Annotated in this window: 58 protein-coding genes and 1 tRNA gene (2 of these 59 running past the window's edge); 23 read left to right on the plus strand and 36 right to left on the minus strand. The window is 52.1% G+C overall.

Annotation, left to right across the window (positions count from 1 at the left end; genetic code table 11):
- A protein-coding gene (gene fabB, locus ACIPUG_RS05430) for a beta-ketoacyl-ACP synthase I (protein WP_039280239.1) crosses the window boundary here: on the minus strand, window positions 1-245 show its 5' portion. The gene continues 973 nt to the left of window position 1, outside the view; the window shows 245 of its 1,218 coding nt (coding positions 1-245); it begins with the start codon at window positions 243-245; its stop codon lies off the left edge, out of view.
- A gap of 173 nt (window positions 246-418) precedes the next feature.
- On the opposite strand from fabB, the gene mnmC reads away from it, so the two are divergent.
- Complete coding sequence (gene mnmC / locus ACIPUG_RS05435; protein ID WP_400337703.1) at window positions 419-2,446, plus strand: bifunctional tRNA (5-methylaminomethyl-2-thiouridine)(34)-methyltransferase MnmD/FAD-dependent 5-carboxymethylaminomethyl-2-thiouridine(34) oxidoreductase MnmC; 2,028 nt, start codon at window positions 419-421, stop codon at window positions 2,444-2,446.
- A gap of 88 nt (window positions 2,447-2,534) precedes the next feature.
- Here mnmC and ACIPUG_RS05440 read toward each other — a convergent pair whose 3' ends face one another.
- The 6 genes from ACIPUG_RS05440 to prmB form a co-directional block, all read right to left on the minus strand.
- Complete coding sequence (locus tag ACIPUG_RS05440; protein ID WP_014916053.1) at window positions 2,535-2,819, minus strand: YfcL family protein; 285 nt, start codon at window positions 2,817-2,819, stop codon at window positions 2,535-2,537.
- Between the two features lie 33 nt (window positions 2,820-2,852).
- Window positions 2,853-3,398, minus strand: a complete 546-nt coding sequence (locus ACIPUG_RS05445; RefSeq protein WP_010285076.1) for an elongation factor P hydroxylase — start codon at window positions 3,396-3,398, stop codon at window positions 2,853-2,855.
- Between the two features lie 27 nt (window positions 3,399-3,425).
- Window positions 3,426-4,226 carry a sulfite exporter TauE/SafE family protein gene (locus ACIPUG_RS05450; protein WP_039465019.1) on the minus strand — a complete coding sequence of 267 codons (801 nt, stop codon included), beginning with the start codon at window positions 4,224-4,226 and terminating at the stop codon, window positions 3,426-3,428.
- Window positions 4,227-4,258: 32 nt separating this feature from the next.
- The gene (gene mepA / locus ACIPUG_RS05455) at window positions 4,259-5,104 is read right to left on the minus strand and encodes a penicillin-insensitive murein endopeptidase (RefSeq protein WP_039503761.1); all 846 of its coding nucleotides are present in this window, start codon (window positions 5,102-5,104) and stop codon (window positions 4,259-4,261) included.
- 6 nt (window positions 5,105-5,110) lie between these two features.
- Entirely contained in the window at window positions 5,111-6,196 is a 1,086-nt protein-coding gene (aroC, locus tag ACIPUG_RS05460; RefSeq protein ID WP_039280246.1) for a chorismate synthase, read from the minus strand.
- Window positions 6,197-6,429: 233 nt separating this feature from the next.
- The gene (gene prmB, locus ACIPUG_RS05465) at window positions 6,430-7,371 is read right to left on the minus strand and encodes a 50S ribosomal protein L3 N(5)-glutamine methyltransferase (RefSeq protein WP_039280247.1); all 942 of its coding nucleotides are present in this window, start codon (window positions 7,369-7,371) and stop codon (window positions 6,430-6,432) included.
- A 171-nt stretch (window positions 7,372-7,542) separates the two neighbouring features.
- On the opposite strand from prmB, the gene smrB reads away from it, so the two are divergent.
- Window positions 7,543-8,085: an endonuclease SmrB gene (gene smrB, locus ACIPUG_RS05470; RefSeq protein WP_010298564.1), complete on the plus strand. Its 543-nt coding sequence runs from the start codon at window positions 7,543-7,545 to the stop codon at window positions 8,083-8,085.
- 84 nt (window positions 8,086-8,169) lie between these two features.
- Here the strand turns inward: smrB and sixA are convergent, their stop codons facing one another.
- The gene (gene sixA, locus ACIPUG_RS05475) at window positions 8,170-8,652 is read right to left on the minus strand and encodes a phosphohistidine phosphatase SixA (protein ID WP_039284821.1); all 483 of its coding nucleotides are present in this window, start codon (window positions 8,650-8,652) and stop codon (window positions 8,170-8,172) included.
- Between the two features lie 1,154 nt (window positions 8,653-9,806).
- On the opposite strand from sixA, the gene ACIPUG_RS05480 reads away from it, so the two are divergent.
- The 5 genes from ACIPUG_RS05480 to ACIPUG_RS05500 all read left to right on the plus strand — a co-directional run bounded on the left by ACIPUG_RS05480 (window position 9,807) and on the right by ACIPUG_RS05500 (window position 15,357).
- Window positions 9,807-10,355, plus strand: a complete 549-nt coding sequence (locus ACIPUG_RS05480) for a spore coat U domain-containing protein (protein ID WP_039503768.1) — start codon at window positions 9,807-9,809, stop codon at window positions 10,353-10,355.
- A gap of 198 nt (window positions 10,356-10,553) precedes the next feature.
- Window positions 10,554-11,090: a spore coat U domain-containing protein gene (locus ACIPUG_RS05485; protein ID WP_039548987.1), complete on the plus strand. Its 537-nt coding sequence runs from the start codon at window positions 10,554-10,556 to the stop codon at window positions 11,088-11,090.
- Window positions 11,091-11,113: 23 nt separating this feature from the next.
- Window positions 11,114-11,902: a molecular chaperone gene (locus ACIPUG_RS05490; protein ID WP_240345632.1), complete on the plus strand. Its 789-nt coding sequence runs from the start codon at window positions 11,114-11,116 to the stop codon at window positions 11,900-11,902.
- 58 nt (window positions 11,903-11,960) lie between these two features.
- The gene (locus tag ACIPUG_RS05495; protein WP_400337708.1) at window positions 11,961-14,327 is read left to right on the plus strand and encodes a fimbria/pilus outer membrane usher protein; all 2,367 of its coding nucleotides are present in this window, start codon (window positions 11,961-11,963) and stop codon (window positions 14,325-14,327) included.
- Between the two features lie 4 nt (window positions 14,328-14,331).
- Window positions 14,332-15,357: a spore coat U domain-containing protein gene (locus ACIPUG_RS05500; protein ID WP_400337711.1), complete on the plus strand. Its 1,026-nt coding sequence runs from the start codon at window positions 14,332-14,334 to the stop codon at window positions 15,355-15,357.
- On the opposite strand, the gene fadJ is transcribed toward ACIPUG_RS05500, so the two are convergent.
- Window positions 15,350-17,566 carry a fatty acid oxidation complex subunit alpha FadJ gene (fadJ, locus tag ACIPUG_RS05505; protein ID WP_400337714.1) on the minus strand — a complete coding sequence of 739 codons (2,217 nt, stop codon included), beginning with the start codon at window positions 17,564-17,566 and terminating at the stop codon, window positions 15,350-15,352. The two genes, ACIPUG_RS05500 and fadJ, sit on opposite strands and share 8 nt — an antisense overlap.
- Window positions 17,563-18,876 carry an acetyl-CoA C-acyltransferase FadI gene (gene fadI / locus ACIPUG_RS05510; protein ID WP_039465036.1) on the minus strand — a complete coding sequence of 438 codons (1,314 nt, stop codon included), beginning with the start codon at window positions 18,874-18,876 and terminating at the stop codon, window positions 17,563-17,565. Before fadI ends, fadJ begins: the two co-directional genes overlap by 4 nt.
- 215 nt (window positions 18,877-19,091) lie before the next feature.
- On the opposite strand from fadI, the gene ACIPUG_RS05515 reads away from it, so the two are divergent.
- Both ACIPUG_RS05515 and ACIPUG_RS05520 read left to right on the plus strand, forming a co-directional pair.
- Complete coding sequence (locus tag ACIPUG_RS05515; protein ID WP_400337717.1) at window positions 19,092-19,577, plus strand: MarR family winged helix-turn-helix transcriptional regulator; 486 nt, start codon at window positions 19,092-19,094, stop codon at window positions 19,575-19,577.
- On the plus strand, window positions 19,570-20,334 hold the full coding sequence (locus ACIPUG_RS05520; protein WP_400337720.1) for a class I SAM-dependent methyltransferase: 765 nt from the start codon (window positions 19,570-19,572) through the stop codon (window positions 20,332-20,334). Before ACIPUG_RS05515 ends, ACIPUG_RS05520 begins: the two co-directional genes overlap by 8 nt.
- A gap of 103 nt (window positions 20,335-20,437) precedes the next feature.
- On the opposite strand, the gene ACIPUG_RS05525 is transcribed toward ACIPUG_RS05520, so the two are convergent.
- Entirely contained in the window at window positions 20,438-20,734 is a 297-nt protein-coding gene (locus ACIPUG_RS05525) for a YfcZ/YiiS family protein (protein WP_010287787.1), read from the minus strand.
- Between the two features lie 388 nt (window positions 20,735-21,122).
- Here ACIPUG_RS05525 and fadL point away from each other — a divergent pair, with 388 nt between their 5' ends.
- Window positions 21,123-22,433, plus strand: a complete 1,311-nt coding sequence (gene fadL / locus ACIPUG_RS05530; RefSeq protein ID WP_039520385.1) for a long-chain fatty acid transporter FadL — start codon at window positions 21,123-21,125, stop codon at window positions 22,431-22,433.
- A gap of 178 nt (window positions 22,434-22,611) precedes the next feature.
- On the opposite strand, the gene ACIPUG_RS05535 is transcribed toward fadL, so the two are convergent.
- Window positions 22,612-23,364, minus strand: a complete 753-nt coding sequence (locus ACIPUG_RS05535; RefSeq protein WP_039464316.1) for an SDR family oxidoreductase — start codon at window positions 23,362-23,364, stop codon at window positions 22,612-22,614.
- 142 nt (window positions 23,365-23,506) lie between these two features.
- On the opposite strand from ACIPUG_RS05535, the gene ACIPUG_RS05540 reads away from it, so the two are divergent.
- Window positions 23,507-24,403, plus strand: coding sequence for a LysR family transcriptional regulator (locus ACIPUG_RS05540; RefSeq protein WP_277517894.1), 897 nt, complete (start codon window positions 23,507-23,509; stop codon window positions 24,401-24,403).
- Window positions 24,404-24,475: 72 nt separating this feature from the next.
- Here ACIPUG_RS05540 and mqo read toward each other — a convergent pair whose 3' ends face one another.
- Window positions 24,476-26,059: a malate dehydrogenase (quinone) gene (mqo, locus tag ACIPUG_RS05545; RefSeq protein ID WP_277517892.1), complete on the minus strand. Its 1,584-nt coding sequence runs from the start codon at window positions 26,057-26,059 to the stop codon at window positions 24,476-24,478.
- 363 nt (window positions 26,060-26,422) lie between these two features.
- Window positions 26,423-27,184, minus strand: a complete 762-nt coding sequence (gene mlaA / locus ACIPUG_RS05550; RefSeq protein ID WP_014916070.1) for a phospholipid-binding lipoprotein MlaA — start codon at window positions 27,182-27,184, stop codon at window positions 26,423-26,425.
- Window positions 27,185-27,600: 416 nt separating this feature from the next.
- Here mlaA and ACIPUG_RS05555 point away from each other — a divergent pair, with 416 nt between their 5' ends.
- The 9 genes from ACIPUG_RS05555 (at window position 27,601) to ACIPUG_RS05595 (ending at window position 33,866) form a co-directional block, all read left to right on the plus strand.
- Window positions 27,601-28,539 (plus strand): formate/nitrite transporter family protein, encoded by a 939-nt coding sequence (locus tag ACIPUG_RS05555; RefSeq protein WP_205537650.1) that lies wholly within the window; start codon window positions 27,601-27,603, stop codon window positions 28,537-28,539.
- A 76-nt stretch (window positions 28,540-28,615) separates the two neighbouring features.
- Window positions 28,616-28,690 (plus strand) — tRNA-Arg (locus ACIPUG_RS05560).
- A 178-nt stretch (window positions 28,691-28,868) separates the two neighbouring features.
- Window positions 28,869-29,255, plus strand: coding sequence for a GNAT family N-acetyltransferase (locus ACIPUG_RS05565; RefSeq protein ID WP_400337724.1), 387 nt, complete (start codon window positions 28,869-28,871; stop codon window positions 29,253-29,255).
- 83 nt (window positions 29,256-29,338) lie between these two features.
- Window positions 29,339-29,965 (plus strand): hypothetical protein, encoded by a 627-nt coding sequence (locus ACIPUG_RS05570; RefSeq protein ID WP_119871916.1) that lies wholly within the window; start codon window positions 29,339-29,341, stop codon window positions 29,963-29,965.
- Window positions 29,966-29,987: 22 nt separating this feature from the next.
- Window positions 29,988-30,785, plus strand: a complete 798-nt coding sequence (locus ACIPUG_RS05575) for a lysozyme inhibitor LprI family protein (RefSeq protein WP_039464354.1) — start codon at window positions 29,988-29,990, stop codon at window positions 30,783-30,785.
- Window positions 30,782-31,585, plus strand: a complete 804-nt coding sequence (locus ACIPUG_RS05580; protein WP_039464356.1) for a hypothetical protein — start codon at window positions 30,782-30,784, stop codon at window positions 31,583-31,585. Before ACIPUG_RS05575 ends, ACIPUG_RS05580 begins: the two co-directional genes overlap by 4 nt.
- Window positions 31,586-31,738: 153 nt before the next feature.
- A complete protein-coding gene (locus ACIPUG_RS05585) occupies window positions 31,739-32,122 on the plus strand; it encodes a hypothetical protein (RefSeq protein WP_400337728.1) in 384 nt (127 codons plus the stop codon).
- A 419-nt stretch (window positions 32,123-32,541) separates the two neighbouring features.
- Complete coding sequence (locus ACIPUG_RS05590; RefSeq protein ID WP_094371128.1) at window positions 32,542-33,474, plus strand: hypothetical protein; 933 nt, start codon at window positions 32,542-32,544, stop codon at window positions 33,472-33,474.
- A gap of 206 nt (window positions 33,475-33,680) precedes the next feature.
- Complete coding sequence (locus tag ACIPUG_RS05595; RefSeq protein WP_039497556.1) at window positions 33,681-33,866, plus strand: hypothetical protein; 186 nt, start codon at window positions 33,681-33,683, stop codon at window positions 33,864-33,866.
- A gap of 174 nt (window positions 33,867-34,040) precedes the next feature.
- Here ACIPUG_RS05595 and ACIPUG_RS05600 read toward each other — a convergent pair whose 3' ends face one another.
- The 3 genes from ACIPUG_RS05600 to ACIPUG_RS05610 all read right to left on the minus strand — a co-directional run bounded on the left by ACIPUG_RS05600 (window position 34,041) and on the right by ACIPUG_RS05610 (window position 36,219).
- Window positions 34,041-34,832, minus strand: a complete 792-nt coding sequence (locus ACIPUG_RS05600) for an NPP1 family protein (RefSeq protein WP_014916081.1) — start codon at window positions 34,830-34,832, stop codon at window positions 34,041-34,043.
- Window positions 34,833-35,064: 232 nt separating this feature from the next.
- Window positions 35,065-35,826 (minus strand): hypothetical protein, encoded by a 762-nt coding sequence (locus ACIPUG_RS05605; RefSeq protein ID WP_400337731.1) that lies wholly within the window; start codon window positions 35,824-35,826, stop codon window positions 35,065-35,067.
- A gap of 126 nt (window positions 35,827-35,952) precedes the next feature.
- A complete protein-coding gene (locus ACIPUG_RS05610) occupies window positions 35,953-36,219 on the minus strand; it encodes a hypothetical protein (protein ID WP_400337734.1) in 267 nt (88 codons plus the stop codon).
- Window positions 36,220-36,743: 524 nt separating this feature from the next.
- On the opposite strand from ACIPUG_RS05610, the gene ACIPUG_RS05615 reads away from it, so the two are divergent.
- Window positions 36,744-37,283: a hypothetical protein gene (locus ACIPUG_RS05615; protein ID WP_039464375.1), complete on the plus strand. Its 540-nt coding sequence runs from the start codon at window positions 36,744-36,746 to the stop codon at window positions 37,281-37,283.
- Window positions 37,284-37,387: 104 nt separating this feature from the next.
- Here the strand turns inward: ACIPUG_RS05615 and ACIPUG_RS05620 are convergent, their stop codons facing one another.
- The 6 genes from ACIPUG_RS05620 to ACIPUG_RS05645 form a co-directional block, all read right to left on the minus strand.
- On the minus strand, window positions 37,388-37,960 hold the full coding sequence (locus tag ACIPUG_RS05620; RefSeq protein ID WP_400337737.1) for an alpha/beta hydrolase: 573 nt from the start codon (window positions 37,958-37,960) through the stop codon (window positions 37,388-37,390).
- A gap of 60 nt (window positions 37,961-38,020) precedes the next feature.
- Window positions 38,021-39,403, minus strand: coding sequence for an ATP-dependent RNA helicase DbpA (gene dbpA / locus ACIPUG_RS05625; RefSeq protein WP_400337739.1), 1,383 nt, complete (start codon window positions 39,401-39,403; stop codon window positions 38,021-38,023).
- A 102-nt stretch (window positions 39,404-39,505) separates the two neighbouring features.
- Window positions 39,506-40,258, minus strand: coding sequence for a molybdate ABC transporter substrate-binding protein (locus tag ACIPUG_RS05630; protein WP_400337742.1), 753 nt, complete (start codon window positions 40,256-40,258; stop codon window positions 39,506-39,508).
- Window positions 40,255-41,025, minus strand: coding sequence for an ABC transporter ATP-binding protein (locus ACIPUG_RS05635; protein WP_100018431.1), 771 nt, complete (start codon window positions 41,023-41,025; stop codon window positions 40,255-40,257). The genes ACIPUG_RS05630 and ACIPUG_RS05635 overlap by 4 nt, the downstream gene beginning before the upstream one ends.
- A gap of 1 nt (window position 41,026) precedes the next feature.
- Entirely contained in the window at window positions 41,027-42,070 is a 1,044-nt protein-coding gene (locus ACIPUG_RS05640; protein WP_400337745.1) for a FecCD family ABC transporter permease, read from the minus strand.
- A complete protein-coding gene (locus ACIPUG_RS05645; protein WP_400337748.1) occupies window positions 42,067-43,131 on the minus strand; it encodes an ABC transporter substrate-binding protein in 1,065 nt (354 codons plus the stop codon). Before ACIPUG_RS05645 ends, ACIPUG_RS05640 begins: the two co-directional genes overlap by 4 nt.
- A 309-nt stretch (window positions 43,132-43,440) precedes the next feature.
- On the opposite strand from ACIPUG_RS05645, the gene ACIPUG_RS05650 reads away from it, so the two are divergent.
- Together ACIPUG_RS05650 and ypdK are read left to right on the plus strand one after the other, a co-directional pair.
- Window positions 43,441-44,466, plus strand: coding sequence for an LLM class flavin-dependent oxidoreductase (locus ACIPUG_RS05650; RefSeq protein WP_400337750.1), 1,026 nt, complete (start codon window positions 43,441-43,443; stop codon window positions 44,464-44,466).
- Window positions 44,467-44,823: 357 nt separating this feature from the next.
- Window positions 44,824-44,898 carry a membrane protein YpdK gene (ypdK, locus tag ACIPUG_RS05655; RefSeq protein WP_099606229.1) on the plus strand — a complete coding sequence of 25 codons (75 nt, stop codon included), beginning with the start codon at window positions 44,824-44,826 and terminating at the stop codon, window positions 44,896-44,898.
- A gap of 160 nt (window positions 44,899-45,058) precedes the next feature.
- Here the strand turns inward: ypdK and ACIPUG_RS05660 are convergent, their stop codons facing one another.
- The 13 genes from ACIPUG_RS05660 to gspC form a co-directional block, all read right to left on the minus strand.
- Window positions 45,059-45,904, minus strand: a complete 846-nt coding sequence (locus ACIPUG_RS05660; protein WP_400337753.1) for a prepilin peptidase — start codon at window positions 45,902-45,904, stop codon at window positions 45,059-45,061.
- Between the two features lie 108 nt (window positions 45,905-46,012).
- Window positions 46,013-46,759, minus strand: coding sequence for a type II secretion system protein N (locus tag ACIPUG_RS05665; RefSeq protein WP_400337756.1), 747 nt, complete (start codon window positions 46,757-46,759; stop codon window positions 46,013-46,015).
- Complete coding sequence (gene gspM, locus ACIPUG_RS05670) at window positions 46,749-47,243, minus strand: type II secretion system protein GspM (RefSeq protein ID WP_400337758.1); 495 nt, start codon at window positions 47,241-47,243, stop codon at window positions 46,749-46,751. The genes ACIPUG_RS05665 and gspM overlap by 11 nt, the downstream gene beginning before the upstream one ends.
- The gene (gene gspL, locus ACIPUG_RS05675; protein WP_400337759.1) at window positions 47,240-48,517 is read right to left on the minus strand and encodes a type II secretion system protein GspL; all 1,278 of its coding nucleotides are present in this window, start codon (window positions 48,515-48,517) and stop codon (window positions 47,240-47,242) included. Before gspL ends, gspM begins: the two co-directional genes overlap by 4 nt.
- Window positions 48,514-49,500 carry a type II secretion system minor pseudopilin GspK gene (gene gspK / locus ACIPUG_RS05680; RefSeq protein WP_039273741.1) on the minus strand — a complete coding sequence of 329 codons (987 nt, stop codon included), beginning with the start codon at window positions 49,498-49,500 and terminating at the stop codon, window positions 48,514-48,516. Before gspK ends, gspL begins: the two co-directional genes overlap by 4 nt.
- Window positions 49,497-50,096 (minus strand): type II secretion system minor pseudopilin GspJ, encoded by a 600-nt coding sequence (gene gspJ, locus ACIPUG_RS05685; protein ID WP_320699623.1) that lies wholly within the window; start codon window positions 50,094-50,096, stop codon window positions 49,497-49,499. The genes gspK and gspJ overlap by 4 nt, the downstream gene beginning before the upstream one ends.
- Before the next feature lie 50 nt (window positions 50,097-50,146).
- Window positions 50,147-50,512, minus strand: coding sequence for a type II secretion system minor pseudopilin GspI (gene gspI, locus ACIPUG_RS05690; protein WP_039284733.1), 366 nt, complete (start codon window positions 50,510-50,512; stop codon window positions 50,147-50,149).
- Window positions 50,509-51,075 (minus strand): type II secretion system minor pseudopilin GspH, encoded by a 567-nt coding sequence (gspH, locus tag ACIPUG_RS05695; RefSeq protein WP_040034103.1) that lies wholly within the window; start codon window positions 51,073-51,075, stop codon window positions 50,509-50,511. Before gspH ends, gspI begins: the two co-directional genes overlap by 4 nt.
- Window positions 51,076-51,189: 114 nt before the next feature.
- On the minus strand, window positions 51,190-51,660 hold the full coding sequence (gene gspG, locus ACIPUG_RS05700) for a type II secretion system major pseudopilin GspG (protein ID WP_051906083.1): 471 nt from the start codon (window positions 51,658-51,660) through the stop codon (window positions 51,190-51,192).
- A 32-nt stretch (window positions 51,661-51,692) separates the two neighbouring features.
- The gene (gene gspF / locus ACIPUG_RS05705; protein ID WP_039284723.1) at window positions 51,693-52,919 is read right to left on the minus strand and encodes a type II secretion system inner membrane protein GspF; all 1,227 of its coding nucleotides are present in this window, start codon (window positions 52,917-52,919) and stop codon (window positions 51,693-51,695) included.
- Between the two features lies 1 nt (window position 52,920).
- Window positions 52,921-54,417, minus strand: a complete 1,497-nt coding sequence (gspE, locus tag ACIPUG_RS05710; RefSeq protein WP_039284721.1) for a type II secretion system ATPase GspE — start codon at window positions 54,415-54,417, stop codon at window positions 52,921-52,923.
- Window positions 54,414-56,366, minus strand: coding sequence for a type II secretion system secretin GspD (gspD, locus tag ACIPUG_RS05715; protein ID WP_162274784.1), 1,953 nt, complete (start codon window positions 56,364-56,366; stop codon window positions 54,414-54,416). Before gspD ends, gspE begins: the two co-directional genes overlap by 4 nt.
- An 88-nt stretch (window positions 56,367-56,454) precedes the next feature.
- Window positions 56,455-57,309, minus strand: the 3' portion of a protein-coding gene (gspC, locus tag ACIPUG_RS05720; RefSeq protein ID WP_039464420.1) for a type II secretion system protein GspC. 9 nt of this gene lie beyond the right edge of the window; only the last 855 of its 864 coding nucleotides appear in the window; its start codon lies off the right edge, out of view; the stop codon is at window positions 56,455-56,457.

A 57,309-nucleotide genomic window follows, 5' to 3' on the forward strand; every position in this document is an offset into this window, starting at 1 on the left:
GCCTGCTCCATGGATAAGTAGGCATAAATCGATGCATCACTCATAAAACGCACAATTTTGCGATCGATGAGGCCAGTGGTGTCCAGTTTGACATTCCCCCAGACGTGACTACGCATGCCGGAATCTTTCAGCTCTTGAGAGAAAGTAATGCCAGAGCGGCCTTCCCGCAATGATGCCAGAACTTCCTGCTGGTTATTACCGATGCTTGATACGATCCCTAGGCCAGTAATCACTGCACGTTTCATTTAATACCTCTTCTTCCACTTATAGAGTTTGGGATTTCGCTTCGCACTTTAGCGTACAGTTGTAAGCTGAACAAGTCCGATCAGCCAAACTATCGCGAAATCATTGCTAAATTTGCGCCACAATATTCAGCCCGATAGAATCTCATCATCACTTGAATAATGAGCTTTTTGTCGTGACCAACCTCCCCATCCAACACGCGTCGTTAAGTTGGAACGCTCAGGGTACACCTGTATCGCAACAGTTTGATGACGTCTATTTTTCGAATCAGGATGGGTTGGCAGAAACCCGTTATGTGTTTTTAAAGGGCAATCAGTTTCCCGAGCGTTTCGCCACGCACCCGCGCGCAGCCTGCGTGATAGCAGAAACCGGCTTTGGTACGGGCCTGAATTTTCTGACGCTGTGGCAGGCGTTTGCCGACTTTCGTCAACAGCAGCCACAGGCGACATTGCGACACCTGCATTTCATCAGCTTCGAGAAATTTCCCCTGCGTCGGCATGATTTGGCTGCGGCACACGCCCAGTGGCCGGAGCTGGCCGCCTTCGCGGATGAACTGCGAGAGCAATGGCCGCTACCGCTGCCGGGCTGCCATCGTCTGATTCTGGCGCAAGGCACTATTACGCTCGATCTGTGGTTCGGTGACGTTAACGTCTTACTGCCTGAGCTGGATGATACTCAGAATCATCAGGTCGACGCCTGGTTTCTGGACGGCTTCGCGCCTGCCAAAAACCCAGATATGTGGACGGATAATCTGTTTCAGGCAATGGCTCGTCTGTGCCGAAAGGAAGGGACATTCGCCACCTTTACGGCCGCAGGCTTTGTGCGTCGCGGCCTGCAACAGGCGGGGTTTCAGGTCAGCAAAATTAAAGGATTCGGCCAGAAACGGGAAATGCTGAGCGGCATGCTTCCTGATGCGCTTCCCGTCACCTCACCAACGCCGTGGTATGCACGCCCTGCCGCCAGCACGACTGACGATATTGCGATTATCGGAGGCGGCATCGCCAGCGTGCTTACTGCCCTTGCGCTGCAACGGCGCGGTGCAAAGGTCACGCTCTACTGCGCAGAGGCACAGCCTGCCACGGGCGCATCCGGCAATCGTCAGGGGGCGCTGTATCCTCTGTTGAATAACCGGCACGATGCGGTATCCCGCTTTTTCTCGCTCGCCTTTGACTTTGCCCACCGCAGTTATACCGCGCTGGCGCAGCAGGGTCTGGAGTTTGAGCACCAATGGTGTGGCGTCAGCCAGCTTGCCTGGGATGAAAAAAGTGCGCGTAAAATCGAACAGATTCTGCAAGGCGAATGGCCGGAAGAGCTGGTCATAAGCGTGGATGCGCAGCAACTGGAAACGCAAAGCGGCCTGAATCCCGGAGTAAACGGCATCACCTACCCCGACGGCGGCTGGCTGTGCCCGGCAGAACTGACGGCTTCTGCGCTGAAGCTGGCACAGCAAAACGGTCTGTCGGTACAGATGAGTACCGCCGTTTCCGCACTGGAGAAAACGGACGGCGGCTGGGCGCTCACCCTGAGCACCGGCCAGCGGGTAAATCATGCCGTCGTGGTGCTGGCAAATGGTCATCACATTACCGACTGGCCACAGACATCCCATTTACCCGCTTACGCCGTGCGCGGGCAGGTTAGCCATATTCCGACCAACCCGGTGCTAGGCCAGCTCAAGCAGGTGTTGTGCTACGACGGCTATCTGACGCCGGTGAGTCCGCAGCATCAAACGCACTGCATCGGAGCAAGCTATTTACGGGGCGAAACGCACTGTGATTATCGGGAAGATGAGCAGCAAGACAACCGCCAACGGCTGCTGAATTGTTTGCCTGACGCAGACTGGGCGAAAACGATCGATGTCAGCGATGCACAGGCACGTCAGGGCGTCCGCTGTGCGCTGCGCGATCATCTGCCGCTATTAGGAGCAGTGCCGGACTATGAGCAAACGCTGGACGAGTATGAAGATCGGTTGCACCCTCAACACCGCGCCGACGCGGTGCCAAACGCCCCCTATTGGCAGGATCTGTTTATTATCGGTGCATTGGGCTCACGCGGGCTCTGCTCCGCCCCACTCGCAGCAGAAATTCTGGCCTCACAGATGTATGGTGAACCGCTACCGCTGGACCGCGAGACACTCGCCGCGCTCAACCCAAATCGTTTCTGGATAAGAAAACTGCTGAAAGGCAAACCTGTAGCTCAGGATTAACTGAGAATAGCGAAGGATTAATCGGGAAGAAAACGTGCTGGCTTGACTGAGCCAGCACTGACAGAGTGGCGATTAGCCCACAGGGAAATCAGTGGGTGCTATTCTGCGCCTGCTGGAACAGACGTTCCCACATCCCGTTAACCAGTACCTGATCCGGCGGTGACAGTTCACCGTTTTTGATGGCGTTATTAATGCTGTCGCTAACGCGCAAATGCAGTGCTTCAAGCGTGTGTTCCCCATGCTCTTCCGCTTCTGCCACCGACACCGTCAGATGACCACGCAAATAGCCGCCGGCAAACAGTTCATCGTCGCTGGCATGCTCTACCATGTCATCAATCAGCGCCAGAATGCGCGTTTCAAATTCTGCGATCATTTCTTATCCTCAAATTTTTGCGGTTCCCGTGCATCACAGATCGGCTGGATACGGGAAGCTCGCCGCCGTCAGCGGTGGCGTATTGTAAAACGATTGTAATGCACGAATAAAGCTGGCAGGACGCGCGGGAATCCCCTCTTCCAGATATTGCATCACCTGCGCATGCACGCGTCGTTGGAAATCAATGCGGTCCGGTTCGCAGTCGCCGTTCAGGTTGTCGCAGCTGACGTTAAACGGAAAGCCCGCGGCGACACAGAACAGCCAGTCGAAGGCCTGCGGTTTGATTTCCACCACCTCAAACTGACTTTGCGTCGAGGCATCGCGGCCATCCGGGCAGTACCAGTAGCCAAAATCGACCTGCAAGCGCCGCTGGGCACCGGCAATGCACCAGTGAGAAATCTCGTGTAGCGCGCTGGCATAAAAACCATGGGCAAACACAATCCGGTGATACGGAATGTCATCATCCGCTGGCAGATAAATCGGCTCATCATCGCCTTTTACCAGACGGGTATTGTATTCATCGCCAAAGCAATCATTAAAAATATCAATCAGCTGTTGATAGTGGTGCGTCGTAGTCATGTTATCTGTTGTTATCATAATGTGTTGTCATAAAAACTGTCCCAGCCAAACGGCAATCTCATGCCCGTGGCTGTCATAAATCAGCTTGCCGCTCATGATGGCGGAAACCAACACCAGCATAGGGCGAATCAGCTTTTGCCCTTTCGTCATCACCATTTTGGCTCCCAGCCGCGCACCGAGGATCTGCCCGATCAGCATGACGCCGCCGACCACCCAGACAACCTGACCGCCCAGAATGAAAAACAGTAGCCCGCCGAAGTTGGAGGTAAAGTTCAGGATTTTGGCATGCGCTGTCGCTTTTGCCAGATTGAAACCATACAGAGTGACAAAGGCCAGCGCGTAAAACGATCCGGCACCGGGGCCGAAGAAGCCGTCATAAAAACCGACACAACAGCCTGCCACAATCGCAAACGGAAGTGGCGACAGGCGACGCTGCCGATCTTCATCACCGATTTTGGGCGTTAATAAAAAGTAGAGGCCAATGCCAATGATCAGCACCGGCAGCAGTTGACGTAGAAAATCGGCGTGAATTTGCTGGATCAGCCAGGCACCAAAGGTCGAACCGACAAAGGTCAGCGCAATCGCCAGCTTCTGCTCGCCCAGATTCACCGCGCGGCGGCGGATGAAATACAAGCTGGCGGAAAAGGATCCGCCGACGGCCTGAAGTTTATTCGTTGCCAGCGCCTGCGCCGGGGATAATCCCGCCGCCAGCAAGGCGGGGATCGTTAATAAACCGCCCCCGCCCGCAATCGAATCAATAAACCCTGCCAACGCCCCGACAAAAAACAGCACAGCCAGCATATCTGGCCCAAGAACTAACCAGTCCATAATTATTTTTTATCTCGCGACATAGTTATTCGTTATCTCGCGGCAAAATGTCTGTCGAGCAGTGCCTGACAAGACGGAGGCAACGGCGGCGGCGTGGTTTTTTCCGGGGCTTCGGTACTCGGCTGTTTTGGCTGGAACCAGCTGGTTAACTCGGCACCGCATCCGTCACCGACAGGGGGTTCATCCTGATCCTGACACTCAAGACTGTCCGCCGGGCAGCGCAGGCGCACATGCATATGCGCGCGGTGTGCAAACCAAGGGCGAACTTTGCGCAGCCAGTCACGATCGTGGCCTGCTTCAGCACACAGCTGTTTTTTAATCGCCGGATTAACGAAGATGCGCGTTACGTCGCTATCCAACGCAGCGGTTTTGATCAGGGTGGTGATTTCCGGTCGCCAAACGCGTGGGTTAACGTTCAGTCCACTGGCGTTAACCAAATCGATAGGCTGCGGTTTCAGCAATTGCTGCTCGCTCCAGCGCTGTCTGGGCAGTTGCAGCCAGATGTCGACATCCAGCCCGGATTGGTGACTGGCGTGGCCGCTGCTGAATCGTCCCCCAACAGGCATGCCCATATCCCCCACCAGCACATTACCGGAGGTCGTACGCTTAACCTCGTTGCTCAGGCGGTGAATAAACGCCAGAAGATCGGGGTGACCGAAATAGCGGCGCTGATCGATGCGCATCACCTGATAATCCAGCGACTGCAGTGGCAGCGGCTGGGCACCGATGATACAGCCATTGGAAAAACTACCAATTGACTGCGGCGTACCCGCAACCGGATGCGCAATCTCCTGCCAGGGCGTTTTCGCCCACGCGGCGTTCGATAACAGCGGCGCGCTCAGTGCCAGCGCGAGAACCCCGATTAACCCTTGTTTCATTATTTTTTACCAGCGAGGAACCTGACTGTTCACATCCCCACACTGTGCGCGTTGGCGCAGCAGGTGATCCATTAACACAATCGCCATCATAGCTTCGGCAATCGGCACCGCACGGATGCCCACACACGGGTCGTGACGCCCGCGCGTCACCATTTCCGTCGCTTCGCCCTGACGGTTGATCGTTTTCCCCGGCACCATAATGCTGGAGGTCGGCTTCAACGCCAGATGTGCAACGATGTTCTGACCGCTGCTGATCCCGCCCAAAATGCCGCCAGCGTGATTGCTTTGGAAACCGTCCGGCGTGATTTCGTCTCGGTTTTCACTGCCGCGTTTGGTGACAACCGCAAAGCCATCGCCAATTTCGACGCCTTTTACAGCGTTGATGCTCATCAGTGCGTGAGCCAAATCGGCATCCAGACGATCAAAGACCGGCTCGCCTAATCCGACAGGTACTGATTCCGCCACGACGCTGACCTTCGCGCCAATCGAGTCGCCTTCTTTTTTCAGCGCCCGCATCAGTTCATCCAGGGCTTCCAGCTTGTCGATATCCGGGCAGAAGAACGGGTTTTGCTCAACCTGTTCCCAATCTTTCAGCTCGCAGGTGACATCGCCAATCTGCGACAGATAGCCACGTACCTTCACACCATGTTGCTGTTGCAGGTATTTCTTCGCAATCGCACCCGCGGCAACGCGCATTGCGGTTTCGCGCGCGGAAGAGCGGCCACCGCCACGGTAATCGCGCAGGCCATATTTTTGCTCATAGGTGTAATCGGCGTGGCCCGGGCGAAAGACGTCTTTAATCGCACCGTAATCCTGAGAACGCTGATCGGTGTTTTCAATCAACAGGCCAATGCTGGTTCCTGTTGTTACGCCTTCAAAAACGCCGGACAGAATCTTGACCTGATCGGGTTCACGGCGCTGCGTCGTATAGCGGGAGGTCCCCGGACGGCGGCGATCCAAATCGTGTTGCAGATCCGCTTCCGTTAGCGGGATCCCCGGCGGTACGCCGTCAACAATACATCCCAGGGCAATACCGTGGGATTCACCAAATGTAGTGACGCGGAAAAATTGCCCAATACTGTTGCCTGCCATCACAACTCCTTCGCATGTGTTCTGTTTCTGCCTTACCGTCTACACGGTAAGGCGAATAAATATCGTATGACCGTTTAATCACGGCTGCTGACAAAGGTCGTTGAGCGGTAGTAACGGATAGATCGTAAAGACGCTGCAAGTACATCCCTGTAAGCTCGGATTGCGCCATCCCTGGCGCAAACGCTTTACTCTTCTATTCCGTTACTCCCGCCCTCACTTCGCAAATAGGTTTATCAGCTATCCGAATCACGGTAAGCGCTGAAATGCGCTTTGCAATCGACCAGCTGTGATTGCGTTAGCATAAACACGCCGTCACCGCCGTTATCAAACTCCAGCCAGGTGAACGGGATGTCTGGGTATTGATCGATCAGGTGCACCATGCTGTTGCCCACTTCGCAAATCAGCACGCCGTCGTCGCTCAAATAGTCTGGCGCACAGGCCAGAATACGACGCACCAGATCCAGACCGTCGTTACCCGCCGCCAGCCCCAGTTCAGGCTCGAAACGGAATTCCTGTGGCAGATCGGACATATCTTCTTCATCCACATACGGTGGATTAGTCACGATCAAATCATAGCGAATCGCCGGTAAATCGCGGAACAGATCAGAGCGAATCGGCGTCACGCGGTATTCCAGACCGTGCTGCTGAATATTTTGCTCGGTTACCGCCAGCGCCTCGCTGGAGATATCGACCGCATCGACTTCCGCTTCCGGGAACGCCTGAGCGCAGGCAATAGCAATACAGCCGCTGCCCGTGCACAGATCCAGAATATGGTTTGGCGTTTTTGGCAGTTGCTCATCAAAATAGTTATTGATCAGCTCACCGATGGGAGAGCGCGGCACCAGCACGCGTTCGTCCACGTAGAATTCCAGGCCGCAGAACCAGGCCTTGTTGGTCAGATAGGCGACGGGGATACGCTCATTGACGCGGCGAATCACGCGTTCAACAATGCGCTGCCGTTCGCTGGTGATCAGGCGCGACGTATACATATCTTCAGGAATATCGAGCGGCAGATACAGGCTAGGCAATACCAGCTGTATGGCTTCATCCCAGGGATTATCCGTCCCGTGACCGTAATAGACGTTAGCTGCGTTAAACCGGCTGACAGCCCAGCGCAACATATCCTGAATGGTATGAAGTTCACTGACGGCCTCATCGACGAAAATTTTGTCCAAGGGTGTCCTCCGCAGACTGTTCTGAATGGGAAATTGGCGCTTAGTTTGCCATGAAGCCCGCGACAAATCAGCAGATATAACCGACTGAACGCGCCTCGATACAGACTTTTATTTAGCGACAGCGGGGAGACAAGGTAAACTGATCGAATGTTGACGCAAGATGAATGAAACATGAGTAATAAATATTCGCTGAATGACGACGAATTACAGCTTTTTCGCACGTCAATCACTGGCACAAAAAAGTTGCGTCAGGATACCTATACCCACAAACCGCTGCGCAAAAAACCGGGTGAATTACCCGCCAAACGGGCATTGCAGGAGCAGGTTGATGCCAGTTTCTATTTTTCGGATGAATTTCAGCCACAGCTGGATGCAGAAGGCCCAACACGCTATGTCCGCCCAGGTGCCAGCCACTATGAATTGAAGAAACTTCGACGGGGAGATTATTCACCGGAGCTGTTTCTGGATTTGCATGGCCTGACGCAGCTTCAGGCGAAGCAGGAACTGGGCGCGCTGCTAGCGGCCTGTCGGCGGGAGCACGTTTATTGCGCCTGCGTAATGCACGGACACGGCAAACATATCCTTAAGCAACAAACGCCGCTCTGGCTGGCACAGCACCCTGACGTGCTGGCTTTTCATCAGGCTCCGAAAGAATTTGGTGGGAATGCCGCGCTGCTGGTGTTGGTGGCGCTAGAGGCGCCTTCGCTTGAATAAGCTCGCTCTTCTTCAAAAACGATGAGGCATGTAAGTTCATTACATGCCTCATCGCGTATGAATTCAGGAGTTTGATGAGTCGTATCAGGATTTCGCGTTCAACTGGGCCGGGCTGACTTGCCAGTGCAGAGCGCCATGACCAGACTCCGCTTCCACCTGCACGCAGGCAATAGCGGATGTGGCAAACATCGGCGCGGTTTCATTCTGGCATAATTCGGCAACCAGATAGCCCACCAGTGGCAGATGCGACACAACCAGAACCGCACCCACGCCTTCTCTTGCCAGCGTTTGCAGATAATAGCTAACAAGCTGGGCATCCCCGCCGGGCGTCAGCTCATTCAGGCAATCCGCTTCTTCCGGCAGCGGCAACGCTTTTTTCACCACCTCGAGCGTTTGCTGGGCGCGCAAATAAGGGCTCACCAGAACGCGCTCAATATCGATATTTTGCTCATTCAACCAACACGCCATCTGACGGGATTCATCACGACCAGCGTCGCTCAATGGCCGAACAGCATCACTCGCTGCATCAAGTACTGCATCACCATGACGCATTATCAACACTTGCATATTACACCGCTATGTTAATGAAATATATGATATATCCTCATACTTAATGCTGTATGAGCATTGGCTTTGCTGCCGCTTTGGCATACCTGCAATGTAGCCATATATAAAGGTAGATACCCTAAATCCTTCAAGGATGACGGGTATAACCGCTTTGTTATTGTAGGTTACCTGAATTGCTGTAGGTTACCTGAGTTTCTCGCTATGTAAACTCACCTGAGGTCAGGTTTAGGTAGAAAAAGTTATCATGCCGGCTTCCCAGCCACAGACTACCCACTGAGATCTGCCGCGAAGGTGACCCAATACTGTTATAACATTAACCATTCTCAAAACGCGTTTTTAGCGTTCCGTCACCAACGAGTCAATAATCGTAATGTATTAGCAACGTCACCAGGCTCGTCCGCTCTTATTTTTCATTGTTAATCCTATGATAAATAAAAATTTTATAGATACACGACAGAATCTACCCACTCGAAACACATAACCATATCTTTATAATGGTCATTATAATCGCTTACAGTAAAATCAAAAAATAAGAGACAGAATTCAAAAATTAACAAAAAATCAGCATAAAACACTGATAAAATCAAAAATGTCGATTTCTTGCACTTTTTTAACGCATATCAATTTTTGCGACATTGTTAAACAAGCACTCTGGTTCTATCTTTATCTTAAATAGCACTTTTCTTTACTATTCATGTTTTATAAACAAGGTAATTACACAGAATATAACGTCATATAATAAAAATAGATTGCTCTTCTATTTATGGACGAATATGCAATTCAGGATAAATCCCGAAGAACGTCTCTGTTATTTATATGCCCGCCATTATTCACACCACGGAAGATAAAATTAGTTATACGTTTTCTTTATAGCGTCATCTTCACCATACGGAACGTACTGAAAGTAGTAGCGATATATTTCAGTAATGCGACATTTTAGTGTCAATGGTTCTGCCAATCAGGAAAGAGAATAAACCCTCTGTATTTTCCCGGTCGGTTAATCTATGCCATATAAATATCCGTACTGATTAAAACGACTCGTTATGATTACTTTTGTAATAGTCATTCTTGACGAGCTGTTTTCACGAAAACCTATGTACTTTCGTGAAGACATTTTCGATGAAAATAAGTAAGAGGTATATAAAGGAATCGTTATGAATTCTAAACGTCTAACATTACCTATTCTGGCCACACTATTCACCACATTCGGCCTATCCCCCACCGCCAACAGCGTGACGATTAATGGTCAAATCCCCGTTTCTCTGACCATTAATGCGGCCTGTACGGTCAACAACGGAGGAGGTGCAGGCACCACATGGGGAACAATCAACTTTGGCCCCCACAATGACCTAACACAGAGTATTGATGCCCAGGTTACCAGCATCGGGGGCAACGGGATTACCGTCAGTTGCTCTGTTGGCACACCGGCGGCGTTGTATATCGGTGCAGGTGCAAATGCCACCGCCTCGCTACGCCGGTTAGCGCCAGGCACGGGAACCTACAACGTCCCTTACCGTTTATACAGCGATTCAACCCGCACGACCGAAATCCCACTCAGCAGTGCAACTGGCATTGCCATTGTTGCAACGGGTAACCCACAGCTGGTTCCAGTGTATGCCCGTATCCTGCCGTCAGATCAGACCGTGCTATCGCCCACCGCTGGGGCTTATACCGACACCGTCACTGCTACGATCGAATGGTAATTTTTTACAGGCTGGCATGTTCGCATGCCAGCCTTTTTAGGGATATTGATCCACAAGACATTGATCCACAAGAAGAGGAGCCGTTATGTCACCACATCTCATACGCGATTCCGCATTGATTACCTACGCCCTGCCTTCCCCTCTGGCTTTGGGCGTTTTCCGCATCGCCATTCAGGCTCGATAGCCGCGGGTATTGCGATGCGTTTTCCATCGGCATTGATTTTGTCACTTCTGCTGTCTGGCTCCATCGTCCCCACGGTGGGGATGGCGCTCACCGTCAGTAGCACATTCGATGTCACGGCAACGATACAAAAAGGCTGTGTTTTTGGCACCAACACGGCAAGCAGCCAGCCCAACATGGGCACGCTGAATTTTGGGACGCGCAGCGCCACGGCAACCAACGTGGATATCGCCAGCACCAGCGGCGGAGGGTCGATTGTCGCGACCTGTACGCCAGGCATTAGCGCCGTTATTGAACTGAGCTATGGCACTAATGGTGGTAACAGCACACAGCGTTATCTGAAAAATGCAGCAGGAACGCGCCTGTTGGCTTACCAGCTTTACCGCGATGCGGCACGCACACAGGTATGGGGAACGGGAGGTCTGGCACTCAATATCGCCTCCTTTCCCGCCACATCCCAGACCTACACCGTTTACGCCCGCTATTTTGGCGGCACACCGCTGCCTCCCGCAGGGGTTTATACCGATAACGTAACCGTCAGCCTGACTTATTAAAAACAAAACAGGGTGAATACAGAATGAAAAGGAAAATAACGTTTTTTATTCGGGCAATGGTCTTTTTATTAAGTGGTTTTGGCTCATATTGCTTTGCTGCCAGTTCTATTCTCGTTTGGCCGATTTATCAGGTTATTGAGTCCGATGAGAACAGCTCTGCGTTATGGCTGGAAAATAAAGGCACCGCGCCCGTCGGTTTGCAAATCCGTATCATGTCCTGGAAGCAAATCGATTTTCAGGATCGTTATGCCGAACAAAGCAACGTGATTGCTACCCCCCCGTTCATGACGCTGGAGCCGGGTAAGCGCAATATGGTGCGTCTGATTCGCGTCAACCCAACACCCGCCAATACTGAGATGGCTTACCGCATCATCGTTGATGAAATTGCCGCGCCCTATCAACAAGATGCCCCGCAGATGGGGCTGCAATTCCAGATGCGCTATCTGCTACCGCTGTTCCTTGATGGTGCCGGCATCTGGACGCATATGCGCCCGGAAAAACGACGCGCCAACGCCGAGCCTACGCTGCCTGTGCTCAGTTGGCGAGTCAGCGCGGTTGGGGGGAAAAACTATCTTTATGTCCGCAATCGTGGCATGGTGCATGCCCGCCTGAGTAACATCTACTGGTCAGCCGACCAAAATGGAAAAGGGAGCCGCCGAACAACGATCACCGACGGCTTTTTAGGCTATGTACTACCGGGACAAGAGATGCGTTGGCCGCTGCCCGCGGGCGTATCCACACCGGGTGCAGGCATGCAGCTCTTCACTCACCTGATCGATATCCACGATCCTATCTTGATTAAACGCGAATGATGGCTCGGTTAGCCGCAGAAGCGTGTTTATTGACCGCGCGGCCATGGTGAGGTCAGGCATGAAGAGCAAAACAGGCGTGCTTCCCCTGCTCATCTGTGCTCCATTTGCGCTGTTTTATTCTGCGACGATTTTCGCGGAAGACTATACCGATCTTCCCGCCCCCCCCAGCGCCATGCCCTCACTCAGCGAATCCGTTTATTACTTAACGATCTCCGTCAACGGGCTGAGCGATAATCTGGTCGTGCCCGTCACGTATCGTGCGGGGAATTATTATGTGGATGCAGCAACACTGCGTTCGAATCACGTCCGTCTGCCGGACCAAAGCGTGGGGCTGGTGAATGTCAATGCCCTGCCAGAGGTCACCACCGATTACGATCAGGCCATACAGCAGCTAAAAATCACCGTGCCCACACTCTGGCTACCCGAGCAATCGGTTGAAGGCGGCGGGCAGGACATGACGCGTTTCCCCGCCCGCAGCAGTCCCGGCTTATTGTTCAACTATAACCTTTATTACACCTCGCCCCGAGCCAATTCAGACTCGCTCAGCAGTTGGATGGAACAGCGTTTTTTTAGCCCTTACGGAACCTTATCCAATACAGGGATCTACTATTTCACCTCGGGCAGCAATACCGCGCAGCAAGATGGCTATCAGCGTTTCGATACCTATTGGCGCTATAACGATAACGACCGCATAATCACCTATCAGGTTGGTGACCTGATTAGCAATTCTCTGACGTGGAGCAACTCGGTGCGTATGGGCGGCCTGCGTGTCGCCCGCAATTTCGGCCTTCGCCCGGATATCGTCACGTATCCGATGCTGCAATACACCGGTACGGCCGCCGTACCCAGCACGCTGGATCTGTTTATCAACGGGTATAAAGCGAACAGCACCAGCCTGAATGCTGGCCCCTTCACCCTTACGAATACGCCTTACCTGAACGGCGCGGGGGAAGCCACCGTCATTACCACAGACGCTCAGGGGCGGCAGATTTCTACCACGATCCCGTTTTATGTCTCCAACGCATTGTTAAGAGAGGGATTAAGCGATTTCGATCTGTCCGTTGGCGTATTACGTCAGGACTATGGCATAAAGAATAATGCTTACACTGACGATCCCGCTGTCAGCGGCATCTATCGCTATGGGTTGACCAATAAGCTGACCGTGTCAGCGCATGGCGAAGCCGTACAGGGTCTCTATCTGCTCGGTGCGGGAGCCGATTTTACCATCGGCCGCTGGGGTACGCTGAGTTCGTCCTACAGTCAGAGTGAAAAAGAAGCCACCGGACACCAGTACACTACAGGCTACTCTTATTACACTTCCGCGTTTGGCCTGAACGTTCAACATGCCAAACGCAGTAAGGAATACCGCGATTTAACCGCCGTACTCACGGAAGGCCGCCTCAGCCGAGAAAGCTATCAGGCAACGCTCAGCAGCCAGCTGTTCGGCGAAGGCAACGGTTCATTCGGCGTGGGTTATTTCGATATCCGCGCGTACGATTCAAGCCGGACTCGCCTGCTGAACTTGTCTTTCAGTCGCCAAATCTGGCAAGACAGCTCTATTTATCTCGCCTTTAACAAAGCGCTGGGAGAAAACGGCTACAGCGCCCAGATCCAGTTTGTAATGCCTTTTGGTACAAACGGCAGCATCAATGCCGGCGTTCAACGCGACAGCAATGGCGATTATTCACCGCGTGTCGGGGTGAGCCGTACCGCGCCGACAGACGGTGGATTAGGCTGGAACGCCGCGTATGGCGCAGGAAAAAATCCTTATCACCAGGGCTCGCTGAACTGGCGCGGCCCTTATGCCACGCTTGCGGGCGGAACCTACGGCAATGAAGGAAACACCACGCAATGGGGGGAACTGAGCGGCTCGCTGATCTACATGAACGGAGGGGGTTTCGCCAGTAACCGTATCAACGACGCCTTTATTGTGGTCGATACCGAAGGATACCCTGACGTCCCGGTAAAATATGAAAACCAGATAGTAGGGAAAACCAACAAACGCGGCCACTTGCTCGTGCCGTGGGTCGTATCCAATTACCCCGCGAAAGTGGAAATCGACACACTACAACTGCCAGCCAACGTCACCACACCACAGGTGGAATCGCGCGTGTCGGTCAAAGAAGGCAGCGGCACTGTCGTCACATTCCCCGTTCATGCCATGCGATCCGCCAACATTAAGCTGCGCAATACGGATGGCAACCCGCTCACCATCGGCACCTGGATAACAAACGAGGTTAGCGGCGACACCACGATCAGCGGCTACGATGGCCTGGTCTATTTCACCAATCTGGGAACCTCGAACCGCTTACGCTTTAAACAAGAAGACGGACAGCTTTGCCGGGTGGAATTTTCACTGCCGGAATCACAGACCATGATGGCGACCATCGGCCCGCTTACCTGCCAGACTGACTCAAAAGGATAAAACGATGCTGACCCCGATACTGAAAATCCAGCACCTCTTCTCCGCCAACCGGCGAGTTGCCCGTTCGCTGCGTCTGGCCTTCCTGCTTATGACGATGTATTACGCGCCTTATAGCTATGCCGACTGCACTATTGCTTCGCCAAGTAACACCACATTGGGCCCTTATGCTTCTTCCGTGGTCGGGGTTAACGGTACGCCACAGGTTGTGGCATCGGGAAGTGGGTTTCGCTGTACGGGAAGCATATTAAGCCTAAACAGTACCAATACCATTACCGCTACAATACAAAGTGACAGTAACCCCAGCGGTACCACGATGAGAATGCGCAGAGGGACAAGCACAGACTACGTTCCTTACAACCTGTGTATGGATTCAGGCTGCGGTACGCTCTATAACATCAACTCGACCTATACCTGGTCGCAAACCACCTTTCTGGGAGTATTAGGTTTATTCAACTCCGCTGACGGCTCGATGCCGATCTATATCCGTACCAGTATCGGCAACAACGTGGCAGCAGGCACCTATACCGATGTAGTAACCATTAAATGGGATTATCGGCTTTGCTCACTAGGGGTGACGGTATTGGGGGTGACAGTCTGTGTATACGAGGAGGGGACAAGGATTTCAACCCTCAATATCACCATGAACATCACTAATGATTGCCAGATCACCAGTGCGCCGAATATCAATTTTGGTGTTGCGGCCTTCCCCGCCGATTTCGCGGCGGTCAATAATAGCCTCGGCGTTCGCTGTACGCTGCTGGGGGCGTATACCGTCAAGCTGGTCAGCACCCATCCCGACGACGCCAACTGGCGCAGAATGACCGCCACCGTCGGCGGCACGCCTTACTATTTGCAATATCAGCTCTATCGCACCGGGAACGTCGCCTGGACTGAAACGAACGATTACAGCGGGACGGGTACGGGGATTACGCAGAGTATCCCGTACACCGCCCGCATTAACGCCAGTCAGGCTAGCAAGCCAGAGGGCGCGTATAAAGACACCGTCACGATTAACGTCACAATCAACTAGCGCTCTGGTCTTCATCGGTTGGCGGATAAAACGTCCGTCGACCTTCCCGCATCGCGAGCAGACGTTCACAGGGTGCGAACCGATCGCCATACTGTTGCTGCAGCACCAGCAGCGTTTTCACGACCGTTTCCACTCCCAGACGGTCCATATAGTGGAACGGCCCGCCGAGGAAAGGTGGGAAGCCAATGCCAAATACCGCGCCGATATCGCCATCGCGAGCGCACTGGATCACGCCTTCATCCAGACAACGCGCTGCCTCATTCAGCATCATCATCACGGCACGCTGGCTGATGAGCGCAGGGTCAATATGAGCCTTCGCCGTCACATCCAGCAGCGGATAAACCGAGCTATCCACCTCTCTGCCCGCCTGCCAGAAACGGCGCGTTTTATTGTATCGATAGAACCCTTTCCCATTCTTGCGCCCTTTGCGTCCATCTTTCAGGATCGCATCAAACGCGGGTGGAGAGGTGAAGCGCTTGCCCAGTTCTTCACTCAGCACCGGTACAATTTTGGTCGCGACATCAATACCGACTTCATCAAGCAGCGCCAGCGGACCAACAGGGAAGCCAAAGCGCACCAACGCATAATCGATCGATTCGATCGGCTCCCCTTCCAGCAGGCAATAAGCCGCTTCGTTAATATAAGGCGCTAATATGCGGTTCACATAAAAACCAGCGCTGTCGCCTACGACGATCGCGGTTTTCCCCTGCTTTCTCGCCAGCGCCACCGTCGTCGCCACCGCCTCTTCGCTGGTGTGCGCGTGAGGAATCACCTCAACCAGCGGCATTTTGTCCACCGGGCTAAAGTAGTGCAGACCCACAACCTGTTGCGGACGGCGCGCGCCCTCTGCAATCTGATGGATCGGCAGCGAGGAAGTATTCGATGCGAAAATCGTGTGCGGCGCAGCGTGTTCTTCAATCTCCGCCACCATCTGCCGCTTCAGCGCCAGATCTTCAAAAACGGCCTCAATGACGATATCCGCATGTTCAAAACCGCGATAGTCCGTACTACCGGAAATCAACGTCATCAACCGCTGGCGCTCCGTCGGCTTCATCCGCTTACTCTGAACACGTTTGGTCAGCAACTGCCAGTTGTACTTCAGCGCATGGTTAATGCCCTGTTCATTGATATCTTTAATACGCACCGGTAACTGCCCGCGCGTCGCTGTCACGCTGGCGATCCCACCACCCATCAGCCCGCCACCGAGAATACCGACGCGGTGGATCGGCTTCGCTTCAGAGTCCGCACCGGCGGTTTTCTTTAATGCATTGGAGGCAAAGAACAGATGGCGTAGCGCGGCCGATTCCGGCGTCATCACCAGTTTGCCAAACGCTCGCGCCTCGTGCCGATACCCTTCCTCACGACCTTTTTCTATGCCCCGACGCACCACCTGAATGATTTTTTCCGTGGCCGGATAGTTGCCGTGTGTTTTCGCTCGCGTTTTGCGTTTCACTATTTTGAACAATACATCGCGAATACCTGGGCTACTCAGCAAACGCGAACGCCAGCCCAGCGGCACGGCTTTACGTTTTCCTTTTTTGAGAATCTCGACCGCCGTCTCCAGCAGGATATCGTGCGGGACGGCCTCATCAACCAGCCCTTGTCGTAACGCCTGACTCGCCCGGAGGTGGCGGCCGGTCAGAATGAGATCCAGCGCGCTATCCAGACCAATCAATCGTGGCAACCGCTGCGTTCCGCCTGAGCCGGGAAGCAGGCCAAGCTGCACTTCCGGTAGCCCCAGCACCGTTTTTTCATCCAGCGAGCAGACGCGATAGTCGCAGGCCAAGGCCAACTCCAGCCCACCGCCCAGACAGGCACCGTGGATCGCGGCCACCACGGGGAACGGCAGCGCGGCTACCTGATCGAACGTTTCCTGCCCTTGTTTCGCCAGATTTTCTGCCTGTTCGGCACTGCTGCACTGGTTCAACATGGTGATATCCGCACCGGCGATAAACGAATCAGGCTTGGCGGAAATAAAAATCAGCCCCCTGAGCGTCGCATGCTGCCGCGCCTGCTCGAAGACCGAAAGAATCTGTTCTGCAAATTCGCTCTTTAGCGTGTTCACCTTCTCGCCGGGAACATCAATGCAAATAACACCGATATTGTCCGGCCGAATCGTTAGGGAAAAGGCGGAGGGGCTTTCCGTCACAGATGATGTTGTTTCGATCGCAGACGATGTTGTCACGGAGAAAGGCTGTTGATCGTTCATGGCGTCACCTCCAGTACCATTGCCGCACCCAGCCCGCCAGCCGCGCAGGCGGTGGTTAACCCCAGCCCGCCGCCACGACGGCGCAGTTCATTCAGCGTTTGGGTAATCATCCTCGCGCCAGTGGCGGCAAAGGGATGTCCATAGGCAATGGATCCCCCCAGCACATTGAACTTGGCGCGATCGACCTCACCCAGTGCGGCGTTTCTACCCAGTTGATTCCGGGCAAACTCATCGCTGGCAAACAGTTTGAGATTTGCCAACGTCTGCGCGGCAAAGGCTTCGTGCATATCAATGAGCGTCAGATCGGCCAGCGTCACGCCAGCCCTTGCCAAGGCCAGCGGGGAGGCATAAGCCGGCCCCAGCAACATATCACGCTGCACACCGATAGCGCTGAATGCATAGCTGCGCAGGTAGCCTAGCGGCGTGATCCCCAGACTTTTCGCCTTGGATTCACTCATCATCAACACCGCCGCCGCGCCATCCGTGAGCGGCGTACTGTTCGCCGCCGTGACCGTACCGTGCCGGCGATCGAACGCCGGGCGTAAGCGGGAATACTGCTCCAGCGCGGAATCATGGCGCACGTTGTTATCTTCACTCAGCGCCTTGTCATAAGGTGGGACGTAAGCCGTCATCACTTCATCACGCAGCACGCCGGATTCCCAGGCCTGAGCCGCCAGCTTGTGCGAACGGTGTGCCAGTTCATCCTGCTCTTCACGCGTAATACCGTAGGTTTTTGCCATTTGTTCGGCGGTATCACCCATGCGCAGCCCGGTGGAATACTCCGCCACGGCGGGCGCAACCGGCAGCAGATCTTTTGGGCGCAGGCCGCTTAACAGTTTCAACTTCTGGCTCAGCGTCCGGGCCTTGTTCATATCCACCAGCGTTCTGGCCAACGCTTTGCTGACGCCAATAGGCAGCACGGAAGAGGAATCCGCCCCACCGGCAATGCCTACTTCCACCATACCCGCCATAATGCTTTCCGCCACGTTGGCGACCGCCTGAAAGCTGGTGGCGCAGGCGCGCGACACGCTGTAGGCATCGGTATGCACGCTCATGCCCGTGCCGAGCACGATCTCTCTGGCGATATTCGGCGCTTCGGGCATCTGAACCACCTGCCCAAAGACCAATAGCTCGATCAACTCAGGATCGATCCCAGTGCGGACCAGTAATTCGCTGGTGACGAGCTTCCCTAATTCGATGGCAGGTACGCCATGATAGGCCGTTGCCTGCCGGGCAAATGGGGTGCGTAATCCGCTCACGAACGCAATGCGATCGCCACGGCGGGTTATCAGAGGTAATACCTCGCTCATAAACGCTCCTGTTAACCAAAAATAAAGTACGCACACAACAGGTCAGACCTGATTTCATTGTTAACCAGATAGTTACATTACGCAAAGCTGCGCAACACAAAAGTGTGAAGAACATGCCGTTGTCAGCCCCGATACCATTAACATTATTTACGCAAAGGTATTTGCCAACAAAATACATTAGCGCTAATGTATTTATTCCAACTAGGGAGGAAATATTGAAAATTAAACCTGGATTGGGCGAACTGCTGAGGTATACCGCTGAACTGGTTGATAAAGGTTCGGAGGCAAACTACCGCGCCCTGTCACTCAATTATCGTCCACGATATACCCCTATCCTGCGTGCAATGGCCGCAGGCGCTCAGACCGTGCAAGACATCACTGAGTCCACGCACCTGACACAGGGGGCGATCAGTCAGTCGGTCGCGTTAATGGAGCAGGACGGCATTCTTGTACGCGAACAGCTCAGTGACGGGCGCAAATTTGCCCTCAGGCTGACGCCAGCAGGCATTCAACTTGTTACTCAGTTGGAAACCTGCTGGGAAGCCATTTTCCTCGCCATTGAACAGCTTGAAAAAGATGCCGGTTGGCCGCTGATGAAAGGGCTGGAGGAGTTGGCGTCTGCGTTGGAACAGCAGGACTTCGAGAAACGCATACAGATAGCGCGTGCAGAATTACACGCTTCAGGTGATAAAGATGACTAACACAACCGAAGAAAGCAGAAACTGGTTTTCCTCAGGTGGGGAGAACTATGCTCGCTACCGACCGCACTATCCACCCGAACTGGCAGAATACCTTTCCAGTCTCGCCCCCAATACCCAAAACGCGCTGGATGTAGGGTGCGGAACTGGGCAGCTTACGCGACAGCTGGCTGAACATTTCGACGCGGTAAAAGGTATCGATCCCAGCGTGAGTCAGCTAGGCAACGCCGTTGCACATCATCGTATCGACTACGCGTGCTCCCCGGCAGAAACGCTGCCCGAACAGCCACTCACGTACAGTTTGATTACCGCAGCGCAGGCCGCGCACTGGTTCAAGCTGGATGCGTTTTATCAGGAAGTTCGCAGAGTGGCAGTCCCTCAGGGAATACTGGCCCTCATCAGCTATGGCGTTATGCAGCTTGATGACGATCTGAACGACAGATTTCGTCAGTTTTATTACGAAGAGATTGGTCCGTTTTGGCCTGCCGAACGTCAGTTGGTTGATAACGGATATCGGGATATCCCCTTCCCTTTTGATGAGATCGCCGCACCGCCTCTTAACATCCACCTTGAATGGCCGTTAGACGCCCTTATTGGTTATATTTCGACCTGGTCTGCCGTCGCCAGCGCCCGAGAAGCAGGACGAGAGGAAATGCTGCGCCGTTTTTATGAAGACATCGCGACGCTCTGGGGAACGCCAACAACATGCCGACCGGTTCGATGGCCGATTAACATGCGCATTGGGAGAATTGAAAAGTAACGACACCACCGACAGTGGTGGATAGAAACAACGAAGGGAAATGAAGGGAAATAAAGTGAGTCAGGCAGGCGATGCGATAACGCAATGCCTGCCAGAGGCAGATTTAACGCAGGCCGAGCTGGAAAATCATCGTTTCAGCCTGACAGCTGAACGTGAAATCGATGTCCAGTTTAACGCCGCCGTCTACCTCTTCCAGCGTGCTGGCGATTTCACAAGGTTCAGACTCTACCGCACGCGCTTTTTCCGTCAGGGCGGCCAGTGCCGCTTCCGCCTCAGCACGATCGCCGAAAACGTTGCTGTAAGACGCCGTGCAATCCGTGTTATCCATAATTGTGCCAACATCGACACAGCAGCAGGCTGCGGTTTCTTCAGCACTGCATTTGTTGATTACGTTCGTCATGCTACTTTCCTCTTGAGGCTTAAGACGCGGGAGATTTGATCCAGTTCAAATATTTTTATCTTCCTTATATTTTACTCCCTCATCCCGAAGCAGTGCCAGCACTTCATGCCGACCAGTAATTTTAGTGATATCAATCACATTACGGTGTTATAGAGCAGTAAAGACCGCGTAATATCTCTTCACACAAATTAACCAAAACGTTAAGCAGATCTAAATTCTGCATCATTTTAGAAATATTTTTAATACACAGGCGCAACATTGTCGTATTCCCAACTTATACTTTGGCAACTGGTCTGATTTGTCAGGCTGAGTGCGCCCCCTACAATGCGCGTCCCTTGTTACCCCGTGTAACAACGTTAAATAACAAGCATATAAAGAGGTTTTGGTCATGAACCAGAAAAACCTGTTCAAACAATCCACAATTGCTGTTGCGGTGGCCCTGTTTTCAGCAAATGTGTCAGCAGCTGGTTTCCAGCTAAATGAATACTCGTCATCGGGTCTGGGACGTGCGTTTTCTGGTGAAGGTGCTGTAGCCGACAACGCGACTTCCGGCAGCCGTAACCCAGCGACCATGACCATGTTTGACCGCCCGTCCTTCTCCGGTGGTGTCACCTATATCAACCCGGATATCGATGTTCAGGGGAAAAATTCCCTGACTGGGCAAAACACCAGCGCCAAAAATATCGCGCCGCACGCTTGGGTGCCGAACCTACACTTCATCATGCCGCTGAATGAGCAGTGGGCGGTTGGCGCTTCTGCCACCACCAACTATGGCTTAGCAACGGAATTCAATGATAACTATGCCGCAGGCTCTATCGGCGGACAGACCGACCTGTTGACCTCAAACCTGAATCTGAGCGCCGCTTATCGCCTGAACCAACATTTCAGCTTTGGTTTAGGGGTTAACGCCGTTTATGCCGATGCCAAGATTGTCCGTCGAGCAGGTGAACTGGCAAACGTACCTACCGCTGCTGGTGGATTACAAGGTGTAGTCGCAAGTCCCTCCTCAGAAATAGCTCGTCTGGAAGGTAAGGAATGGGGTTACGGTTGGAATGCGGGTATCCTGTATGAAGTCGATGAAAATAATCGCTTCGGCCTGACTTACCGTTCAAAAGTCGATATCGACTTTAACGGCGATTACAGCAACAACCTCCCAACAGCAGTAACAGCATTGAACGGTACTGGTGGCGCAACGATCCCTGGCAAGCTGACGCTGAATCTGCCGGAAATGTGGGAAGCGTCTGCCTACCATCGCGTCGCACCAAAATGGGCAGTGCACTACAGCCTGACCTATACCAGTTGGAGCCAGTTCCAAGAGCTGAAAGCGACAGGTAGCAATGGCAACACGCTGTTCCATAAAGATGAAAGCTTCCGTGATGCTTACCGTATCGCACTCGGTACCACCTATTATCATGACGATAATTGGACGTTCCGTGGCGGTATCGCGTTTGATGACAGCCCAGTACCAGCCGACAAACGTTCGATCTCCATCCCGGATCAGGATCGTTTCTGGTTGAGCGCAGGCACCACCTACGCCTTTAATAAAGACGCATCTGTGGATGTTGGCGTGTCCTACATGCATGGCAAGCAAGTTGATATCAGCGAACCTATCTCTGATAGAGCTGGTTCGCCAAGTTACACTTTCAGCTCCAAAGGTAAAGCCTGGCTGTACGGCGTGAACTTTAACTATGCGTTCTAAATAAAGAATGGCGTTCTAAAATGAGAACAGGCGTTCTCGTTTCTACCGCGTAGAACGTGATAAAGCAGGTAAGGCAACTTACCTGCTTTTTTATTGCTCATCACAAGGCACTTGTCTCTGTCTTACTGGCGTAGTGATTAGCTAATGATGAACACTCCACGAACATCGTAATGCCGGATCAGTCGTTCAAGAGACGCCCGCCATCCACGACGATCTCACTACCGATGGTCCATCGGGACTCATCTGAAGCCAGATACAACACCGCCTTGGCAATCTCCTCCGCCGTACCGAAACGGCCTGAAGGGATGCTCTTGACGATCTCCTCATTGACTTGTTTGCGATAGCTATCGGGAATGCCAAGTTTGTCATACAGCGGGGTATCTATAGGACCTGGGCTGACCGCGTTGATGCGAATACCACGCGCCATCAGTTCACTCGACAGCGTCTTTGACAGGCTAAGAAAAGCGGCTTTGGTCGCCGAATAAACGGAGGAGCGGCTCGATCCTACATGCGTACTGATCGACGTGTTGAGGATGACTGAAGCGGGATTGGCGAACACCGGCAATAGCGACTGGATCAGAAAATACGGACCTTTGACGTTAATGTCGAAGGAGCGATCAAACATGTCCTCTGTCCATTCTTCGATCGGTTGCCAAACGGAAACACCCGCGTTAAGGAAAACGACGTCAACCTTTCCATAATGCGCCTCCACGGCCTGCGCCAGTTCATTCTGTGCACTCACGCTGGCCGAGTCGGCGCGCAGCACCAGCACTTCGCTGCCAAGTTCGGCTTTTGCCGCGGCAATAGAATCGGGGTTGACCCCAGTAACGATGACGCGAGCCCCTTCCGCGAGGAACTGCTTTGCAGTTTCCAGTCCAATGCCGGAGGTGCCTCCAGTGATAAGGGTACGTTTGTTGTGTAAGCGAGACATAGGGAACTCCTGATAATCATAACGGGATGCAGCAATTTGCTGCCGGGGAGAGCGCTAATCATATGTGTATGCATAAATGATGATAAGATCCCTATTTCGCATATAATTTATTCCATTACTGCATTAATTGAGGCACCTTTACATGGATCGTTTTCTGCTCATGACCTGTTTTAAACGGACTGTCGAAACAGGCAGTTTTTCTGCGGCTGCACGCGACCTGAATATGGGGCAACCCAACGTAAGTCGATACGTTGCTGCTTTAGAAGAACATCTGGGCGTCAGACTACTTCAGCGGACAACACGCCAGCTTGTGCTGACACCTGAGGGCGAGCGGTACTACGCAGATGTCAGCCGAATTCTCGATGCGGTTGCAGAATCGGAGTCATCCTTGAGCGATGAGACGGAACCCACTGGACTCCTGCGAGTGGCCTGCCCAACCGCCATGGCCCATACCTTCCTGATACCACAGATCCCTGCTTTTCTCGCCCGCTACCCTGGGTTGTCGCTGGATTTGCAACTGAGCGATCGTTTCGTCGATCTGGTGGAAGAAGGTGCCGAGTTAGCTATCCGAATCGGCCATCCTTCCGACAGTGCACTACGAGCGCGCCGGATTGGCCTTTTCAGACGCGTGTATGTAGCCTCGGTAGACTATCTGAGTCGTCGTGGCATACCGCAAACGCCAGAAGATCTGCGCGATCATGACTGTATTTTGTACTCGCTGTTAAACACGGGTAATACGTGGCATTTTCGAGATACCGAGATCAACGTTTCGGGGCGATTCCGAGTCAACTCACCCCAGGCCGTACAGGAAGCCGTCATCGCCGGCCTTGGTATCGCCAGCGGCCCCAAGTGGTTATACGAGGATGGATTACAGAGCGGCAGGCTGTGTCAGGTACTTTGCGACTACGAAGCCCCGCCGGTGCCAATCCAGTTTCTCTATGTCGCCAATCGCCTGCTACCAAAGCGAGCCATTGTATTCATGGACTTCATTGCAGAAGCATTTTCCAGGATCCCTGGACTCAACACCGACGATCGCTAATTCGCATTAGGCTTGAAGGCACAAAAAAGGCCGCTTTCGCGGCCTGACATCGTGACTTCCAGCTAACCCCGATTACTCAGGCTTAACCTCAATATAGTCCAGGTCCAGCGTACTGCTGGTGTAGCTGCGGATTTTATTGGTCATTTCAATATTACCGTCCAGCTTCTGACCATAAGAGGGAACGATCTCTTTCAGTTTGCCCTGCCATTCTGGCGTAGCGACTTTATCTTTAAACACTTTTTCCAGCAGGCTCAGCATAATCGGCGCGGCGGTAGACGCGCCCGGAGAGGCACCCAGCAGCGCGGCAATCGAACCATCCTGAGAGCTGACGATTTCCGTACCCAGTTTCAGCACGCCGCCTTTGTCATCGTCTTTCTTGATAACCTGAACGCGCTGGCCAGCAATCGCCAGTCTCCAGTCTTCTTTCTTCGCGTTAGGGAAGTATTCCTGCAGCGAGGCGAAACGATCGTCGTCATCCATCATAACCTGACCAACCAGATACTTCACCAGATCGAAGTTATCCAGACCGACGTGCGTCATCGGCATCACGTTGGAGAAGGTTACGGAACCGATCAGATCCCACAGCGAACCATTTTTCAGGAATTTGCTGGAGAAGGTGGCAAACGGCCCGAACAGCAGAACGGGTTTACCGTCAAAAATACGCGTATCCAGATGAGGAACCGACATCGGTGGCGCACCGACGGAGGCTTTACCGTAAACTTTCGCCATGTGGCGCTTCACGATTTCCGGGTTTTCTGTCACCAGGAATTCGCCACCAACCGGGAAGCCACCGTACAGATCGGCCTCAGGAATGCCAGACTTCTGCAACAGCGGCAGCGCCGCCCCACCCGCACCGATAAAGACAAACTTCGCCTTAATCACGCTTTCTTTCTCGCCGTTCTTCAGATCGGCGTAAGTCACGCTCCAGGTGTTATCCGCATTACGCTTGATATCACGTACTTCTGAATTCAGGTGCAGCGCAAAGTTAGGTTTGGTTTTCATCGCACCAACCAGCTGACGCGTGATTTCACCGTAGTTCACGTCGGTACCGATAGGCATACGAGTCGCCGCAATCTTCTGCGCCGGATCGCGACCTTCCATCACCAACGGCGCCCACTCTTTGATCGTATTGGGATCGTCAGAGAACTCCATGCCACGGTACAGCGTGCTGTGCTGCATCGCGTCATAACGATGTTTCAGGAAAGCGGTGTTCTCGTCGCCCCAGACAAAAGCGATGTGCGGCACGCTATTGATGAAAGAGTGCGGATTATTCAGCACGCCGTTTTTCACCTGATAGGACCAGAACTGGCGCGAGACTTCAAACGCTTCAGTGATTTCCAGCGCTTTGCTGATATTGATTGGGCCGTCGGGATTATCCGGCGTGTAGTTGAGTTCCATGAAAGCCGAGTGACCCGTACCGGCATTATTCCAACCGTTCGAGCTCTCTTCAGCCACATTATCCATCCGCTCAACCATGTCGATAGACCAGTCTGGTTGCAGCTCCTGTAAATACACGCCCAGCGTAGAGCTCATAATGCCCCCGCCGATCAGTACCACATCCGTCGTCTTCTCTGTCGTTTTAGCCTCTTCAGCCATCGCCAGTGGGGCGCTAACCACCACGCTCAGGCAGAAGAACATAGCAAGTAGTTTTTTCATGCTTATATCTCTATTTTTTATAAGTGCAGGTAAATAGAATTCTGGGCATTCATTAACACACGACCACGCCATCATCCGTAAAAGGCATCATTCTTATGACCTTTTTGTTAATCACCTTGCTAACAAAAAAATCAGCGTGCAGACACATTTCAACCAGGATGGGCAGCGGTAGCGGTTAACGACGTAGCATTATTGTTATCTGACGAAAGGAAATAAATTTTAGTAAGTAAATAAATGGACAACAAAGTAATAACTTTTAAGAAACAAACCACAGAATCATCATGGTAAAAGTAAGTTTAGCAGTGTTTTATAAAAGCAAAAGGCACCCGCAGGTGCCTGTGAAATGAGCGATGTGACGCGACACTATTTCGCTGAATCGATCTCGTCGAGCGAGTCTTCAATCGCTGCCGCATTCGGGTTCTTCTGCGGGGTGAGTTGTCCATCACTGGCAAGGAAATCATGCCGCTGGAAGTAGGCTTCACGCATCATCAGGTAAGGATCGGAAGAGTTACGCAGCAGACCGTCGGAATCCAACAGCTGTGCTCGCGTTTCCAGCCCTTCGATAGCCCATTTACCCGCGGACATCCAGAACGTCAGATAGCTCAGCATCGGATACAACGTATCCACTACGCCACCGCCGTCTTCACGAGGTGTCACGCTGCCGTAGCCGGGTACCACCAGATAAGGCCCGTAGCCCACGTCATAATGACCCAATGTGCTACCAAAGCGACGAGACTCTTCTTTCGCCAGTTTAGGGTTCGCCATTGAGGCCACGTCAATCAGGCCACCCATCCCGAGCAAGGTATTCAGGAAGAAGCGGTTAAAGTGAATCATCGCTTTATACGGCTTACCTTCAACGAAGTAGTTCACCATCGTTGCAGGTTCTTCCAGGTTGCTGAAGAAGTTCCCCAGTCCGTTACGCGCGGGCGTCGGCACATAATCGCGCCAGGCCACAGCAGCAGGACGCACCAGATAAGGATCCAGAACGTCATAGTTAAAGCTGAACATGGTACGGTTAAAGCCTTCAAGCGGATCAGAACGTCCTTCTTGAGCTCGATCCCCGGAACTGGCGCAGCCGATCAGTAACACGCTGGCAAACACCACCCCACTCAGGCGGTAATTCATATCTGTTCTCCCTGATTTATAGTGTGCTATACCCGCGACCGAAAATGGGTATTCCCAGTATCAGCCCCAGCCTATCAGGCTGAGCGACAAGGACGGGATATCGGCCAACAGTGTAACATTTTATCGCTCCATCGCTACGTTGGCTTACGCATTACTGCATTTTCAGAGGTTTGCCATTTTTCTTATGGGGAACAACACGCGGCATCGTTGCGACACACGCTCCAGCGTGGGCGACAGTACGGTATTCCCTTGTTCCCCTCACAGCATAGCACCGCCAGCCTAAACCAGTGAGTCACGCCGCGCCATCCCATGTTGTAAAAACTAACTACGCTTATCATCGGGGTTGTCGGTGATTACCCCTCAACGTCAGTACCGCTAGCCAGACAACAATCGGCCCACTCGTCGAGAGAATCACTATGAATCCACCTTCAGAATCCAGACAAATCCGGCAAGAGAAAGACAAGGACGTGGCGGTAGAGAGTGAGGAAAGCACGCAGGGAAAAGCGATCGATGTAGACGAAGATCGCTTGCCGTCCCCCGCCGCGGCGATCCATGAAGAGATTCGTCAGGAAGGACAAAAGGAGCTGGAACGTGATGCAATGGCGTTGCTGTGGTCGGCGATTGCGGCAGGGATCTCCATGGGAACCTCATTCATGGCGGTCGGTATGCTCCACAACCATCTGGTTGGCGTGCCCGGCGGCTTTCTGCTGGAGTGCTTCGGTTACACCATCGGCTTTGTGATTGTCATCATGGCACGCCAGCAGCTGTTCACCGAAAACACCGTCACGGCCGTACTTCCCATCATGCATAAGCCCACGCGCAGCAATGTCTACCTGCTCGGTCGATTATGGTTTGTCGTGCTGGCTGGCAATCTGATCGGCACAGCCCTGGCCGCCCTCGCCTTTACCTACATGCCCGTTTTTGATGGCGAAACGCGGGTGGCGTTGGTCGACATCGCCATGAAGGTCATGAAGCACTCACCAACGGAGATGTTCGCCAACGCCGTCGTCTCTGGCTGGATTATTGCCACTATGGTTTGGATGCTGCCGCGCGCCTACTCCGCCAAGCTGTGGATTATCATCATCATGACCTGGATGATTGCCTTCAGTAACCTCACCCACATCGTGGCCGGTGCCTCAGAGATTTTCTATCTGGTGTTTATTGGCCACATACCGTGGCATGACTTCATCTGGCCGTTTGCTCTGCCCACGCTGGCGGGGAATATCATCGGCGGTACCTTTATTTTCGCACTCATCAGCCACGCACAAATCCGCAACGACATGAGTCATTCATCGCACGGTAAACGTCAAAAGGCGCATGAGAATGAGGGAAAAGAGCATCGACAGAAACGCTGATTGCCGACACTTTGAGCAAACGCGCCGTTAAGTGCTTATTCTCAGAGCGAAAATGCGTATAATAGCGGGGCTTCATGTCTCCATAGTTAAATGGATATAACGAGCCCCTCCTAAGGGCTAGTTGCAGGTTCGATTCCTGCTGGGGACACCATTTACATGTCTCGAAGCGCCTAGAAAACCCAATTTTTCCTTATAAAATCATAAAATTAAATCATTCACCCTGTTAGCTACAAACGACGATGTCATACCAACATCTGCGCATATTTGTTGGTACAGCACCGAGCCAACAGGAAATAGTGATGTGAGCAACAGCGGCAGGAAGTGCAACGATGGACGAGCACCTTCACAGGGCCGGCGTTATTGCGGATGACTCGGCGCACTGGCAGCGAATCAAATATCATTATAACGACGCGTATATTATGCTGATGGGATCTGAACGTATTGGGTTATTCAAACGGCACAAAGGTGCTAACGAGTGGACCATTATACAAATCCAGATTTTGCCAGCCTATCAGGGACAAGGTATCGCGGCGTGGCTATTACACACATTCCTGCGGCAGGCGGACGAAGCCAACGTCCCCGTGACGCTGAGTGTTTTGAACGGCAATAGAGCAATAACCCTCTACCAACGCGTAGGTTTTAAGATCGTTGATAACGATGATATTGCATTAAAAATGAAACGCCGCCCCGTAAAGCGCCAACAACCGTTTGAATAACAAACAATATATACTTACAACCATGAATAACCTTATAATATCAAGAGGATTTATTCACTATTTGTAAGGAATGCGTGTTTATTATGAAACGGAGTTATATAAAAAGCGTCATTTTACCTTTTCTTTTCCTTCCTCTCGCCAGCGGAGCATATGCGCAAGATTTCCCCATTTTTGTGACAGATTTCACCAATGTGTTGCAAAAAAGTAAATTATCACAAAAAGACTATAACCAATTTATTGAACTCACTAATTCCTATTTTATTCCCGCTAGCTATGGTGTAAGCATAGCGAAAAAAGATAAAGTCAGTTATAAAAACAACGAAATAATGCCAAAAATGGAATCTGACGCCAGCTTTATCTTCAATGGTTCAAATGGAAAAGCGGCTTTTATTTCATTTCTGCAAGAAATAAAAAACCTACCGCCGTCAGAAAAATATTTTGAAAAATCCTACACGGATGCAGGATCGGTCTTCGTCATGAATTACTATACGCTGTCATCAGGCATCATTAATATCCAGATGGACATCGTGTCTCCTCCTGGCCTCAAAGGGCTAGTCACAAAACTCATTAACCAAGAGACACCAGACCTTGAACAAGAAGCAGGTGAGCGAACCTATATCTATCAATTCTCAAATATAAATGGCGGCTATAAGATGGTCAGTGCCAACGCCTACTCATCTTCAGATAAACGAATCTGCGCGTCCTGCTGACATGATTTCAATGGAATTGAAAATGATAAAAATCATAATAAAATCGCTATTGTTGATAATACTTTCATCACACTATGTTAACGCAAATAATCTTGTGTGTCGTAGTCCACTTGTTATTCAGTCGTTAATCAAAGAAGATCAAGAGAAAGCACAGCCCATCAGCGACCGTGTATCTTTAGAGACAATTAGAAAAATTGAATTTGAATATGACATCATTATCACAAAACTTAAAACAAAAAATAATCTAAGCTGCTTTGGCAAGGCCAAGATAAAAATCCCATCCGATGTGGCAAATTTTTTAAAGTACTATCCTATTCTGGAGAATGGAGATCCTAAAGCAAAAAGCATTTACCGTTCCAATCTTTACCTACACAAAAAAGGTGATGAATACATCGTATTAGACCGTGTTTATTATAATGTTCATATTGCTGATAATCAGCAAGAAACCAATATTATGTATCCACACGATGAGTCAGTCTCACGCACACTTTATGGCTTGGCCTGGTTACAAGAAAATGCAGCAAGGCTGGAAGAACAATCACCACGTTTTAAATATATTAAAGCCATTGTCGAATTCAGAGAGGCTGATAGTGCGCTAAATGCTTACTGGAGTAACCTGCCCGATTATATTAAGGGGCAGCTGAAAGAGGATGCACGGCAGTGGATAAAAAACAAAAATAAAAAATGCGGTGCAATAGAAACTGTCGCAAATAACAACCGCTCAATGGAAGATCAAGCAAAAATTTATACCTGCCAACAGCAGATGACCAAGGAAAGGCTGGTACAGCTTGGGTTGACTGAAAATAAGGACAAGAAATGAAACAGCTACTCTATGTCATGATTGGAATTATCCTTACTTGTACGTCAGCGTATGCAAAGGACGACTTTCAATGCAGCGATCCCAACGCGGTTGAAGCCGTTAAAAAAACGTTTGCCGATCGTGCAAAAGAAATGTTCTATAAGTCCCCTTCTCAATCTGTTGATACGGTGAACGTGATTTATTCTAAAATATCAACTCAGCCACGCTGGGGAAAAGCATTCTCGTGTAGTTTGCGGGCTGAAATTCCCGTAAGTCAGGAGATCATCGACATCATTCTTAATAAAGACGATCTTTTGTACACAAAGGATGAAATGGATAAAATTAGCAATAACCTTTTTACTAAAACAGGGGAAAGCAAAGGTAATAGGCTCAGCGATGACAAGATCGTCATTCCGTCATTTGCCTACGATATCAGTATTCTCGATCGTGAAAAGGAAATAAAAGTAGAAAAAAAATCCTATGATGCCCTATCCAGAGCGATTTATGCCGTTGCCTGGCTCAGTGAAAATGCCGAAAAAATCACAAAAACCGCACAAGAGAAAACGCTTGAAAGTGAAAAGGAACAATATCTTTTCTTTTTCACCGACGTCTATGGAATATTGGAAGACGCACCTGAAGACATAAAGAGTAAATTCCACGCCTCTCAAGCAACATGGGTTAAGGAAAGAAATAAAAAATGCGGCAATGCCGAATCCTTAGAGACGAATAATCTTTCACTTAAAGAACAGATTCATGCTTATCGCTGCCATAATGCAACGATGAGTGAACAAGTATCAAGTTTAGATCCAGACGAAGGGTGATCGTCACACCGATATTACTTCAGGCTATTGCCTACTATCTTAGCAATGGCCTGAATATAAACCTCTCGCCCAGTTTACCCGACTTAGCCCAGCCAAATCGTCAGCGAATCAGCTATCGCTCCCAAGCGGTTAGAAAGTAAAACAACAGACGTCGTGCTTACCGGCTGGACTTTGAACCTTGTGCTGGTGTTTCATTCACGTCAATTCTGGCAGAGAATAGCGACGGTATACCTCATTTTTGCCCTGTCAGGAGCTAGCTTGCCTATTGTGCGCATCCTGATGCTTTTCCTTGGCACCGCTAACCACCTGTGCGTCAATTTATTGATCACCGGATTAAACACAACCGATACGTCGAAACGCGGTGCAATCATGGGGCTTAACAGTGCGGTTACCTATTTAGCCGTCTTTATCGGGAATACGCTTTTTGGTGCACTCTACCTACATTGGGGTTATACAACCGTGTTATACGCAGCGGTCGGTTTCGTGGTGGTTTCCATCCTGTTCACAGTACAAATTCGAATAACCAGCAAACGCTGAATAGCATTAACACATTCCCATCTCTTATCCAGCAGGATATTTTTTGTAGCGGCACACTGAATGTGTGCCGCCAGATAAGGTCAGTGTTATCCCCAGCACGACTTCCACGATACCAATATCGTATGGATTGACACTCAATTTTCCCACCTTGATAAATCTTCTATTCGCTGCACCTACAACCACGCCCAATATTCGCATGGACGTTGGGAAATATCTTAATACTATGCCGATTCGATGAGCGTCCCAAAGAACGACGAAAAATACATGCCTAGTTTATTTGGGGAAACAAACATCAAGTAATGCCAAGCAGTAACTGCATGATAGAATAGCTAAACTGGCATCTAGGGTCGTTCCAAAAGCCGATACCTCGTCGGTTGGCGCCAGTTGAAAAATAGGGGGGAAGGTAACGGGGAACACCTTTGTCAAAGTTGAACAATTTACGGAAATGGCTCAGTCTCGACGAGTCAGCGAAATACCTCGAAAGAAAAATTAATGAGCAAGTGGCCATAACAGATATTTTACGATTTGCTCTGGATGGGCATCTGATTTTATCAGTAAACCTACAGTCACCTAAGATCGCCAAAAAGGTTGAAATAAAAAGAGTAAAAATGGCTGAAACCGCTACGAATGTGGAAGTGTATGTGCGTGAAAACTGGGGGGTGTATATCGGTGAATCATTCTCCCCAGATCGTGAAATAGACTTTGCTATCCCAACAAGCAATGAGATAACAAGCCTGAGTGGGGTCCAAGACACGCCGCTGCTAGGTATTGAGCGCTTATTTGCTGAAGAACAATACTGTAAGAGCCTTGGACTTCCCAAGCCATCAAGAAAGCAAAACCTCATTCGAGGTGTAACTATCTCTGCTGGCCCATCGGGTCTTTACCAGCTCCAGCATTTTATCGATGTTGACGATGAGATTGAGGAGCTTTACCGAGCCGCAGAAGCCGCCGGGGATGCCAACCATCCAGCCTTTAATAGCATTATCGACATATTCAAAAAACTCAGCACGATTAGCATGTGGGATGCAGAGGCCCACATGAGATATATCCCCGCGCCATCCGTGCCAGATGATATCTATTTTGTTGCCCGAACGGCCAACCTGGATAAGTTAGTTGAGGTGCTCAATGCAACTCCAGTGACAAAAACACCAAAACAGTCAAAGAAAACTGAGAATGCTCAAGCCAAGTTTATTAAAAATCTCCTCACAGTGATGTATGGCGTGGATGTCGCTGAAAATCCAAGAAAACATATCGATGGAAAGATGGCGCAAATTAGAATCGATCTGGAGGCAAAAAGCCTTTACTGTCCTAGCGGAGTCACCATCGAAAACTGGCTGTCCGAAATAGAATAAATCGTAATATTGCATTTTCTCTTTGTAAGATTACCCCACCAGCGACTTAGCATTGACACAATTCTCCTGTAGACCGCAACCCCCTACAGGAGATAGTAAATGACTCACCCCTCTATAGTTCTTTCCTCTCAACTCACCGCGCCTATCGGTATCGTCAGCGATATCCATGTTGAAGCCCGCGAATCGTTGGAACAGGAGGCAGGTAAGTGAAGAAAGGGATCGAAGTAAAACTGACCATGCTCCGTGGAATTATTGATCTAATGACCAGTTGCGATGATTCAACCGAACTTGAAACCCTCCGCAATGTTGCACTAACAGCACTGGTGATCGTGGACGACATCAATGATGAATATTGCCATGAACAGTTCGACGAGAAGCGAATAACAAGCTAAGCGCATCATCGTATAAAAATGCCCACATCATCGGAATAAAAAAGCGAATCTTATATTTTCCTGAACGGATGATGCACGCTGAATATCCTAATATAAAGGGTAGTGTAATGAGGTTGGCATCATTCCAAGGACAAGTAGAGAGAGGTATATCTGACTATACCTCTCTTGTGACAATTATTTCGACGCGGTTAGGCTGGCAGCCGTAAATTCTGGATAACCGGCCGGTCGGCCATTATTCAGATTAGTCAGGAAATTACTGTCTTTAAGCGGAATCGAGGCAGAACCGTAGTCAAATGCATTTAATCGGTTACGCAGCTCTTCGTTACTGATACCGTCACCCGACATCGCATACCAGCTGACAATATCCGGCGTCACAAAGTTGCCGTAAGGGTTTTCTGCTTGCTCATTCGTTTTGGCAAATCGGAAAGCATGCGTTAACGCTCCGTCTTTGTGGTACACGAATTTCAGGCGGCCGCCCTGCTTATCGATATTCGCTGCGGCTTCCGTCGTCAGTTTGCCGTGCGCACTGAAGCTACCGTGTGTTACCGCTCCGTTTTTAGTCCAGATGGCAACATGCTCCCAGTCATGACGATGGCCGGTTTTCAAACCGCCCAATACCTGATCTTTTAAGAAATAGAGCGCATAGAAGCTACCACAATAGCGAGCACCACCGGAATCAACACAGGCATACCGGTGTAATGTATTTGACGACTCGAGAAAGTTACCCCATCGGCACCCACCCGTCAGGCTTCCTGTCGGCTTCAAGCCACCGTTTTGTACCCCACCTCGGCTAAACCCGGCACTGGGCAAACAACCATCACTGTCGAAATCAAATACCGGCGCAATCGCAAGCGCATTAATACCTGACGGTAGTGCTTGATCCAACTTAGAGAAATTATCCGCATGCGCAGAAAAAGCGACACATAATATGGATATCGCCATGATCGTTTTCTTTCCTGAAAGCATTTTCACTCCTTTAGCAGAAAATAGCCCTTTTATGGACTCGTACCCTTGCAGTTACAATGAAGATAAAACGCAATATTGATAAAAAAATGAAGGCGGGATTATTTTTAACAAGAAAGGAGTGGAAATAAAAATCATTTATTTCCAACAATGAACACCAATATATTTAGCCTGCAAAATAATGCAGGGAATTTATATATTAAAAATCGCTAACGATCCTAACGCGTTAGAACCCTTACTCACCGACTACATCATAACGCTGGCTTGACGCATCAAAACGGTATTCCAGCAGAATATCGCCTCCGCCATGGGAATAGCAGTTCAGCATGATGCTGCGATTATCTCCGCCATTTTCAATATTCATATAAACCGGAGTCATGAAAAAGCCAAACTGGCATTGTTGAAAATCAGGCTGGAGAAGCTGATCGACATTGCCGCTCTTCTTGTTAATCGCCTTGATGCCCTCAACAACCATGCCGGTATCACTGTTTTGATACACACCGACAAAACTGTGAGTCGCCGTTTGCCCCCAGAATGGAATATCGACCTGCCCTTCAACTTTAGCGGGTTGCTCGCTATCGTCAAAGGATGCCACGCGCCGCAGGCTAACATCATAACGCGCCTTTCCGTTTGACCACTCGCCGCGGAGTTCGTCCCCTACCTCAGTCAATTTAAACGGGCAGTGCGTCATATCGATGCCGGACTTAACGCCCTGAACGATATATTTATCATAGTCCTGCGGGGTATGGATTTCGCAGATTTCAAGCGACGTTTCCGAGAGCCTTCCATACAGAGGGATCGGCGCTCTGTATTTATCGTAAAAGTAGCTCCCAAGCAGATTCTTATCCTGGTCAATACTGTATTTCTGCAATGAAAAATGCACCGGATAAGGTCCAATGTGACCTTCGTAATTGCTCACGACATACCAGCCGGCTTGCACTCCCCATGCTGCCGTCCATAGTCCACAGGCTATTAAGGTTGATACCGCTGCTCTCATACATTCACCTTGTCTACCCGTCATACTTCAGGTTGGTTATGCGTTGGTTTGTCTGCAACTCACGTTGTGTTTTTAGCGTGTCAATCATGAAGTCGAATCATTCAAAAAACGGCTTAGCATATCAGGCTAATCATGGTGGCAGCAGGGACAGATTTCCACCTCTGACACCGCCATGGCTGTTGTGCCTTCGCAATCCCATTCGACACGCACGGCCTGCACTTTTCGCCCTGAGTGGTGTAAATACTTCTCGACAGGGCTTTCCGTCATCCCAGTAATCACCTCGGTGGCGATGAGCTCATCACCAACAAAAACGCGGGCTGTTGCCTGTGAGGCTTCGCGCGTTTCACCGGATTGCCGATACAAATAGTTAACCGTCAGTTTAATACTGGGCATAGCGCTTCTTAACAGAGGAAAAGACAGGGAAAACAGTGTATCGCGTTCCCCTGCACTTGTAAGCACATATGGGCTAAGGGTTATCACTGCCTCACGCTAATACCCTGATAGTTTGCTGTTTTTTAAAAATGGAGAGATTTGGTCACATAAGTTCGCACGATTGGTAATCAAAAAGTTAAATCTTATGCCTTTTGGATATTAATGAAGCAGAAAAAACAGCCGATACCTTTTGCGATAGGGTGTTTTTTAATGCAATTGCATTTTGCATAAATAGTGTTTGGCATAAATACTGTTTTACATTAACCGTGTTCTCACTGAACCATTTCGTTAACGCCATATTGTTGAATAATGGGAAGTTATCCCCAGCAGATTGACCCGTCTTCCCAGGAAGATAATTATCCTGCTTGTGTTGGTGACCTCAATTTCAGCGATTGCGGTATTAACGTATGTGGTTTTAACACACTGAAGTAACTCACTGGTAAAACCATTACCAGCATTAAATAGATATAAGAAGGAGTTATACTGTGGTGATTCCAGATATTCAACTCGTGAATGCGACAACCCCGGCAACCATGCCTTCTATTGGCGCGGCGGCTAACCCGACTGTGGTTGCCGCTATCAGCCCGGGGAATAAAACCGACACGTCAACAAACTCAGACTCTCAAAATATGCCGGGCTCGAGCGAGAGCACCAAAGTCACGCTATCTTCCCAAAAGAAACGTGCAGCCGCAGAAAACGATACCCCACCGTCTGAACAAGTCAAAGCACAGCAGAAAGCCGCAGCCGAATACTCGCTGGCGACGACGGGCATTCCTCTATACAACGGCAAGCTCATTTCCGTGATTAAGTACCCGGATGGAAATTCTGAAATGTTTGATGCCTTTACCGGACAGCGCATCACGCAAGAAGATCTGGCATTAATAAGCGCACTTCATGGTTCAGATGGAGAACAGGTATTACATTTCGAGAGCAAAACGTCATATAGCAATTTGTCTGCCGCCGAGGTTTATCAGCAGATTCAGGAAATGCTGCATGGTTCAGGCGATCAGGAAGAGCTGGCTTAATAAAAAATAGATGCCAAGACAACGCTATTCATTGCCCTGGCATTAAAGAAAGATATAACGTTATCTTAATATTGTAATATGACTACTTGATGGAAACTGGCCGATTAACGATTAGCAACGAGTGCTTCCGAAAACTCAGTTAATCTTGTCAGGCCATATTCCCAGGGACCAAATCCCGCTTCTGCATTAATGTGCCCCGCCTCGCCCATATCAACCAGTTCACTGTTCCACGCATGCGCCCAGTATTGGGCGCGAGTGAAACTCATCAACGGATCGTTATGACTGGCAAATGTCAGCGATGGAACCGGCAGCGGAATAGCCCGAATGCGATCGTCAATCTCAAAGCGCATCGGTTCAGCAGGGGCCACCAACATCACACCAGCGATCCCTTCCTGATCCTGCTGCACCACATGACAGGAAGCCAGCGCACCAAAGCTGTGGCCGATCAGAATCACGGGCTGAGTACAGACGCTAAGCTCACGGCGGATCGCCAACACCCAGCGATCCAGATCGGCCTGATACCATTCCCGCTGGCGTATACGATGCCAGTGAGGGAAACGCCGTTCCCAATGGCTTTGCCAGTGTTCGTCATCGCTGTCCCGCAATCCCGGCACCAGCACCATCGTTAGCTTCTGGCTCACTTCCGTTAGTCGCTGCTCGATTTCTGTTGTCTGCATCCGCCCTTAACCCCCCTGTCAGTTACCCGTGCCCCTTCTGTCTGGTATATCAGCCACCGATTATTTTAACAATCTGGCCTTGCAGCTTTTTCCTTTGATTTTGCCTTTCTGAAGCTGCTGCAACGCGCGCTTAGCGCTGGCTTTACGGATAGCGACATAAGCATGCATCGGAAACATATCAATTTTCCCGACTTCCGCTGCCGTTAGTCCTGCATCACCAGTTAACGCCCCGAGGATATCGCCGGGACGGATTTTGGCTTTTCTGCCACCATCAATGCACAGCGTCATCATCTCTGGTTCGAGCGCAACCTCACCACTGCGACTAATTTCATCCGCCGATGTCCATTTAATGCGCATACCGAGATAGTCTTCAATCAGGTTAGCGCGATTCATTTCCTGTGGTGTACACAGGCTGACAGCCAGACCTTTCGTACCCGCGCGGCCCGTTCTGCCAATGCGGTGAACGTGGACTTCAGGGTCGAAAGCCAACTCAAAATTCACCACCAGCTCCAGATCTTTGATATCGAGGCCGCGAGCGGCAACGTCGGTTGCCACCAGCACACGACAGCTGCGGTTAGAAAAACGCACCAGAACCTGATCGCGATCGCGCTGTTCCAGATCGCCATGCAGCGCGGATACGCTAATCCCGCGCATGTCCAGCGCGTCAAATACGCTCTGGCAGTCACGCTTTGTATTACAAAACACCACGCAGGATGCAGGCTGATAATGGCCCAAAATGGCAATCAACAGCGGCAGGCGCTGATCTTTCGTCGTCTCATAGAAACGTTGTTCAATAGCCGGCTCTTCCACACCATCTGCAATCTCAAAACGTTGCGGCTGACGCTGAACGCGCGCGCTGATCTGTTCGATCTCTTCTGGATACGTAGCGGAAAATAACAGAGTTTGGCGATCGGACGGCGTATAGGAAATCACATCATCAATGGCGTCAGTGAAGCCCATATCCAGCATGCGATCCGCTTCATCCAGCACCAGCACTTTCAGGCTATCCAGAGACAGCGACTGTTTGCGCAAATGGTCCTGAATACGTCCCGGCGTTCCGACAACAATATGCGGAGCGTGAACCAGCGAATCGAGCTGTTGCCCCATCGGCTGACCCCCGCACAGTGTCAGAATCTTAATGTTTTGTGCAAAACGAGCCAGACGGCGCAGCTCTTTGCTGACCTGATCGGCCAGCTCACGCGTCGGGCACAGCACCAGCGCCTGCGTGGTAAAATCGCTCACGACAATACGATCCAGCAGCCCAATGCCGAATGCCGCCGTTTTACCGCTACCGGTTTTCGCCTTGGCCCGCACGTCTGCGCCGCTCAGAACAGCTGGCAGCGTCGCCGCCTGAACGGGCGTCATGTCGGTATAGCCCAGTTCATTAAGATTGGATAACTGCTCTGCGGGCAGCGCGAGGGAAGAAAAAGAGGTTGTACTCACAGTGATTACTCTACCAAGGACGAGATAACGAAAGGTGACGCCGCGCTAAAAAGCGGCGCAGATATGCCGCAATCATAGCAGAGTTCGCCATCGTTGACCGATTTACCTCCCGTTCTGCAACGAAAACCGCGAGGCAAATCCTTTGTTCACCAAAAAGCCTTGTCCTTCCGGTGATAAAAGGTAGTTTGCCAGCAGCCGCGCCTCACGTCGGGCAGGCTTCATGACAGCCAGCATGTACTCGGCATCAATGCGATAGGGATCGGGTAAATGAACCACATGTAGATCCGATTGATTGAGCAATAACGGCAGATAGCTCGCATAGCCAATGTGCATATCGCTCTGCCCAGTCCGAATCAGGTAACTTCCCGCCGTCATCCCTGCCGGAATGGCATGATCAAGCGCTCCACCCACCAGCGGTTTCGCTTTGTCGCGCAGCTGATTTCCCCAGCCTCGATGCAGACGTTCAATGCGATCAAAGAGCTCAAACGCATAATCCCCTCCGGGATCGCTGCCAGGCGTCGAAGTTGAAAGCACAAAACGTGGGTCAAGGAGCGCCATCAGCCAGGATTGCGTGGTGAGTTCCGGCACGTTACGCATCACAATACAAAGGTGGTTGCGCGTAAACACGCTAGTTTCTTCCGCCAGCCCCAGCGCTTTCAAGCGTAAAGGGTGCGCACAGTTTGCCGAGGCGAAAATGTCCACCGCGTCACCGTGCATCACTTTTTCACTCAGTAGCTCAGCCGGGCCAAACGTCGGTATCACGTCCACCGCATAACGTTCGCTGAACGTCGCCAACAGCGGAGCAAATGCAAGGCGCAGGCTGCCCGCGGCATACAGGCGAAGGGGATCGGTCATGGTGGCTCCGTCATGGTCAATATCGGTATCAGCGCATAATAGGGTTGTGCCACGGTTTCCACGCACACCTGCCGCATCGGAATACCATACAGCTGCGACAGGTTATCCTCCGTCACAACCTCATCACAGCGGCCATAAAGATAGTGTTGATGATCCATCAGCAGCAGCGCCCTATCGGCAATGGCCAGCGCATGCGAAGGATCGTGCGTGGTTAGCAGGATGCTCAAGCGCTGCGTTTTAGCCAGATGCGTCAATAACCGCAGCACCTGCGCCTGATTTTGCACATCAAGCGCCGCCGTCGGCTCGTCCAGAATCAGCGTCTGGCACTCCGAGGCTAATGCTCGTGCGATTAAGACGAGCTGCCGCTGCCCGCCGGACAACGCGCTAAACTCACAATCGGCAAGGGGTGCAATTCCCAGCATAGTTAGCGCGTTCCGGGCAACGGTAATGTCATGTGCAGAAGGCATGGCAAACAGCCGAACACGTGCCGCACGCCCCATCAGTACCATATCCAGAACGCTATAAGAAAACGGCGGTGTGAATATCTGCGGCACAAAACCAATGTGTCCATCGCGCTGGATCGTCCCAGAAAGCGGCGATAAATGCCCCATCAGCGTATTCAGCAGCGTCGTTTTCCCTCTGCCATTCGCGCCCAGAATTGCCGTAATTTCCCCTTCCTGACAGCGCAAATTCAGCGGTGAAAAAAAGCCCTTTCCCCGTTGGTAGCCATATACCAGTTCTTCCGTCGATAGCCTGATGGTCGGCATGCTAGCGTCCTCTACTCTGCCGCTGCGTTTTATGCAGTCGCTGTGTTTTATACAGCAGCACGGCAAAAAGTGGCGCGCCAAGTAGCGCCGTCAGAATACCCAGCGGAATTTCCGCTTCACTGAGATTGCGCGCCAGATCGTCCACCAGCACCATAAATCCTCCTCCCAGCCACAGCGACACCGGCAGCAGGCGACGATGATCGGCCCCTACCAGCCTGCGTGCAACATGGGGAATCACCAGTCCAATCCAGCCAATGCTGCCGCTGACCGCCACCTGCGCGGCGACTATCGCGGCACACAAGCTCAAAATCAGCCAGCGCAAGGGCTGCACAGCGACACCCAGCGCACGCGCATCCTGCTCGCCCATCGACAACACATTGATGTGCCAACGCAACCGAAGCAGCAATCCCCCCACAAGAGCTAACGGCACCGCCATGGTCATCAGCGAGTTCCAGTGTGCGGTGGCAAAACTGCCCAACAGCCAGAAAACGATGCTCGGCAGCTTTTCTTCGGTATCCGCCAGATATTGCATCAGACTGACCAGCGCGCCAAAAAAGCCGCTGAGGATGACGCCAGCCAGAATCAGGATCAGGATCAGCACGTTCTGCCTGCCGAATGCAGCGGCCATCATGAAAATTAGCAAGAGCGCCAGCATGCCGAACGTAAACGCAGACAGCAGCAAAAGCAGCGGCGTCCAGCTTAATAGAATCGCCAGCGTGCCGCCGAAGGCCGCGCCAGCGGACACGCCGATGATATGTGGATCGACCAGCGGGTTACGGAAAACGCCTTGCAGCGTGGCGCCACTCAGCGCCAGCGCCGCACCTGCACACCAGGCGAGTAGCACGCGGGGTAAACGCACGCTCCACACCACTTGCCGTTCGATATCGCCAAGCATCGGATTGTTGCCAGACAGTGGCTCGATAAGGAGCTGGACGATGCGCCACGGGGATAAGCTAAAACGCCCTATCCCCAATGAGCACACGGCAATCAACAGCGTGAACACCACCACCGTTAGCAGCGTGATCCGGTAGGTGCGATAACTCATTGCGCCGCGGAGGTGTCCGCACGGTAGTCCATGCGGTAGAAGCGTTGGTAATACGCATCGGCGGCTTTTTGCATATCGATATCGGCAAAGCGCTCAGGGTACAGCTTTTTCGCCATCCACAGTTCACCAATCGCTAATGCTTCCGGCATCGGGTAACCCCAGGCTTTGGCGTATTCCGGCATCAGATACACGCGATGCTGTTTCACCGCATCAATCGCCTGCCAGGCCGGATCGTTAACGATCTGCTTCACGACATCCGGATAGCGATCCTGCACGAAAATTACCTCTGGATTCCAGGACAGCACATTTTCAATCGACACCTGTTTGAAGCCTTTTATCGATGCCGCCGCTACATTCAGCGCCCCTGCGTGTGACATCATCAGGCCGGTATATTTTCCTGAACCGTAGGTTGTCAGATCAGGGTTAGCCATATACACGCGGATTCGTTTCTCTTCTGGAATAGACGCCAGACGTGCACTCACGTTTTGCCGCTGCGTAAACGTATAGTCGATCAGCGCTTCCGCCTGTTTCTGACGCTCAACCACATCACCAATCAGCCGAATCCCTGCCTTAAGCCCTTCGTTATACGCCGCGTTTTCATCACCCATCGTAGGATTGATTTTGTCGGCTTCTCCCGGCTGATCCTGACGCAGCGAGATCGCCACAACAGGAATACCCGTCCGCTCAATCTGCGCAATCATTTCCGGCGGCGCATAGTTAGCGACAAAAACCACCTGCGGCGACAGCTTCAGCAGGCTTTCAATATTGACCTGCGTGAGATCGCCCGGCATTGGCAAATCCGCCAGACGCGGAGCCAGCCGCACATAATGCTCGCCCAGCTGTTTCTTCCAACTGGAAAGTACACCCACGATGCTCTCTTGTGCATCCAACTGCACCAGCAGATTTAAGGTTTGATGCTGCAACACCACCACGCGATTAACGTGGTCGGGAATCGTTACATTGCGCCCGAGTTGGTCGGTCACCTGACGCGCCGCCCAGGCGTTAGAAAACACCAAAAACAGCCCGGCAACCCACAGCGTGTAGCCAAATTTCTTTATCATGTTGGTATCCTGATTTTCGCTATATATAAAATGATACAGCGATAGCGACAAAGAAAATACTGATCTCGCTCATAATAATATTTAGATACCAATTTTGGGGTAGATCAACCCGGATTGGGTTTTCTGCTAAATAACCAGCGGCGATTTATTCTTCAAAATATTAGTCAGATAAACTGAATTATTACGTTAAAAAAATGATATTTATTCTCACTATTAATCGCGTAGAGTGCTTCTATTACTGATCTATATACCCTTGCTGTGCAGGACGAATAGGCTAAATATTTGTCTGAATATAAGGATAAGTACCCTATGAAGAAGATTGGCTTTTTATCATTCGGCCACTGGGCCCCGTCGCCGCAGTCTGGTACCCGTTCCGCGGCTGATGCACTACTGCAATCTATCGACCTTGCCGTTGCCGCTGAAGAGTTGGGGGCTGACGGCGCCTATTTCAGGGTGCACCATTTTGCCCGCCAGTTGGGCTCACCTTTCCCACTGCTGTCCGCGATTGGGGCGAAAACCAAAAGCATTGAGATTGGCACTGGTGTCATCGATATGCGCTACGAAAATCCGCTGTACATGGCTGAAAACGCCAGCGCCGCCGATCTGATCTCTGGCGGGCGCTTGCAGCTCGGCATCAGCCGTGGCTCGCCAGAACAGGTGATCGATGGCTGGCGCTATTTTGGCTACCAGCCGACAGAAGGGGAATCGGAAGCGGATATGGCACGGCGTCATACCGAGGTGCTGTTGGATGTACTGCGTGGCGAGGGGTTTGCAAAACCGAATCCGCAGCCCATGTTCCCTAATCCACCCGGCCTTTTGCGTCTGGAGCCTTATTCTGATGGGTTACGTGAACGAATCTGGTGGGGGGCCGGATCGAATGCCACGGCAGTATGGGCAGCGAAGCTGGGCATGAACCTGCAAAGCTCCACGCTAAAGGATGACGAAACAGGTGAACCTTTTCATATCCAGCAGGCACAGCAAATTCGTGCCTATCGAGCCGCCTGGGCTGAGGCTGGGCATACACGCACGCCACGCGTCTCCGTCAGCCGGAGCATTTTTGCCCTGATGGATCACCGCGATCGCGCCTATTTCGGCGGAAGCAGTAACGATAGCGACAAGGTGGGTTTTCTGGATGAAAACACGCGCGCGATTTTCGGTCGCAGCTATGCCGCCGAGCCGGACACACTTATCCAACAGCTAAAACAGGATGAGGCGATTGCCGAAGCGGATACACTATTGCTCACGGTGCCGAATCAGCTGGGCATGGATTATAATGCGCATGTAATCGAATCAATCCTGAAATATATTGCCCCTGCGATGGGGTGGCGAGCGTAGTCCTGTAGCCTAACGCATTCAAGCCTATCCAATAGGTGGCAAACCAACGATAACACCATCAAAAATCGGGAAGATTTAGGGGCTATTTTCACTCGAATCCTCCCGGTTTTCCCAGCCTCTGAAACGGTTCAACGCTTTTTAATGCTATTTTGAAAATATAGTTTCTGGACCTCTTGAATTCCCCCCCTCACTCGGCGTAGATTTAGCGCCGATCCCGTCATAACTGGTGTGACTCTGGTGATGACAACGGGAAAGATTACCCTTCGGTGACATCACCGGCAGCGTAATTATTTCCTTCCATAATAAAACGCACAATCGGGATCGTTGCTGGCGTGGTTTCTGCTGGAGAATAAATCGGTGAAGTATTTTTTTATGGGTATCTCATTCTGTTTAGTCGTTTGGGTGAGTACCTTTATGCTGATGGTAGAATAACCTGTCATTTGCCCGGCAAAGATTTATTCATTGAAGGGCACACACAGATAAAGATAAAAAAGGCTGATGGTATTTATACCCTCAGCCTATTTTTATGCCTGCCGATCTATGTTCAGCCGATGACTATTCAGTCGATGATTCGTATTACCTTTGTCATTTTCTACAGATTCAATCCGTTCATTATCACGCCAAATACCCCGCCCATTGCCAGCCAGGGGCCAAAGGCCAGCGGTTTAGCCGTATCCTCTTTACGCAATCCGCGCCAGACGAGAGTAACAACCAACCCGCTCAGCGCCGCCACCAGAACCAGATTCGGCAATGCCTGCCAGCCCAGCCAGGCCCCCAACGCAGCCAGCAACTTAAAATCACCGTACCCCAGCGCCTCTTTGCCCGTTACGTATTTGAATACCCAATAAAGTAGCCACAGAGATAAATAGCCGGCCATCGCGCCGACTACGGCATCACTCAATGGGACAAAGGTCTCCGACAGATTAAACAGCAGCCCTATCCACAGAAGCGACAGCGTAAGCACATCCGGCAGCAGCAGCGTTTTGATATCAATAACGGTCAGTACCAACAGGAAGGACAGCAGAATCAACGCCCCCCACAGCGCCATACCGGGCAGCCAGAGTAAACCTGCCGTCAGAAAAGCCAACATGGTGATGACTTCCACTAGCGGATATTGCACAGACACCGATTGATGACAACAGCGAGAGCTGCCACGCAACCACAGCCAACTGAATAGCGGGATGTTATCCTTCACCGCAATAGCCTGCTGGCAGTGTGGGCACGACGAAGGCGGCCACCACAGGTTGTAGCGCGTATCAGGATCGGAATCGGCCATGCCCGTTTCAAGCTCGATGTCCTGCCGCCAGCGACGCTCCAGCATAATCGGCAAGCGGTAAATCACAACGTTCAAAAAACTGCCAACAATCAATCCCAGCACGCCCAGCGATCCAAACCACCATGCCGGAAACAGCTGTGCAAATTCCCTTAAATCGTCCACGTTAGTCCCTGATTGTTGATAAAGAAATGGTATGAATGAGCGGTTTATTTTTGCAATTGACGACACAGCAATGACAACGAACGTTTTTTCTTACAACGATCATGTCTATTACAGCAAGCGCCCTTGAAAATTCAGCGTTCTGGCACCCTGTTCATCGGCTTTACCGGTGGTTGCCAGCAGCTTTTTCATCGTCGCGGGTAAGTCATTTCCGCTACTCAACCGCCCCGTGAAACGATATTCACCTTTCGGGGTGACGCTGCCTTTGCCAGACAATTGCAGATGTGAGGAGGTCTGCCGCAGGTTCGCTTCTAGCGCGCCTTGCTGGCAGCGTAACGTGGCCTGAGGCGTAGCGAGCACCAGTCCGCCCAGCGGCGTTTTCACCCGCGCCCCCGGCCAGGTTATATTGGCATCCAGCGACTGACAGCCTGAGCGGTCTACCGTCGCCTCTTGCAGATTGAGCTGCACGTTTCCTTCTGCGCCGATTGGCACGATAAAACGCAGATGGCTGAATAAATAGCCCGCTGGCACAGAAAGCTGCCATTGATAAAACTGCGGCTGCTGCCAGCCGCGAATGATCCCGCGACCTGCAATGCCTTCCGGGTTTTTAAACGCGATTTCCAGCGCGGGCATAAAATCCGAGAAGGTGATATTCCAGTGCACATCGTCCAGCGTTAACGTGCGCCAGCTAAACCGTTGCAGGTTCCCCTGCCACAGCGTTCCGGCTGCCTCTGCAACCACCATTCCAGTTGGCAGCGGCACGGCGGTGAGCAAGCGGGCAGGCGCATAGCTCGCCAGGAACAGCCCGTAGGCCAGAATCATAGCGATACCTGCGCCAATGCCGGATTTAAGCGTCATCCGCCCGTTCCAGCATCAGTCTGGTAACATCCACCATTCCGGGGCTTTGCTCGACGGCATTCACATCCAGCGACACCACTTTTACGCCATTTTTCTGTTCCAGTTCGCCAAGCCAACGCAGCAGACTATTAAAATCACTCTGCCCCAGCGTCACCGATGCCTGACTGCCCTGCGGCTGCAAACGTACAACGCTGAGTCCGTAACGCTTGGTGCTTTGCGAAATCAAAATCGGCAGACTGACGTCGCGCTGACTATTGTCCCCCTGCGCCTGATTGCCCTGCGGAATCGATGAGGCCTGTTTCTGCATCCAGTTGACGGTCTGCTGCTCGCGGGAAATCGTGCGCTCCCACAGATCTTCCCGCGCCTGCCAAGGCTGGAGAATAGCGTAATACACCAGACAGAGCAGAAGCACCGCCGCGCACACGACCATAAGCTGACGCTCGCGCGGGCTCATCGCCTGCCAGCGTTGCCGTAATTCATTCATTGCTGGCTCCTTAACGTTAAGCGGCCTTCAACCCGATCGTTTTCCTGCCGCATCTCTCCCGCCTGTACCTGATAATAAGCGGCAGCCTGCTGCTGAAATTGCTCGAGTTCCTGATATGACGTGCCCTGCAACGCCAGCCGGAATTCACCCGCTGCGCCGTCGTAAGACAGCGACTGAATTTTGATCGCGCTATTCTGTGTCATGAGCTGCTGTAAGGGGTTCAATTGATCCAGCAGCGCTTTCCCTGCGCCTCCGGCGGCCGTACGTTGCAGGTGCTGCTGCATCTGCGCGCGCGGGTTAACGACATTCGTCTCGGAAGGGAAAATCTGCCGATAGACGCGCACGCTTTCCTGTCGCCAATGTTCAGACTGTTGATAAAGCTGGTAATGCGCCCAGCCAGCATCCGCCACAACCAACAGCAGGTAACAGGCAAACGCGATCCCAACGCCGCGCCACGGCAGCAGGGTGTTTTGCCAGGCTTTCTCCGGCGCATAGTCGCCTTGTCGCAGATCGACCGAGGCAGGTAAGTGCGCCGTTGCCGCCAGTGTGAAGAGATCCGTTTCCGGCTGCGCTTTCCATTCGCCCTCTTCCTGCCATTCGTACTGCGCCAGCTCACCGCCGACCGATGCAGCGCTGTAGCTGTATATCGCAGGCAGCGGCATAGACGCTTTCAGCAGATCACTGCACCAGGAGGACTCCGCCGCCATCGCATGGCCCGTCGGCTGGCGAAACAGCCACATGTCATCATGCTGCAACGCGCTCCAGCCATCCTGATGTTTCGGCAATACGCGGGCGTCAGGCAATAACGTATCAACGCTGAGGCCCAGCGCATCACACTGTGCCAGCCAGCGCTGCATCCGGTTTTTTTCCACCACAGCAACCGCGCCATCATCGCCGTGAATTTCCAGCACGGCAAAATGCAGTTTTTCAATTTCCGTCGCTAGCTGATCTTCCAGCATAAACGGCACGACCTGCGTCAGCTGACGCCGAGCCTGTCGGGGCAGCGTCAGGGTATAAAACGTCACGTCAGTGGCCGGAACCAGAACACGGGTAAATGCCACGGACGGATAGGCCGCTAGCGATTGACGAACCTGTTCGACGCTACCGCGTCCCTGACTCAGTAAATTTTCCCCATTAGATGAACGCACCTGCCATTCGATCTCTCCCAGTTCTTCTACCGGAAGACGAACAATGAGGCACGGATGTCGAGCGACCGTTCCTCGATTTAATGGGGCTTTTGCGGCTTTTCGCTTCCATTTTCCCGCTATTTTCATGGATTCACCGTCCTATATCCTCCATATTGCCGCTGCACGACCTGTACCTTTTGTCCACTCAGATGAAGCAAGCTACGTTGATGAAAATCGCTGTCGCCGACACGCACCTGAAGTTTTACAAAGAACCATTCACTTTTTACTGCCAGCACTCGCTGCGCGGTATTTTTACTATTCGGGGGCAATAACCCGGTTTGTTGCAGAACTTCAATACTTGCCCACCCCATACGTGGGCGCTGCTGCACCAGCGCTTTTGCCTGCGACATCGTCATTTCGTTCAGGAACACGGCAGATAACAGCGGGGCATCAAATTCGGTTAGCGTGTTGATATTAATGGACATCGCATCCACCGGCAGCGCACAGACATAGGGCAGTAACCGACGATAGAGATCGCTGTCAATGCCATACACTGAGCGTAATTCACTGATTTCACTCATTCTCTGATTCGCGGTACGATAAGGCACTGGCAACGCAGCATAGACTTCATCTTCTGCGCCGTTCGCCGATGGATAGTTATCCGCATCAATCCAGTCACGCACCGCTGCGGTAATTTTTTCTGCACGATCCGTTTCCTCACCCAGATTTTTCAACAGCAAACGAAAAACCTGTGCCGGATAAGGTGTCTTCACCAGCGTGCTTTCGTTATCCACGCCTTGATTGATCGCATTTACGTTAAAGCAGGTACGCGCATCAGTAATCTGGCCAGTGATTTCGCCACCGTCCACGGGGAAACGCAGCCCCGGCTGCGACCAGTTCTGTCCGGCAAACGTGCGCCCCGGCATATTCCGCGCATCGCGCTGTAATATCTGTCCGCTTAGCGTTTCCGCCCCTAATGCGTACCATTTCGCCTGCTGACGGCTCAAATGACTTTCGGTGCGCAAGAACGCTTTACCCGTGCGTTCCGTAATCACCGCGGCAATCGTCACCATTAACGCCAGAATCAGGAGCACCACCAGCAGTGCCGCGCCGCGCTGACGCGACCTCATTTAACCGGCCCGGTGGTAATTAAGAACATACGCGACATTTCTCCGTAATCCCTTAAGGTCAGCACCACTTCGATTCCTTGTGGCAATTGCGTAGTGTTGTCCCAGCGATCGCGCCAGGTTTTATTGCTGAAAAAGCGCAGGCGGAAGCCGTCGACCTCGGTGAGAAGCGGTTTTACGCCGGGATCGAGCCCTTCAATCGGGTCGGGAGTCACATGCGTTAACCGTTCCAGCGTGTGTTCCCGCAGCCGATAGGCAACAGGCTGAAGTTCAGAGCGCGGCAGAATGCCAAACGGGTTTTGCCACCCATTGCGCATAAAGCTGACGCCCCAGTCATCACTTTTTAACTGATCGCGACCGGCGTAAAACATCGAGGTACTTCCTCTGCTGCCGCGAGCGATCATCTGGGAAAAATCGTTGTCCATTTGTGAAAATGCGCGCTGTATTTCGGCCAGACGTTCGGCTTTGCGCTGCGAAATTTCATCATTACGCATCACGCCGTTCAGCACCTGAAACGCGCTGAGGCTCAGCGCCGCAAAAATAGCGATCGCCAGAATCATCTCCAGCAGCGTAAACCCCTGCTGACGTTTCTGTCGCACGGGCTCTCGTACCCTTTTTGTTTGGCTGCACATCCTTGTCTTACTAAACATTATTGCTTCACCACATAGGTGCGCAGGGAGGCATCGGCGGCAAAGGCGTCTTTATTACGTCGCACTTCCACATCCAGCGCTTTGGTCTGAGGGTCACCGGTCTCTACGCCCTGCCAGCGCCAATGCCAGCGCAGGCCAGCGAACTGCGTCTCGCCTCTCACCCACGATGCTTCCGGCCAGCGTTGTTCCAGTCGCAGTTGAACCTGCTGGTTTTCCGCCACCCAGCCTGCAAACGTCTTCTCTTCCAGCCGGCTCAGGCTGCTTGCCTGTCTGGCTGTCGTTTGCAAAACAGCAATGCCTGCCAGCGCAAAAACACTCAGCGCGACCAGCACCTCCACCAGCGTCATCCCTTTCTGTCGTCTCATCGTTTCTTACCCTGACTCATCGACGTCACAAATCGTCCGGTGTTATCCACCTGGAGCCAATTCGAGAGTGCTTTGTTTTCAGATTTAACGAGGAGACGGAAAGGCGTAATTTCGCCACCGGGCAAAATCAGGATATCGGGATCGTCACCACTCTGCGTTTTATCCACTTTTTTCCCATCGGCCTGCAGTAGCTCAAGCCGTAATGCCTCGGGCAGCGTCGCCGAGGCGCTCACCCGATGCGGTTGCCACGGCTGCCACTTGTAGCCCTGCCAGCGATCGCCGCTCGGGATCGGTATCCCTTCTGATGCAGCGGGTCGCTGGAGTTGATAAAACTGCCAGCGATCGGGATGAATACGCACACCCAGCATGTATTCATTAACCTGACTGCTTTCAGCGGCAAATTCTAACTGCGCCTGAAAACGAGCCAACTGCCAGGCGCTGTCATTCTGGCGCTCGGGAGGAAACGCCATAACCACCATGCCAGCGGCAATGCCAGCCAGTAACACGACCAGCATCATTTCCAGCAGGGTAAACCCCTGCTGCTTCCTCGTTGACCGCTTCATTGCGCTTTTGCCGTCCTTTTCCCGCTGCCATTGATAGCAACTACCCACAACAGTCATTTACAGTTGTCATCCAACAACCATCATCAATAAAGACAGGCAGAGCACCGCATGCCTTTATTTCTTATCAAGATTCCAGTTGCCGATGTCATCTTCCGTTCCCGGCATGCCATCAGGCCCCAGAGAGAAGATATCGAGCTTGCCGTGCTGACCAGGGTTCAGCAGCTGATAGTCCGTGCCCCACGGATCCTGCGGCAGGCGGCGAATATAGCCATCGGCTGGGTAGTTACGCGGTTCAGGCTGTACCGTCGGCTTCGTTACCAGCGCCTTCAGCCCCTGCTCGGTGGACGGGTAACGGTTGTTATCCAGCTTGTACATGTCGAGTGCGCTTTCCAGAGACACGATATCGCTGACGGCTTTTTGTCGATCCGCCTTTTCCTTATTCCCCATCAGATTGGGCACAACCAGACTCGCCAGTACGCCGAGAATGACAATGACCACCATAATCTCCAACAGGGTAAAACCACGCTGACGATTACCGCTCTGACCATAACTATTTTGTCCACAACCACGCTGAGACTGTTGCATCCTTACTTTCCCTCATTCAATTGTTGGTTCTCTTACGAACTCATTAACGTATTCAGTTGCAGAATCGGTTGTAAAATCGCGAGTACGATAAACAACACCACCGCCGCCATGCTGACCACCAGCAGAGGCTCAAATAGCCCCAGCGCCAGCGTCATCTGCGAACTGAATTCCCGATCCTGATTATCCGCCGCCCGCTCCAGCATGCTGTCCAGCTCGCCGCTGCGTTCACCGCTGGCGATCATATGGCGCATCATTGGGGGAAAGAGCGCCGTCTGTTCCAGCGCTTTGTGCAGGCTGACTCCCTCTCGTACCGCATCCGTCGCCAGCGAGAGCCGATGGCGGGCATAGTCATTACTCATGACATCGCCGCTAATGCGCATCGCCTGTAGTAACGGCACCGCACTGGCGTTAAGAATACTGAGCGTCCGCGCGTAGCGTGCTGTATTTAAGCCACGCGCTATGCGGCCGATCAGCGGTAAATGCAGCAGACGGCGATGAAAACTGATGCGCCGCTTTTCCTGCCGCAGCATCACGCGGAACGCCATAAACCCAGCCAGCAATGCCAGCAACATCCACGGCCCAAACGTGCGCACGGCATCGCTCATCCCCATCAACACGCGAGTTGAAAGCGGCAGCGCCTGCTTCATATGAATAAATTGCTCGACGACTTTCGGCACCACGACGGACAGCAAAATGCTGACCACGGCAATCGCGACCACGGTTAACACACACGGGTAGATCATCGCCTGCTGAATGCGGCTGCGCATCTGTTGGCGCTGTTCGGTGTAGTCCGCTAATCGGTTCAACACGGCATCAAGGTGACCGGACGTCTCGCCTGCGGCGACCATCGCGCAATACAGCCGTTCGAAGCTGCTGGGGAAGCATTTCATGGCATCGGCCAGCGAGTGACCTTCCATGACTTTGCTGCGCACCGCCGCCATCAACTGGCTCAGCTGTGGTTTTTCACTCTGTTTTGCCACCGCATCCAGCGCTTCTTCGAGCGGCAACGACGCGGCCACCAGCGTGGCCAACTGGCGAGTCAGCAGCGCCAAATCTGAGGTGCTGATCCGAATTTTGCGACGGAGGGAGAATCCTGTAGAACCGGATTTCTGCTGGTCGCCTCGGTTTTCATCAACCGACAGCGGCACCAGCCCGCGCTCCCGCAATAGCTGACGCGCCTGTCTGGCAGAGTCGGCCTCCTGAGCGCCACGGCATTTTTTCCCCTGCGCATCCAGCGCCTGATAGTGGTACTGTGCCATATCATTCCTCTTTGGTTACGCGGATCACTTCTTCCCAGGTCGTGAGCCCCGCCAGTACCTTATCCAACCCGTCCTGACGGATAGTCGTTCGACTCCCCCCCAGAATCTGCGCAATCGCCATTTCACCGTCACTGCGGTGGATCGCGGCACGAACGTCGTCATTAATCAGCACCAGTTCATGAATACCGATACGTCCCCGGTAGCCAGTAAAGCTACACTGCGGACAGCCAACGGGATTATGCAGCAGCGTACCGGGCGCGATCCCCATCTGTTCAGCCTGAACCGGATCGACCGGCTGCGGCTGACTACAGTCAGAACACAGCGTCCTGACCAGACGCTGCGCGAGTACGCCCAGCAGAGAGGTTGACAGCAGGAATGGCTCGACGCCCATATCCTGCAAACGAGACAGCGCGCCCAGCGCACTATTGGTATGCAGTGTGGATAACACAAGGTGGCCGGTCAGTGAGGCCTGCACGGCAATCTGCGCCGTTTCACCATCACGGATTTCCCCCACCAGCACGACGTCCGGGTCCTGACGCAGAATGGCACGCAGCCCGCGGGCAAACGTCATATCGACCTTGGCATTGACCTGCGTTTGCCCGATGCCTTCCAGTTCATACTCGATGGGATCTTCCACCGTCATGATGTTACGTTCTGACGCATTCAGGCGGCTGAGCGCAGCGTAAAGCGTGGTACTTTTCCCCGATCCTGTCGGGCCGGTGACCAGAATAATGCCATGGGGACGATGGATCAGGCTGTCCAGCAGTTGTCGATTGCGTTCCGACATGCCCAACAGTTCAAGATCGAGCTTAACGCTGTTTTTATCCAGCAAGCGCAGCACGACGCGCTCACCGTAATTCGACGGCAGCGTGGAGACACGAACGTCAATCGCTCGTCCCCCCACTCGCAGCGCCATACGTCCATCCTGCGGAATACGCTTTTCCGCAATATCCAGCTTTGCCATGACCTTGATACGCGACACCAGCAGCGACGCCAGCTTACGCTGTGGACGCAAAATCTCACGCAGTACGCCGTCAACGCGGAAGCGGATCAGCAAATAGCGCTCATACGTTTCGATATGAATATCCGACGCTTTATTCTTAATCGCTTCGGTCAACATGGCGTTGATGAGGCGGATAATCGGCGCGTCGTCATCGGCATCGAGCAAATCGTCGCTGTCTGGTAATTCCTCCACCAGCGTATAAAAGTCCATTTCATTGCCGATGTCTTCCATCAGACGGCGTGCCTCTTCCGAGTCGCGCTGATAGCTAATGACTAATTGCCGTTCAAACTCATCTTCCGTAACGCGTTCAATCTTAAGCGAACAGCCCGCAATCCGACGCGCTTCCAGTAAGGCAGAGGGCGGCGTTTGCGCGACGCAAATCGTCTGTAGGCTCGCATCATTTTCCCGCTGCAACAGCAGAATTTGCTGCGATCTTGCATAGGCAAAAGGCAATATCGGGCGTAGCTCTATCATCTGGGAGGCAACGTCACTCATTTCCCGCCCGCCGGATAAAACGCCACAATAGAGGACTGAACCTGACGGAACGTATAGGCATTTCCACCTTCCGGCAAGCGCAGCAACTCGTTATTCAAGAGCCCCCCTTCGCTGCCGTTCACGTCTCGCTGCTTCTCCTCTTCCGCATTGAACGAGTGATACTTACTGGCAGAGGCGCTCTGGTATTGGCTGCGATCGCGAATAATGGAAGGACGGATAAACAGCATCAGGTTACGCTTTTTCGTTTCCGTGCTGTTGGAACGGAACAAATGTCCCAACACGGGAATATCGCCCAACAGAGGCACTTTACTCGCAGACTCATTGGTACTTTTATCCAGCAAGCCGCCCACCACGACGGTTTCACCGCTGCTGACCAGCACCGCGTTATTCACGGTACGCGTATTGAACGTTGCCCCCAGATCGGTGCTGCTGCTGGAGGCCGCATCTGCCACGCTGGAGACTTCCTGTTCGATTTCCAGCAGAACGGAGTCCCCTTCGTTAATTTGGGGCTTCACTTTCAGTTTGATACCAACCGTTTTACGTTCCACCGTTTGGAAAACGTTGTCGCCGGATGTCGTCTGCGAACCGGCCAATACCGGCACTTCCTGACCGACGTTAAACGTCGCTTCCATATTGTCCAGCGTCACGATACTGGGCGTCGCCAGAATATCGTTCTTACTGTTTTTGGACAGCGCCGTCAGCAACATGCTCCAGTTGCCCTGATAGAAACCGGCGGCAATCCCGTTGAAACCGCCAAGCGCCGTTGTCGCTGCCGTGCCAAGCGTTCCATCGCGTCGGAACTGATCCGCCCCCGCCATCATTGTCGTGATCGGTAATCCCGTATTCGTGAATTGCGTTACGCCGGCATTTTTATTCGCCCATTGAACGCCCAGATTCATACCATCGGCATCCTGCACTTCCGCGATGATCGCTTCGACCAAGACCTGCGGACGACGGATATCCAACTGCGCAATCACCTGTTCCAGATCGCGCATGATGTCCGGTGCGGCATTCACAATCAGCGAGTTGGTTTGTTCGTGTGCCTTAATCGAAATGTCTTTGCGCAGCGCAGGCAGCGCATTTTGCTGATCGGTTTGGATACTGTCGCCAACGCCGGTGAGCACTTCGACCAGATCGGTAGCCTTGGCGTATTTGAGGTAGATAACTTTGGTGTTGCCCTGTACCGCCTGTTGGCGATCGAGCTGCTTGACCATATCAATCACGCGCTGGCGTGAATTCGGCTCGCCGCGCACCAGCACTGAGTTGGTTCGCTCGTCCGCCACCACATTGGCGGTCAACATGCCGGGCAAGGCGGATTTCTCATCCATCTTGTTCAGCTCATTCACCATCTTCACCACTTCCGTTGAGGAAGCGTAAGACAGCGGTATGCTAGTCACATTCCGATCGCCCGTCTGATCAACCCGTTCGACAATCGTCATCAGTCGCTGGATCACCCCCGCACGGCCAGTCATCAGCAGCACGTTCGACGGTTCGTAATGCACCACGCTCCCGGCACCGGCGTTGTCATTCAACTGGCGCAGCAGCGGTGCCAAATCACGTGCGGCGACGTTGTTGACGGGCACGACGCGCGTCACAACCTCATCACCAACGCCCGGCTGTGCATCCGTGGCCAGCGGCATAGACGTCGATTTCGCATCCTTCGAGCGAATGATTTTCAGAACGTTGTTATCCATCGGAATCACGGTGAATCCATAGACATCCAGCACGCTCAGGAAGAACTGGTAATACTGTTCTTCATTCATCATGTCATAGCTGCGTACGGTAATCGTTCCGCTGACCGACGGATCGATAATGACCGTCTTATTCAGATTCTTACTGACGGTATTAATAAACTCCTGAATATCGGTGCCTTTAAAACTGGCGGAGAATTCGGCGCTCCACGCCAATGATGAGGCCATCAGCAAAACGCTCCCGCTGAGCAATAACATGCTCTTACGGCGTACATGACTAAGCCACTGGTTTTTATTCTTCGAAAAAACCTGACGCTTAAAAAATCCCTGTCCCTTGCTAAACAAATTAGTGGTCTCCATCCAGTGCCAGATATATATCCTGCTGTTGACCATCACGTTCGACGGTCAAATTAAATTTGCTCATCCCGGCTAACTGCGCCATCGCCTGCTGTGCCTGATCCGCATCGCGTAAATCCATGCCATTTAATGACACAGCGAGATCGTTATCCTGCAAACCTGCGCGGTAGAAAAGATCGGGATTTTTGCCGGGGTTTAACTGATATCCTTTTAGTACTTCTTCTTCCGTGACGGGAGAAATGGTCAGGTAGTCCTGCGCCGAGAAGGGATCTTTTTGTATGTTCTCTTTCACCTGGCTAAAAGCGCCAGAAGACGGCGGTGCGTCGGCAGTGCTTTCCTCCTGATACAAATGCAGCGCTTCATAGCGCCCTTGGTACTGGAGCACGACACGATCGGCAGAGATAGTCACAATTTTGGCTTCATAGCCCGGAATGGCATCGCCGACGCTGCGACTGTATTGCTGACTATCTTTAGCGATAATGGCAATCGAACGCTTGGCGTCTCCACTCGCCAACACCCCAGTCAGGCTGATATTTAACGAGGTCAGAGGAATATCGCCGGATAATGCAGCGTCGTTAACCGCAGACGCATCTGCAGCGGGGGCATGGCCGAATAAAGTAAAATCACCCGGCGTTGCGGGCTTTTCTTTCGCCTGGGCAGGCGTGACCGACACGCCAACAATGCGTGAGTCTTCAGGGAGGAGAAAGCGCCAGGTCAATACGGCCAACTGCTGACAAATCAGCAGCAAAATCAGCCCCAACACAATACGTCGGATCAGTGGAGCGGGCAGTGACCGAAAAGTGGCAACCAACGAATTAAAAGACGGATCTTTGAAAGCTTGCAA

The sequence above is a fragment of the Pectobacterium sp. CHL-2024 genome (assembly GCF_044751765.1).
In the GTDB taxonomy this organism is placed as follows: domain Bacteria; phylum Pseudomonadota; class Gammaproteobacteria; order Enterobacterales; family Enterobacteriaceae; genus Pectobacterium; species Pectobacterium brasiliense.

Excerpts from the sequence above, each read along its gene's own strand:
- ACIPUG_RS05580 (WP_039464356.1), top strand. The coding sequence starts at position 30,782 with ATGAAACAGCTACTCTATGTCATGATTGGAATTATCCTTACTTGTACG.
- gspE (WP_039284721.1), bottom strand. The coding sequence starts at position 54,417 with ATGAGTGACGTTGCCTCCCAGATGATAGAGCTACGCCCGATATTGCCT.
- ACIPUG_RS05605 (WP_400337731.1), bottom strand. The coding sequence starts at position 35,826 with ATGAGAGCAGCGGTATCAACCTTAATAGCCTGTGGACTATGGACGGCA.
- smrB (WP_010298564.1), top strand. The coding sequence starts at position 7,543 with ATGAGTAATAAATATTCGCTGAATGACGACGAATTACAGCTTTTTCGC.
- gspM (WP_400337758.1), bottom strand. The coding sequence starts at position 47,243 with ATGAATGAATTACGGCAACGCTGGCAGGCGATGAGCCCGCGCGAGCGT.
- ACIPUG_RS05665 (WP_400337756.1), bottom strand. The coding sequence starts at position 46,759 with ATGACGCTTAAATCCGGCATTGGCGCAGGTATCGCTATGATTCTGGCC.
- gspG (WP_051906083.1), bottom strand. The coding sequence starts at position 51,660 with ATGCAACAGTCTCAGCGTGGTTGTGGACAAAATAGTTATGGTCAGAGC.
- ACIPUG_RS05535 (WP_039464316.1), bottom strand. The coding sequence starts at position 23,364 with ATGTCTCGCTTACACAACAAACGTACCCTTATCACTGGAGGCACCTCC.
- ACIPUG_RS05565 (WP_400337724.1), top strand. The coding sequence starts at position 28,869 with ATGGACGAGCACCTTCACAGGGCCGGCGTTATTGCGGATGACTCGGCG.
- ACIPUG_RS05575 (WP_039464354.1), top strand. The coding sequence starts at position 29,988 with ATGATAAAAATCATAATAAAATCGCTATTGTTGATAATACTTTCATCA.
- ACIPUG_RS05525 (WP_010287787.1), bottom strand. The coding sequence starts at position 20,734 with ATGACGAACGTAATCAACAAATGCAGTGCTGAAGAAACCGCAGCCTGC.
- fadL (WP_039520385.1), top strand. The coding sequence starts at position 21,123 with ATGAACCAGAAAAACCTGTTCAAACAATCCACAATTGCTGTTGCGGTG.
- ACIPUG_RS05600 (WP_014916081.1), bottom strand. The coding sequence starts at position 34,832 with ATGCTTTCAGGAAAGAAAACGATCATGGCGATATCCATATTATGTGTC.
- ACIPUG_RS05445 (WP_010285076.1), bottom strand. The coding sequence starts at position 3,398 with ATGACTACGACGCACCACTATCAACAGCTGATTGATATTTTTAATGAT.
- gspD (WP_162274784.1), bottom strand. The coding sequence starts at position 56,366 with ATGTTATTGCTCAGCGGGAGCGTTTTGCTGATGGCCTCATCATTGGCG.
- gspK (WP_039273741.1), bottom strand. The coding sequence starts at position 49,500 with ATGAGGTCGCGTCAGCGCGGCGCGGCACTGCTGGTGGTGCTCCTGATT.
- sixA (WP_039284821.1), bottom strand. The coding sequence starts at position 8,652 with ATGCAAGTGTTGATAATGCGTCATGGTGATGCAGTACTTGATGCAGCG.
- ACIPUG_RS05635 (WP_100018431.1), bottom strand. The coding sequence starts at position 41,025 with ATGCCGACCATCAGGCTATCGACGGAAGAACTGGTATATGGCTACCAA.
- gspF (WP_039284723.1), bottom strand. The coding sequence starts at position 52,919 with ATGGCACAGTACCACTATCAGGCGCTGGATGCGCAGGGGAAAAAATGC.
- ACIPUG_RS05570 (WP_119871916.1), top strand. The coding sequence starts at position 29,339 with ATGAAACGGAGTTATATAAAAAGCGTCATTTTACCTTTTCTTTTCCTT.
- fadI (WP_039465036.1), bottom strand. The coding sequence starts at position 18,876 with ATGAGCGAGGTATTACCTCTGATAACCCGCCGTGGCGATCGCATTGCG.
- ACIPUG_RS05620 (WP_400337737.1), bottom strand. The coding sequence starts at position 37,960 with ATGCAGACAACAGAAATCGAGCAGCGACTAACGGAAGTGAGCCAGAAG.
- gspL (WP_400337759.1), bottom strand. The coding sequence starts at position 48,517 with ATGAAAATAGCGGGAAAATGGAAGCGAAAAGCCGCAAAAGCCCCATTA.
- mepA (WP_039503761.1), bottom strand. The coding sequence starts at position 5,104 with ATGAAACAAGGGTTAATCGGGGTTCTCGCGCTGGCACTGAGCGCGCCG.
- ACIPUG_RS05645 (WP_400337748.1), bottom strand. The coding sequence starts at position 43,131 with ATGATAAAGAAATTTGGCTACACGCTGTGGGTTGCCGGGCTGTTTTTG.
- ACIPUG_RS05485 (WP_039548987.1), top strand. The coding sequence starts at position 10,554 with ATGCGTTTTCCATCGGCATTGATTTTGTCACTTCTGCTGTCTGGCTCC.
- gspI (WP_039284733.1), bottom strand. The coding sequence starts at position 50,512 with ATGAGACGACAGAAAGGGATGACGCTGGTGGAGGTGCTGGTCGCGCTG.
- ACIPUG_RS05450 (WP_039465019.1), bottom strand. The coding sequence starts at position 4,226 with ATGGACTGGTTAGTTCTTGGGCCAGATATGCTGGCTGTGCTGTTTTTT.
- mqo (WP_277517892.1), bottom strand. The coding sequence starts at position 26,059 with ATGAAAAAACTACTTGCTATGTTCTTCTGCCTGAGCGTGGTGGTTAGC.
- ACIPUG_RS05650 (WP_400337750.1), top strand. The coding sequence starts at position 43,441 with ATGAAGAAGATTGGCTTTTTATCATTCGGCCACTGGGCCCCGTCGCCG.
- mlaA (WP_014916070.1), bottom strand. The coding sequence starts at position 27,184 with ATGAATTACCGCCTGAGTGGGGTGGTGTTTGCCAGCGTGTTACTGATC.
- ACIPUG_RS05540 (WP_277517894.1), top strand. The coding sequence starts at position 23,507 with ATGGATCGTTTTCTGCTCATGACCTGTTTTAAACGGACTGTCGAAACA.
- ACIPUG_RS05480 (WP_039503768.1), top strand. The coding sequence starts at position 9,807 with ATGAATTCTAAACGTCTAACATTACCTATTCTGGCCACACTATTCACC.
- ACIPUG_RS05440 (WP_014916053.1), bottom strand. The coding sequence starts at position 2,819 with ATGATCGCAGAATTTGAAACGCGCATTCTGGCGCTGATTGATGACATG.
- ACIPUG_RS05630 (WP_400337742.1), bottom strand. The coding sequence starts at position 40,258 with ATGACCGATCCCCTTCGCCTGTATGCCGCGGGCAGCCTGCGCCTTGCA.
- fadJ (WP_400337714.1), bottom strand. The coding sequence starts at position 17,566 with ATGAACGATCAACAGCCTTTCTCCGTGACAACATCGTCTGCGATCGAA.
- ACIPUG_RS05495 (WP_400337708.1), top strand. The coding sequence starts at position 11,961 with ATGAAGAGCAAAACAGGCGTGCTTCCCCTGCTCATCTGTGCTCCATTT.
- ACIPUG_RS05555 (WP_205537650.1), top strand. The coding sequence starts at position 27,601 with ATGAATCCACCTTCAGAATCCAGACAAATCCGGCAAGAGAAAGACAAG.
- ACIPUG_RS05610 (WP_400337734.1), bottom strand. The coding sequence starts at position 36,219 with ATGCCCAGTATTAAACTGACGGTTAACTATTTGTATCGGCAATCCGGT.
- ACIPUG_RS05640 (WP_400337745.1), bottom strand. The coding sequence starts at position 42,070 with ATGAGTTATCGCACCTACCGGATCACGCTGCTAACGGTGGTGGTGTTC.
- ACIPUG_RS05490 (WP_240345632.1), top strand. The coding sequence starts at position 11,114 with ATGAAAAGGAAAATAACGTTTTTTATTCGGGCAATGGTCTTTTTATTA.
- aroC (WP_039280246.1), bottom strand. The coding sequence starts at position 6,196 with ATGGCAGGCAACAGTATTGGGCAATTTTTCCGCGTCACTACATTTGGT.
- ACIPUG_RS05520 (WP_400337720.1), top strand. The coding sequence starts at position 19,570 with ATGACTAACACAACCGAAGAAAGCAGAAACTGGTTTTCCTCAGGTGGG.
- ACIPUG_RS05500 (WP_400337711.1), top strand. The coding sequence starts at position 14,332 with ATGCTGACCCCGATACTGAAAATCCAGCACCTCTTCTCCGCCAACCGG.
- gspH (WP_040034103.1), bottom strand. The coding sequence starts at position 51,075 with ATGAAGCGGTCAACGAGGAAGCAGCAGGGGTTTACCCTGCTGGAAATG.